We start from the raw sequence: 56,570 nt of genomic DNA, 5'->3' as shown, positions 1-56,570 counted from the left end.
TGCGGGTTGCCTCGGTGTCGGTCGGCCCCGGGGCGATCGCGTTGACCCGGATGTTCATCCCGCCGAGCTCGTGGGCGAGCTGCTGGGTCAGGCCGTTGATGCCGACCTTGGCCAGGCCGTAGAAGCCGGAGTAGAGGTAGGCAGCTGTCGAGGACTGGTTGACGATCGCCCCACCGCCCCGCTTCTGCATCACCGGGTAGACCGCACGGGTCATCACCAGGGCACCGTTGAGGTTCACGCTCATGAACTTCTCGTAGTAGTCCCAGTCGACGGTGATCAGCAGGTCGAAGGCCATGTCTCCGTAGATCGCGGCGTTGTTGATAAGCCCGTCGATCCCGCCGTACGCCTCGGTCGTCTCGGCCACCAGCGCGGCCGCCGACGCGTGGTCGGCGACGTCGCAGCGTACGAACCTGGCGACTCCGCCGGCCGCCTCGATCTCCTTGGCGACCTGCTGCCCCTTCTCCTCGTTCAGGTCGGCAACGACGACCGCGGCCCCGTCGGCAGCCAGCCCCTTGGCGTACGCCTCACCGATCCCCTGCGCCGCCCCGGTCACGACGATGACCTTGTCCTCAAACCTCATCCGTAACTCCTTCTCCCACGCCGAGTCGGCGCGTCTGTCCCAGCCTCCAGCGCCCACTCGGCGCCACTGCCCCGGATTCCCGCGCCCACTCGGCGCGTCTGTCCCAGAAACCGACGCCCACTCGGCGCGAATGTCTCAACCCCGGTCGGCGTGCCTGGCCCCATGAGACAGACGCGCCGACTCGACGCGCCTGGGCGGGGCAGACGCGCCGACTGGGCGGCTGTTGACGGGACAGATGCGCCGAGTGGGCTGGGGTTCATGGGACAGTTGCGCCGGGTCGGCATCATGCGGGCTCCGCGATCAGCTTGGTCTCGAGGTACTCCTCGAAGCCGGCCACGCCCATCTCCCGGCCGAGGCCGGACTGTTTGTAGCCGCCGAAGGGTGCGTCGGCGTTGAACCACTGGCCTCCGTTGACGCCGATCGTGCCGGTGCGGATCCGGGCCGCCACCGACTTCGCGCGCTCCAGCGAGCCGGACTCGACCGAGCCGGAGAGACCGTAGGGCGAGTCGTTGGCGATGCGTACGGCATCGTCGTCGCCGTCGTGCGGGATCACCGTCAGCACCGGTCCGAAGATCTCCTCGCGGGCGACGCGGGCGGTGTTGTCGAGGCCGGCGATCACGGTGGGCTGGACCCAGAAGCCGCCGGCGAGGTCGCCGTCCTGGACCGCCACATCTCCGCCGGTCGCGAAGGTGCCGCCTTCCTCCTCCGCGAGCGCCAGGTAGCCGAGGATTCGGGTGCGCTGGACCGCCGAGATGACCGGGCCGCAGATCGTGCCGGGGTCAGCGGGGTCGCCGGCACCGAGCGAGGACATCGTCGCGGCCGCGGACTCGACAGCTGCGTCGTAGGACGCGCGCGGCACGAGCAGGCGGGTGGTCAGGGCGCAACCCTGACCCGCGTGGACGGCCACCGAGAAGGCAGCCATCGAGGCGGCCGAGGCGACATCGGCGTCGTCGAGGACGATCGCTGCCGACTTGCCGCCGAGCTCGAGGAAGACCTTCTTCAAGGTGGGCGCAGCGGCGGCCATGATCCGCCGGCCGGTGTCGGTCGAGCCGGTGAAGGAGACCAGGTCGACGCGGGGGTCCTCGGCGAGAAGCGCGGCGACCTCGTTGTCGCGCGGCGTCACCACGTTGAAGACGCCTGCCGGGATGTCGGTGTGCTCGGCGACCAGGCGCCCGAGCTCGGCCGCCACCCATGGCGTGTCCGGCGCGGGCTTGAGCACCACGGTGTTGCCGGCGGCCAGCGCCGGACCGATCTTGGCCAGGTTGATCTGGTTCGGGAAGTTCCACGGCGTGATCGCCGCGACGACCCCGACCGCCTCCTTCCGCACCGTGCGCCTCGAGGAGATCCCCATGGTGACCCCGACACCGAGGTCCTGCTCCCACTCGTAGCGCTCGGCCAGGTCGATCGACCACTTCAGAGTGTCGATGGGAGCGTCGAGCTGGGGCCCGGCGACGAGGAAGGCGGGCGCGCCGACCTCGGCGGTGGTCAGCTCACGCAGGGCATCGACGTTGTCCAGCAGCGCCTGATGCAGCTGTCGAAGGCAACGGATGCGGAAGGCCACGTCGACCGACCAGTCGGTCTCGTCGAAGGCTCGGCGGGCAGCGGCGATCGCAGCGTCCATGTCCGCTGCCGTCGAGTCCGGCGCCCGACCGATCTCCGCTCCGGTGGCAGGGTTGAGGATGGCGTACGTCTCGCCGCTGCTCGCAGCACCGAGCTTGCCGTCGACGTACTGCTGAGCGGGTGGGTTGGTCGGCGTCCGGGTCATCGAGGGGCCTCCTGGGTGGTGTGGTCGCCGCGTTCGACCGGAGGCGGCCACACGGTCGAGGGAAGGTCTTTCAGGTGGTAGTGGCCGGGCACGCCGTGCCCGGTGACCGACATCCGCTCGAGCAGCTTCTCGGAGGCCTTGCCGTCCTTCAGGATCTTCATGAACGTCGCGGCGGTCGACGGCATGTCGAACCAGTCGCGCTGCCAGTCGATCTTGATCTGGCCCGCGTCGGCGCCCTCAGCGACCCGCTTGAGCCCGAACCACGACCCGCCGAGCCCGAGGATCTCGTACTCCTTGCCGGTCTCGTCGTCGGTGATCCCCGAACGCTGCTTCCAGAAGCCGATCACCATCGCCTTGGTCTCGTCGATGACGGTGCACACGTAGTCGTAGTGCCAGCCGTCGAAGCCGTCCATCTCGATCCCGATCGCCCAGTCGCGGATCTGGTCGCGGCCCACGGCCATGAAGTGCTCGTCGGGCGAGTACATCCAGCCGTACGTCGCGTCCTCGGCGTACCACTCGGCCATCGGCCGCCAGTCGCCGGTCTTCTCGACGTCCCGGTTGATCTGGAGCCAGGTCTCCCAGAACTCCTCGATCTCGGGGCGGGCGATGCCGGTGGTCGGGCTTGTCGAACCCATTCAGTCCTCCAGGGAGAGTGCGAAAGCAGGGCAGTACTTCACGGCCGCGCGAGCCGACGGCAGCTGCTCCTGCGACGGTTCGGGGACGCGTACGACGACGTGGTCACCGTCGGCGTCGAAGTCGAAGAGGTCCGGGGCCTCGGCGAGGCACTCCTGGTGCCCCTGGCACAGCCCGGGGTCGGCGGTCAACCTCATCGCGACCGCCGCCGGTAGCGGACCTTGCACGGCTGCTCGAGCTGGATCACCATCTTGGTGAAGTCGTCGGCGTACGACTCCAACGGCTGGGCTGCCTCGAAGGTGTAGTCGCGCAGGATCACCGAGAAGATCGCCTTCATCTGCATCATCGCGAACGCATTGCCGACGCAGCGGTGCTTGCCGGCGCCGAACGGGATCCAGGTCCAGCGGTTCTGCATGTCCTCCTGGCGTGGGTCGATGTAGCGGCTCGGGTCGAAGGACTCCGCCTTCGGGAAGTCGGCCTCGATCCGGTTGGAGACGCGCGGCGAGGCGGCGAGCAGGGTGCCGGCCGGGATGGTCTCGCCGAGCAGCTCGAAGTCCTCGCGCACCAGCCGCATCAGGATGATCAGCGGCGGGTGCAGCCGCAGCGTCTCCTTGAGCGTCGCCTCCAGCACCGGGATTGAGCGCAGCGCCTGGAAGCTCACCTCGCTGCCGTCGGCGTAGAGCTCGTCGAGCTCGGTGACGACATCGTCCATGACCTCCGGGTGCCGCAGCAGCTCGATCATCGCCCACGACGCGGTGCCCGAGGAGGTGTGGTGGCCGGCGAACATCATCGAGATGAAGACCCCGGTGATGGTGTCGGTGTCCATGTCGATCGAGATGAGTACGTCGAGGAGATCCCGTTCCTCGCGGGGAACGCTCCCCCCGTTCGCCTTGGCTCGCGCGACCCGCTTGTCGACGATCGCCTGGACCAGCGCGACGAGCCGCTCCCGGGCGGCGTCGCGCATCCGGAAGCTCTCGATGTCGGCGTACGGGTCGACGTACGCGATGGCGTCCGTGCCGTGCTCGAGCTCGTGGTAGTACTGGGCGAAGGACGAGTCGAGCTCCTCGCGGAACGGCTTGCCGACCAGGCAGGCCGAGGTGGTGTAGATGGTCAGCTCGGCGAAGAAGTCGAGCAGGTCGATCTCCCCCTCCTCGCCCCAGCCCGCGATCATCCGGCGGATCTCGGCCTCGATCGTCTGCGCGTGCCCGCGCATCATGTCGCCGCGCAGCGCCTGGTTCTTCAACATCTGCTGGCGCTCCTCCGGAGAGGCGTCGAAGACGACGCCCTTGCCGAAGATCGGCGTCATGAACGGGTACGCAGCGGCCTGGTCGAGCACGTCGTCGGGCGCCCGGAAGAACGCCTCGTTGGCTTCGGCCCCGGTGACCATCACGACGTCCTTGTCGGCGAGCCGGAACCGCCCGAGGTCGCCGCACTCCTCGCGGACGCGGGTGAACAGCGAGATCGGGTCGACCCGCATCTCCGGCAGATGTCCGGTGCCGCGGATGATCTCGGGAACGTTCGGGTCCTGGTCGTCCAGGACGGTGGAGACGGTGGGGATCGTCATCGTGGCTCCTGCACGGGGGCTTCGGGGTTGACGTCGATGGTGCTGATGTGGACTCCGCGCTTCGCGGTGACGACGGTCGTGATCGCGTCGGCCAGCGCCTGGGCCTTGAGGAAGTGCGGGTGGCGCGCGAGGCCCCACCTGACCCACTGCTCCAGCACGAACCCGCCGAGCTCGGCGGGCCACTCGTTGCCGATGTCGGAGTGGGTGGGGCCGGGTCGCACGATGGAGGCCCTGACGCCCGTGCCCTCGAGCTCCATCTGGAGCGCGTTGACCATGCCTTCGAGGCCCCACTTGGAGGCTGCGTACGCTCCCATGAACGGTCGCGGCTTGAGCGCCACGTCGGAGGAGAGGAAGACCAGGTCGCCGCGCTGCCGCTCGATCATCCCGGGCCCGAAGGCGCGCAGGATGCGGTGGGCACCGAGCAGGTTGATGTCGACCTGGCCGGCGAAGGTCTCGGTGGCGACGTCGACGGTGGCGCCGGGGTGGGTGACCCCGGCATTGCTGACGACGACCTCGATGTCCCCGAGATCGGCGACCGCCTTCGCAGCGAACTCGGCGACCGAGTCGTCGGAGGTCACGTCGAGCGGGTGCGCGACCGCCTCTCCGCCGTCGGCGCGGATCGCCGCGGCGACCTCCTCGATCCGATCGAGTCTCCTGGCGCCGAGCGCGACCGGGAGACCGGCCGCGGCCAGCGCCTTCGCGGTCTCGGCGCCGATCCCGGAGGAGGCGCCGGTGATCACCGCCGGGCGGCGGTCGGGCTGCGCGTACTTGCTCATGCGACCTCCTGGGATGTTGACCGAGGTAACTCGGCGAATGCGCACTGACCTCGCGGAGTTCCACAAAGGAGGCGACTACCGACCGAGTTACCTCGGTGGACATCCCGTGCGCTGACCGAGGTAACTCGGTCAGCATCCACCCCGCTCACCGCGCCCTCCGGGTGAACGTGACGGGCAGCTCGGCGAAGCCGCGCACGTTCGTCGAGTGGACGCGGACCGCGCGTTCGCTGTGGACCTCGAGCCCGGACGTACGCCGCACCAGCTCCTCCAGCACCACGCGGGCCTCGAGCCGGGCGAGGTTGGCGCCGAGGCAGAAGTGGCGGCCGACGCCGAAGCTCATGCTCTTCGCGAGCTCGTCCGGCGAGCGGTGGATGTCGAAGACGGTGGGGGCTGTGAACACTCGCTCGTCTCGGTTGGCCGAGCCGATCAGAACGAGCAGCTTCGACCCGGCGGGAACGACCTGGCCGTGCAGCTCGACGTCCTCGGCGACGTACCGGGCGAGCATCTGGGTCGAGGTGTCGTGGCGCAGCGTCTCCTCGACCCAGGCGCCGACGAGGTCGGGCCCGGTGAACACGTCCTCGGCCTGGGCGGGGTTCGCACCGAGGTGGAGGAGCGCGTTGCCGAGCAGCTTGGTGGTGGTCTCGTTGCCGGCCACGACCAACAGGATCAGGAACGCGATGATCTCGCCGTCATGGAGCCGGTCGCCGTCGATCTCGGCCCGCACGAGGGCCGAGGTGAGGTCGTCGCCCGGTCGCTTGCGGCGCTCGGCCACCATCGTCACGTAGTAGCTGATCAGCTCCAGGGCCGCGGCCATCCCGGCCTCGGGAACGTCACGGACGCCGTCCTCCCGGTGGACCATCAGGTCGGCCAGCCTCCGCACCTCGTCGCGGTCGGCCTCGGCCACCCCGATCATCTGTGAGATGACGTCCATCGGGAGCTTGCCCGCGAGCTCGGCGATCCAGTCGACCTCGCCGTGGTCCTCGTTGGCGACGAGCAGCCGGTCGAGATAGTGATCGGCCAGCGCCTGCACGCCGGGTACGAGGTCACGCACCCGACGCGGGGTGAAACCCGCCGAGACGAGCTTGCGCAGCCGGGTCTGCTCCTTGCCGTCGAGCGCCAGGAACGACATCACCCGATGGGCGTCCTGGTTCCAGGCGCTCGCGTCGAGCGAGACGCCCATCCGGTTCGAGAACACGGTGTCGTTCTTCAGGGCAGCGTGCACGTCGGCGTGGCGCGAGAGCGCCCAGAAGTCGTCGGAGACGTTGTGGTAGAGCGGTGCCTCGTCCCGCAGCCGGGCGTAGACGGGGTATGGGTCCTCGTGGAAGTCGTAGTCATAAGGGTCGAAGATCTCGGTGGTGGTGCTCGTCATCTCACTCATCTCGACAGGCTCGATACATCACTCAGGCGACGATCACGGCGACGACCGGGGCCAGCCGGTCGACCATCTCGTCGAAGGTCATCAGTCTCATTCCCGCCTGCAGCAGCGCCCCGAAGAACGCGAGCAGCAGGGCTTCGTGGACGGCGTCCTCGCAGCCCTCCCCGAGCGCCGCGTCGAACCGCGCGGCGAACTCCGCACCGATCCGCAGCCGCAGCCTGGCCACGTCGTCGTCGCTACCCAGCAGCGCTGGGCTCATCGCGGCCGCGAGCTCGGGCTCCTCGGCGATCCGGGTGGTCAGGCTGCGTACGGCCGCCTGCACCCGCTCGACCCGCGACCCCATCGCCGCGACCGCCGGCGCCTCGGCGAGGTGGCGCCAGAAGAGCTCGGCGAAGAGGTGGTTCTTGGAGGCGAGGTAGGTGTAGGCGGTCGCCGAGGAGACCCCGGCCCGCACGGCGACCGAGCGGATCGTCAATGCCTCGTGGCCGACCTCGCGCAGCTCCGCCAGACCCGCAGCGAAGAGTCGCTCGACCGTCTCGGTCTGGCGGATGGTGGTTGAACTGGACACGTGTCCAGATTAGAACACGTTCTCGTTTTGGGCAAGGGTTGGCCCGGATGGATTCTGGGTACCGCACCGCCATGCCGAGAACAGATGTGCTGGGCGAGGAGTTCCAGCGACAACGCGAGGTACTCAAGCGGGTCGGCGCGACACTGAAGGCCGCCGAGATCCCGTTCGCACTGGCCGGTGGGTACGCGGTGTGGACCCGAGGCGGCCCCGAGAGCACCCACGACGTGGACTTCGTCCTGCCTCAGGACTGTGCCGAGAAAGCCGTCCAGGTGCTGCTCGCGAACGGGCTGGACGCGGTCGCCGCTCCTGAGGACTGGCTGGTCAAGGTCGGGCGCGACACCGTGGTCGTCGACCTGATCCACCGGCTTCCGACCGGGCCGGTCGACGAAGACCTGCTCTCGCGATGCGACGACCTGCCGGTCGACTCGGTGACCATGCCCGTCATGTCCGCGACGGACCTGATCATCTCGCGCATGCTCGCTCTCAGCGAGCATGCCTGCGACCTGTCGCCGATCCTCGGCTGTGCCCGCGCCCTGCGCGAGCAGATCGACTGGAGGCTGGTGCGACAGGAGGCGAAGCGGAGTCCCTTCGCGCAGACCGCGCTCTGTCTCCTGGACGCGCTCGCCATCATGGAAGGAAGCAGCAAGGGAGGCGATGATGCCTGACCCGATTCGGGTGGCAGCAGTGGGTGACGTACACCTGGCCGACGATCTGCGTGGCCGCTACGCGCCGCTGATCACCAACATCTCGGAGGAGGCCGACGCGCTGCTGGTCGCCGGCGACCTCACCCAGCACGGGACGGTCGAGGAGGCCGAGGTGTTCGCCGACGAGTTCGGTGCAGCCGACGTACCGGTCCTTGCCGTGCTCGGCAACCACGACTACCACTCCGGGGCTGAACGCGACATCGTCCGGCTGCTCGAGGACCGCGGAGTGGCTGTCCTCGAGGGCACCTCGACCACCATCGACACGGACGCCGGCCGTCTCGGCGTCGCCGGCATCAAGGGCTTCTGCCTCGGCTTCTCCGGCCGCTGCGCTGCCGACTTCGGCGAACCCGAGATGAAGGCCTTCACCGGGCACGGCATCGAGACTGCCGCCCGGCTGCGTCAGGCCCTCGATGCCCTCGAAGCCGAGGAGCCGGACGTCACCGTCGCGCTGTCGCACTTCTCTCCCGTCGACGACACCTTGGTCGGCGAGCCGAAGGAGATCTGGCCTTTCCTCGGCAACTACCGGCTCGGCGAGGCGATCGACGAGACGGGGGTGGATCTGGCGGTCCACGGCCACGCCCATGCCGGCCGCGAGAAGGGTCTCACGCCGGCCGGCGTCCCCGTACGAAACGTCGCCCAGCCCGTGATCCAGGCAGCGTTCCGGGTCTACGACGTCGTCCCCAGGAGGTCGGCATGAACGAGCAGCAGACGCGAGATCTCGAGCGCGCGATCGCGACCGATCCGCGCACCCACGAGCTGGGCATCCGGCTCCAGGTGCGCGGCGACCACCTCGTCGTCTCCGGCGAGGTGGCCTCGGAGGCGCGTCGCGCCATGGTGCTCGAGGTCATCAGGGACCACGACCCCGGGCTCGACATCGTCGACTACATCGTGCTCAGTGCCGAGCCCGGACCGGGTGAACCACAGCACGAGCAGATAGACCCACCACGGAGGTGAGCCCGTTCAGGCTCCCGGCGGAAGACTGGTGAAGTCGGGTTCCCGTCCCTCGGCGAAGGCGACGAGCGCCTCGATGTTGGCCGGCCCGCCGAGCAGCTCGGCGAACTTCGCGTTCTCGAGCGCCCGGGCGGCCTCGATGCCGGGGCGCAGCGACGCGGTCATCGTCTCCTTGACCGCGACGAGGCTGCTGATGGGGCGCGCGGCGAGCGTCGCGGCATGGGCCCGCGCGACAGGGAGCAGCTCCTCCGGCGAGGTGACGCGCCAGACGAGCCCCATCCCGTGGGCCTCCTCGGCGCTGAACCACTCCCCCGACATCAGCATCCAGGCAGCGTTCTGACGTCCGATCAGCCGCGGGAACAGGAAGCTGGACGCCGCCTCCGGCGCCACCCCGAGCGTCGTGAACGGCGTCTTGAATCTCGCGTCCGTCGAGGCGAGGACGAGGTCAGCGAAACCGAGGAGCGTCACCCCGATACCGAGGCCCAGGCCGTTGACGGCGACCACCAGCGGCTTGGAGAACTCCGCCAGGGAGTCGACCAGCCCGATGAACCCGTGCGCGGCACTCTCGTCACCGCCCGAGGCCGTCTGCTTCATCTCGAGGAGATCGGTGCCCGCAGAGAACGCACGCCCGGTCCCGGTCAGCAGCACGACGGCCACCTCCGGGTCCGCGTCCGCCTCACGCAACGCTTCGGCGAGGGCGACGTAGAGCGCCTGGCTGAAGGCGTTGAGCTGGTCGGGACGGTTGAGGGTCAGCGTACGGACGCCGTCGCGGTCCTCGCTCAGGAGCAGGTCTGACATGTGGGTGTCTCCTATCGGCCCAGGATCAGGTCGGCAGCGCGCTCGCCGATCATGATCGAGGGGGCGTTGGTGTTGCCTCCGGTGATCGAGGGCATGACGCTCGCGTCGGCGACCCGCAGACCGTCGATGCCCTTGACCCGCAACGACGGATCGACCACCGCACGCTCGTCCGACCCCATCCGGCAGGTGCCGACGCCGTGGTAGACGCTGTGCACGATGTTGGGCAGCAGCTCGCGGGTCGCCTCATCGGTGGCGTACGACGGTCCGGGCGAGATCTCGCCCTGGTTGTCGCCGAGGCCCACCATCATCTCGCGCACCTTCGCGATCCCGTCCAAGAGCACCTCGGTGTCCTTGCCTGAGGTGAGATAGCCGGGGTCGAGCAACGGGTGCGCGAGCGGGTCGGCGCTGGCCAGACGTACGGTGCCGCGACTCTCGGGGTAGATCAGGGTCGGCAGGATGCACAGGCCCGGCTTGCTCGTGGGCGGCCGGATCGCCTTGTCGCCGTCCTGGTTCGGGAACGGGTAGACCCAGTAGAGGACGTGCAGCTGCAGGTCGGGGACCTGACCGGCCAGGGCGCTGCGTACGAAGCCGAAGGCCTCGAACTGCGACCCTGCCGCCCAGCCCTTGCGGGTGAGTCGCGACTTGGCGAAGCCGGCGGCGAAGTAGGCGGGAGTGGGCCGCCGCAGCGCCGAGTCCATCCGGAAGGAGACCGGCACGAAGAGGTGGTCGTGGAAGTTGTCACCGACCGGAAGGTCGGCGTGGACGTGGATTCCGTGGTCGCGGAGATGATCGGAATGACCTATTCCGGAGAGCATCAGCAGGTGCGGGGAACCGTAGACGCCTGCCGAGACGATGACCTCGCGGGTCGCCCGGATGGTCTGCTTGTCGCCGTCGGCGCCGACGACCTCGACGCCGGTGGCGCGCGAGCCCTCGATCCGTACGCGGGTGACCTGGGCCTTGGTCAGGATCAGCAGGTTGTCCAGCGGCTGCTCGCGCAGGTAGGCCTTCGAGGCCGAGTAGCGACGCCCCTCGGAGGCGCTGAGCTGGACGACGCCGACGCCCTCCTGCTCCTTGCCGTTGTAGTCGTCGAGGGCGCCGACACCGAGCCGCTTGGGCGCCTCGTCGAGCCAGGACTGCGTCGCCGGGGTGAGGTCCTTCTGGTAACGCACCTTGACCGGTCCGCCCTCGCCGCGGAACTCGTCGCCGCCGCCCTCGAAGTCCTCCATCCGCTTGAACGCAGGCAGCACGTCGTCGTAGGACCATCCGGTCGCGCCGTCGGCCGCCCAGTCGTCGAAGTTCTGGCGGTTGCCGCGCACCCAGAGCATCCCGTTGATCGAGGACGAGCCGCCCAGCACCTTGCCGCGGGTCATCGGGATCACCCGGTCGAGGGCGGCGCTCTGCGGGACCGACTTGTAGCCCCAGTCCACCAGCTTCTTCAGCTGTGGCGTGGAGAGCATCGCGGCGACCGCGCCGGGGAGCTCGAGCAGGTTCTTGATCCCGAAGGCGGTGTCCTTGCCGCCGGCCTCGATCACGATGACGCTGGCACCGCTCTCGGCCAGCCTGCGGGCGGTGGCGCAGCCCGCGCTCCCGGCTCCCACGACGATGTAGTCGGCTTCCATGTTCACTTCTCTCTCCCGGTGATCCCTTCCGCAAAGACTAGAACACGTTCTACTGTTGTGTCATGCGCCACGGCATCGTCCTGTTCACCTCGGACCGCGGCATCGCGCCCGCCGAGCTCGCCTCCGCCGCCGAGGAGCGCGGTTTCGACACGTTCTACGTGCCCGAGCACACCCACATCCCGGTACGCCGCGACGCCCTGCACCCCACCGGCGGCACCGAGCTCCCCGACGACCGCTACCTGCGTACGCTCGACCCCTGGGTCACGCTCGGGACCTGCGCCGCGGTGACCTCGCGGATCGGGTTGTCGACCGCGGTCGCGCTTCCGGTCGAGTCCGACCCGATCACGCTCGCCAAGACGATCGCGACCCTCGACCATCTCTCCGGCGGCCGGGTCTCGCTGGGAGTCGGGTTCGGCTGGAACACCGACGAGCTCGCCGACCACGGCATCCCGGGAGACCGCAAGCGCACCGCACTCAAGGAGTATCTCGAGGCGATGCGGGCGCTGTGGACCCAGGAGGAAGCGGCCTACGACGGCGAGTTCGTCTCCTTCGGCCCCTCCTGGGCATACCCGAAGCCCCCACAGGGCCGGATCCCGACGATCGTCGGCGCCGGCGGCGGCCCCAAGACCCTGCGCTGGATCGCCCGCAACGCCGAGGGCTGGATGACGACCCCGACCGAGGCCGGGATCGGGGACAAGATGAAGACGCTCCAGGACGAGTGGGAGTCGGCCGGGCGCGAGGGCAAGCCCGAGGTCCGCGTGCTCGTCGCGAAGCGGCCCACACCCGAGGACCTCGCCGAGTGGTCCGTCGCCGACGAGCTGATCTGGGGCGTACCCGACACCGAGCCCGCCGGCGTGCTCACCCATCTCGACAAGCTCGCCACCCGCCTCAGCCTGACCTGACCCGCCGAGACGTCACCCCGGTCGCCCGAGACGTCACTTGCGTCGGCCGAAGCGTCACGCGCGTCGGCCGAGACGTCACCCCGTGCCAACTCGGCCGACGTAAGTGACGCCTCGGCCTTGCCTCGGCCCTGTCGTCGCGCGCCTCGTGCAGAACACCACGCGAAATAGAACACGTTCTACTATGATCGGTCCATGAGTGACACCAGCGAGATCGAGCAGCTCAAGTACCGCTACGTACGCCTCCTCGACACCAAGCAGTGGAACGAGTTCGCCACCTGCTTCAGCGACGACGCCACAGCCGACTACGCCGGGCTCTCCTTCGGCTCACCCGGCGAGCTGGTCGACTACATGCGCACCAACCTGCCCGCCGAGATCATCACGATGCACCATCTCCACCATCCCGAGATCACGATCGACGGCGAGGCGGCCACCGGCCGCTGGTACCTCCACGACAAGGTCTTCGCACCCGCCTTCGAGTTCGCCCTCGAAGGCGCCGCCTTCTACGAGGACCGCTACGTCCGTACGCCCCAGGGCTGGCGCATCGCCCACACCGGATATCAGCGCACCTGGGAGCTCACCACCAGCCTGAAGGACCAGCCCCACGCCAGGTTCAGCGGACCCGGCGAACCTTCCACGCACGCCTGACCCGGCCGGTAGGTTCGGACACATGCGGATCGTGTTCGGAGCCGACGACGAGAACGAGACCACCCGAGCCGTGCTCGCCGAACTGCACGGGCGCGGGGACGTCGAGATCCTGACCGACGACTCCTGGCCCGACCTCGGCGCCGGCATCGGCCGAGCGGTCGTCGAGGGCCGGGCCGACGTCGGCGTGGTGATGTGCTGGACCGGCACCGGCACGGCGATCGCCGCCAACAAGATCCCCGGCGTACGCGCCGCCCTCGCCTGGGACCCTTGGATCGCCCGCGGTGCCCGGCTCTGGAACGACGCGAACGTGCTCGCGATGAGCCTCAAGCGCCTCGCGCCCGACGTCGCCGTCGAGGTGACCCGTGCATTCCTCGACGAGCCGACCCCCGACCCCGACGAGGCCGACGCCATCCGCCGCCTCACCGAGCTCCCTGACCAAAACTAGCGTCGCCGAGTCGGCCCGTCCTGACCGATTGCGACGCCGAGTCGGCCCGTTATGACGAGCCGACCCGACACGGAGTCTGGTCAGGATGAGCCGACTCGACACGGATCCTCGTCAGAATGAGCCGACTCGACACGGATCCTCGTCAGAATGAGCCGACTCGACACGGACCCTCGTCAGGATGAGCCGACTCGACGCGGACTCTCGCCAGGATGAGCCGACTCGGCGGGAGTCAGCCCAGCTCGCGGTAGTTGCTGCGGAAGAAGAGCAGCGGCTCGGTGGCGGCGCCTTCTTCGAGGTCCAGGACGCGGCCGACGACGAGGTAGTGGTCGCCCTCCTCGTGGACCGAGTGGACGGCGCAGTCGAGGTAGCCGACCGCACCGGACAGGTGCGGGTCGCCATGATGGGCCGAGGGTGTCCAGGAGATGTCGGCGTACTTGTCGACGGCGCGCGAGGCGAACTGGTTCGACACCGTCTCCTGTCCGGCGGCGAGGATGTTGACCGAGAAGTGTCCCGCGCGGCGGATCCGCGCCCAGGCGCGCGAGGACTTGGTCGGCGCGAACAGGATCAGCGGCGGCCGCAAGGACACCGACGAGAACGACTGACAGGTCATCCCGACCGGGCCTTCCGCGGTCTGCGCCGTGATCACGGTGACCCCGGAGGCGAACCGGCCCAGCACCGTACGGAACCGGGCGTCCGCCTCGGCGTCGGCAGGGGTCTCCGGCGGAGACGGTGGCGCCTCGAAGTCGAAGCGACCGTGAAAGGACTCGATCAGCTCCGGGTGCGGCCAGCTCTCAGCGGCATCGGGAGACATTCCATCCGGCACCTCTATACGCATACCCGATCACTGGCCTACGCCGAAGTCGTGACCCCAGTACGAGACGGCGGTGGACTCCCGAGCGACCCACTTCTGGTCGTCGACCTGGAGCCCCTCGGTGCCGAACTCGATGTCGAAACCACCCGGCGACTTCACGTAGAAGGAGACCATCTCGTCGTTCATGTGGCGTCCGAGCGTCGCCGACAGCTTCGCGCCATGCTTCTTCACCCGCTCCAGCGCCCGGCCGACGTCGTCGAGCTTGTCGACCTCGAGCATGATGTGGACGCACTTGGAGTCGTTGGGGAACGGCAGGAACGCCAGCGAGTGGTGGCGCGGGTTGATCCCGAGGAAGCGCAGCCAGATCTTCGTGCCGGGCTCCCTGCCGGCGAACTCGCCCGGCATGCTCATCGAGTCGCGCAGCCGGAACCCGAGCGTGTCGCGGTAGAACTCCAGCGCCTCGACGTCGTCGGTGACCGGGATCACCACGTGACCCATCCCCTGCTCGCCGGTCACGAAGGTGTGGCCGTAGGGCGAGACGGCGGGGCGGCGCTCGTAGGTGATGCCGTGGAAGAGCTCGAAGACGTTGTCGAAGGGGTCGCGGAAGCGCAGCATCTCCTGCACCCGGCGCTCGGCGAGCTCCTCGTGGGTGCCCTCCTCGACCTCGACGCCGGACTTCTCCAGGTGCTCGCGAGCCTGAGCCAGCGCGGTGTGGTCGGCGACCTCCCAGCCGACGCAGCTGAGCTGGTCCTTCTCACCGGGCTCGATCACGAGCCGGGCGGAGACCTCGTCGATGCGGTAGTAGAGATTTTCGGGGTTCGGGCCCTTGGCCTCGATCAGCCCGAGGACCTTGCCGGCGAACGTACGCCACGCCTCCAGGTCGGTGCTGGTGACGCGTACGTAGCCCATCGACTTCAGGTCGATCGTCATGACTTCTCCTCAGGAGTACGTTCGCGGTGCCGCCTCAAGAAGGCGACCGCGAGCTCGCGGAACTCGTCGGCGGCCTCGATCTGTGCCCAGTGCCCACAGCGCGGAAAGACATGCAGCTGCGCCTTCGGGATCAGCTTCAGCGCGGGGAACGCACCGTCGAGCGGGTTGACCCGGTCCTCGCGTCCCCAGGTGAGCAGGGTGTGGTGCTTGAGCTGGTGTGCCTCGCGCCAGAGCATGCCGTCCTCGGCGGTCTCGGGGTTGTAGAACGACCACCCCATCGACGCCATCGCCTCGCGCGCGCCGGGCGCCGTCGCGTCGGCGAACCGCTCCTCGACCAGCTCGTCGGTGACCAGCTTCTGGTTGACGACCATGGTCGAGATGAACGCCCTGAGCGACTCACGGGTGGGATCGCCGGAAAAGTCCATCAGACGCTGTACGCCCTCGGTCGGGTCCGCATGGAAGAGGTTGAGCGAGAGCCCTCCCGGCCCCATCAGCACCAGCCGACCGACCCGGTCCGGGTGAGTCAGCGCGATCCGCATCGCGGTCCCGCCGCCGAGCGAGTTGCCGAGCAGGTGCACCTTCTCCAGGCCGAGCTCGTCGAGGAGCGCGATCACCGCGTCGCCGGCGAAGCGGTAGTAGTTGCCCACCACCGGCGGCTTGTCGGACGCACCGAACCCCGGCTGGTCGACCAGGATCGTGCGGAAGTCGGCCGCGAAGCCCTCCAGCGCGGAGCCGAAGTTGGACCACGACGAGGCCCCGGGGCCGCCGCCGTGCAGCATGACGAGGGGCAGCCGGTCATCGACAGGTGAACCGAGATCGTAGTAGCGCAGCGAGATCTCCCCTGCCGCCTCGGTCTTGATGCGTACGTCGTGCGCGACGTCATCCTTGGACACCGTCATCAGTACATCCCCGGGTCGACCTTGTGACCGAACTCGGAGGCGCCGTACATCTGCAGCGCCCGCTCCGGGTCGTTGGCGGCGTGGACACGACCGGCGTGGGCGTCGCGCCAGGCACGCTGGAGCGGAGTGCCGTTGGCCAGCGCCCGGCCACCAGAGGCCTCGAAGAGCAGGTCGATCGCGTCGATCGCGCGCTGGGTGCCGAGGACCTGGTCCCGGCGGATCCGCAGCCGCTGGGTGATCGGGATCTTCTCCCCGCGGGCGACGTGGGCCTGCTGCTCACGGATGTTGCCCATCAGCAGCGCCCAGGCGGCGTCGATGTCCGAGGAGGCGGTAGCGACCCGAACCGCAGCGAAGGGGTCCAAGGACGCCTTCTCACCGAAGGAGGCTCGAACCCGGTTCTGCTGCATGGTGACGTGCTCGTCGTAGGCGCCGCGGGCCATGCCGATGATCGGCGTGGTGATCGTGGTCGTGAACAGCGAGTGGAACTGCAGCTTGTAGAGGTCGCCGGTGTTCACCGCCTGGCCCGGACCCTTGCACCGCCCGGTCTCGGCCATCGAGAGGGTGAAGGTCTCCGGGATGAAGACGTCCTCGACCACGATGTCGTTCGAACCGGTCCCGGCCAGACCGACGACGTTCCAGACGTCGACGATCTCGTAGCGATCACGCGGCACCAGGAACGTACGGAAGTCGACGACCTGGCCCTCGTCGTTGAAGACCAGTCCACCCAGGAGGACCCAGGTGGCGTGCGCGCAGCCGGAGGAGAACGACCAGCGTCCGGAGAGGTTGAAGCCGCCCTCGGTGAGCGAGGCCTTGCCCATCGGCGCATAGGAGGAGGAGACCCGGGTGTCGGGGTCCTCGCCCCACACGGCCTGCTGGGCCTCGTCGTCGAAGAGCGCGATCTGCCAGGGGTGCACGCCCAGGACGCTGGAGACCCAGCCGGTCGAGCCGCACGCCGAGGCGATGTCGCGCACACAGGTGTAGAAGTCGACCGGGTCCGCCTCGAGACCGCCGAACCGGACGGGCTGGAGCAGCTTGAAGAAGCCGACCTCCTCCAGCTCCTTCACGCTCGACTCGGGCACCACCCGGAGACGCTCGGTCTCCTCGGCTCGCTCCCTGATCGTGGGCAGCAGGTCCTGCACCCCGTCCCTGACGGTCTGTGCGTCCTTGTGGGGGCGCTGTGTCGGTTCGCTCACCGCTCTGCCTTCCTGCATGGTGTCCCAGATGTCGTCGGGCGGCGCGGTTCGTGCGCTGCCGATGGATCAATACTAGAACACGTTTCAGTTTTGTCGAGTCCTTGGGCGTGTTTCACTCGCTGTCATCTATGGTAGAACGTGTTTCAGTTCTGGGACAGGCGACGTTGAGGGAGCACCATGGAACAGTTGACCGAGGCAGCCGACGGGGAGGAGACCTACGACGTCGTCGTCGTGGGCGCCGGGGGCGCCGGGATGACCGCAGCACTGGCGGCCGCCCGTCGTCACGGGCTCGAGACCGTCGTCATCGAGAAGAGCGCGTATTTCGGCGGATCCACCTCTCGCTCCGGCGGCGGGGTCTGGATCCCGCGCAACCACGCCCTCGAGGCGGCCCACCAGAAGGACTCCCCCGAAGCCGCCAGTCTCTACCTCGAGTCGATCGTCGGAGACGTGGTCCCGGCCGAGCGCCGCGAGACGTTCCTCGGCCGAGGACCTGAAGTGCTCTCGTTCGTGTGCGAGAAGACGCCGGTGCGGTTCAGCTGGGTCCCCGACTACGCCGACTATCACCCCGAGGCCCCCGGCGGCCGCGGCGCCGGCCGATCCGTCGAGCCGGTCCCTCTGGACGCTCGGGTGATCGGCGACGAGCTCGAGCGACTGCATCCGCCCTACACGAAGTCACCGGCCAACATGGTCGTCACCCAGGCCGACTTCCGGAAGATCAGCCTCGGGATGCGTACGATCCGAGGCCCGATCACGATGGTCAAGATCGCGGTCGCGCGGATCCTCGCCGGCCTGCGCGGCAAGAAGATGTACGCCATGGGTGCGGCGCTCGCGATCGGCCTTCGCAAGGGGCTCATGGACGCCGGCGTCCCGATCCGGTACGAGACGGAGCTGGTCGGTCTGGTCACCGAGGACGGCCGGGTCGTCGGCGTCGAGGTGCGCCGCGGCGACTCCGGTCCGACCACGGTGATCCGGGCACGGCGCGGCGTGATCCTCGGCTCTGGCGGGTTCGAGCGCAACCTGGAGATGCGGGAGAAGTATCTGCCCGCGCCGACCTCGGTCGAATGGACCACCGGCGCCTTCTCCAACACCGGCGGCGGCATCCTGGCCGGGATCGCGGCCGGCGCGGACACCGACCTCATGGACGAGTCCTGGTGGGGGCCGACGATCCCGTTCCCGGGACGGCCGTGGTTCGCGCTCGCCGAGCGCAACCTGCCCGGCTCGATCATCGTCAACGGCGCCGGCAAGCGGTTCATGAACGAGGCGCTCCCCTACGTCGAGGCCGTCCACGAGATCTACAAGGGCCAAGAGACCGGCGTCTCGCACGTCCCCGCGTGGCTGGTCTTCGACCAGCGCTACCGCAGCCGCTACATCTTCGCCGGCCTCGGGCCGGGCCAGCCGTTCCCGGGCCGCTGGCTCAAGAGCGGAGTCGTCGTGAAGGCCGCCACGGTCGAGGCGCTGGCCGAGAAGATCGATGTGCCCGTCGACGGCCTGCGCGAGACCCTGGCCCGCTTCAACGGCTTCGCGGAGTCCGGCGTCGACGAGGACTTCCACCGCGGCGAGTCGACCTACGACAAGTACTACTCCGACCCCACGATCAAGCCGAACTGCTCGCTCAACGCCATCGACCAGGCGCCGTTCTACGCGGTCAAGATGGCCCCCGGCGACCTCGGCACCAAGGGCGGGCTGGTCACCGACAAGCGTGCCCGCGTCCTGCGGCCCGACGGCTCCGCGATCGAAGGCCTCTACGCCGCCGGCAACGTCTCCTCCGCCGTCATGGGCCGCACCTACGCCGGTCCGGGCGCCACCATCGGACCCGCCCTGGTCTTCGGCTATCTGGCCGCCGAGGACTGCGCCGTCTCGCTCACCAACACCTCGACCCCAGAGGAGCGCAACTGATGCCCATCGACCCCACCAAGGCCATCGGCGCCTCCCTGCCGTCCCGCACGTTCTCCTGGACCTCCTCCGACGTGCTGCTCTACCACCTCGGCATCGGCGCCGGCTCGCGTCCCGGTGACGCGACAGACCCGGCCGCGCTGCGCTACACGCTGGACTCCGAGGCGCTGACCGTGCTGCCGTCCTTCGGCGTGGTGGCCCCGACCTTCCACGTCACCGAACCGCCCGCGCTCGACCTGCCCGGCTGCGACATCGACCTGGCCTCGGTGCTCCACGGCTCCCAGGAGATCCGCGTCGACGGGCCGATCCCCACCTCAGGCGAAGCCGTCGTCTCGACCCGGATCGCCGAGGTCTGGGACAAGGGCAAGGCCGCGGTCATCGTCCAGGAGGGCGTTGCCACCACCGCGGCGGGCGATCCGCTGTGGACCGTACGCTCCTCGATCTTCGTACGCGGCGAGGGCGGCTTCGGGGGTGAGCGCGGCCCGTCCACCTCGCTGCCGGTTCCCGACCGTGCGCCGGATGCTGTCGCTGCGTATGACGTCACCGAGCAGCAGGCGTTGCTCTACCGGTTGTGCGGCGACCGCAACCCGTTGCACGCCGACCCTGCTTTCGCCGCGAAGGCGGGCTTCCCGAAGCCGATCCTGCACGGGCTGTGCTCCTACGGGATCGTGCTCCGCGAGGCGACCGCGCTGCTCCTGGACGGGGACGCGACCCGGGTCGCCGGGTTCGGTGCCCGGTTCGCCGGGATCGTCTTCCCCGGCGAGACGATCTCGATCGAGGCCTGGGACGAGGAGCCGAAGATCCTGGTCCGGGCGGCGATCTCGTCACCGGATCCGGCCCGCCACGGCGCGCCCGTGCTCGCCGACTGCTACCTGGAGACGACCGAACGAAGCGGGGAGGCGAGATGAGCCGCGCGGGGTGTAACTCGATGTGTAACACGCTGTTCGTCGAACTAATCGCCCTATTAGAACGACCGGATAGTGCTACGAACGACGTGTTACACGCGCGGCGCGGGCCACACGGGAGGACGGCATGAGCGGAACAACACTTCCCGACGTACTCTCCCCTGCCGACGTCAAGGAGCGCTTCGGCGGCTGGTCGGAAGAGACCGACGTGATCGTGGTCGGCTTCGGCGTGGCGGGCGGGGCCGCGGCGCTGGAGGCGGCCCGGTCCGGAGCCCGCACGATCCTCCTGGAGCGGGCCGCGGAGCCCGGTGGCACCTCGGCGATGGCCGGCGGCCACTTCTATCTCGGCGGCGGCACCGCGGTGCAGAAGGCGACCGGGATCGAGGACTCGGCCGAGGAGATGTTCAACTACATCCGCGCGGTCTCCAAGGAGCCGGAGGACGACAAGATCCGGGCCTACTGCGACGACTCGGTCGAGCACTTCGACTGGCTCGAGGCACTCGGGTTCGAGTTCGAGCGCACCTTCTGGCCCGGCAAGGCCGTCATCCAGCCCGGCACCGAGGGCCTGATGTACACCGGCAACGAGAAGGTCCATCCCTTCCGCGACCTCGCCGTCCCGGCGCCGCGCGGCCACAAGGTGCCGGTCCCGGGTGACACCGGTGGCGCCAAGCTGGTCGTCGACCGGATGGCCGACCGGCTGGCCGAGACGTCAGCAGAGATCCGCTACGAGACCGGTGCCACCAACCTGGTGATCGAGGACGGCCGGGTCGTCGGCCTGGCCTGGCGCCGGTTCGAGGAGCGTGGCGCGATCCGGGCCAAGGCGGTGATCCTGGCCGCCGGCGGCTTCGTCGGCAACGCCGACATGGTCGCCGAGCACACGCCTCGGCTAGGCGAGAAGCTCTTCCCGCTGGCCTCCACCTACGACGACGGCCTCGGGCTGCGCTTGGGCGCCTCAGCAGGCGGCCGCTGGCGGTTCATGGACGAGCCGTTCCAGACCGCGCCGTTCTATCCGCCCTCGATCCTGCTGACCGGGATCATCGTCAACAAGCACGGCAAGCGGTTCGTGGCCGAGGACTCCTACCACGCGCGTACGGCCGCCTTTGTCATGGAGCAGCCGGAATCGGCCGCGTTCCTGATCGTCGACTCGGCGCACATCGAGCACCCGAAGATGCCGCTGTGCCCGTTCATCGACGGCTGGGAGACGGTCGAGGAGATGGCGGCCGGCCTGGGCGTACCCTTCGAGGCCCTGAACGCCACCCTGACCTCCTACAACACCCACGCCGCCGACGGCGAGGACCCGGAGCTCCACAAGGCGGCGGAGTGGACCGAGCCGCAGGACACCGGCCCGTGGGGCGCCTACGACCTATCGCTGGGCAAGGCGATGTACGCCGGGTTCACGATGGGCGGGCTGGCCACCACCGTCGAAGGCGAGGTACGCCGCGATGACGGCTCCGCGATCGCGGGCCTCTACGCCGCCGGCGCCTGCGCGGCCAACCTCGCCCAGGACGCCAAGGGCTACGCCTCCGGTCTGCAGCTCGGCGACGGATCGTACTTCGGACGACGGGCCGGTCGGCATGCCGCCGGGATCCGGTGACGGGGCTCACAGCCACGGCCGTCTCGTCGATCCCTGGTCGACCGGGCCGCTGGCGGCCCGCTAGGGTTTGCCACGTTCACCGAAGAAGCAGTTGCCATATCACATATCCCTTCAGACGTGAATGGCTTCGGCAAAATTTGGGACCTTGGACCCTACGCGCGTCATGACCCTGACTGGTTGTGTATACGCGACGCCACGGGCAATCGCCGCCGTCCGAATCGGCTCTCCCGATGCGTCCGCAGGACACGATCCCCACCGTCGCCTGTCGCCGAACTAGCCGAAAGGAATCCCCATGTTCGACTTCCGGAGCCCGGCCGGCCTCATGGTCATCGCCGCCCTGGTCGTCATCGCGCTCGTGGTGATCGGTGCCGTCGCCGGCAACAGCCCTTCCTGAGGCACGCCGAGCTTCCTGACACACGAAACCGCAGGCCTCGGCTCGATGAGCCGGGGCCGCGTCCGTTTTCCCACCCGTCACCGGGTGTAGACGGCCACCGTCCGGGCAGGGACCGTGAAGGTGCCCGACGCCGGGTCGAACGAGGACGACTTCACGACCTCGTCGGAGCCGGCGGCCTGCAGCGGGTGCAGGCGATAACCGGCACCCTCGACGTCCTTCACCCTCTGCCGCTGCTCCGTCGTGGTCGCATTGAAGACGACCACCAGGTCACCGAGGCGCATGGTGATGACACCCGGCGTCTCCTCCTTCCCCGAGAGCGGGAACGAGAGCTCCTCCTGGACCTGTCCGGTGCTGTCCAGGTGGAAGGCCGACTCGTCCGTACGGATCCTCAGCAAGTCCTGATAGGCGGCCGAGGCTCCCCCGATGTCCGCGCAGCCCGGGACGGGGGACGAGGCGAGGAGCGGCTTGGCGTAGGGCCACTTGTCCTTGTTGTCCGTGGCCGGCGGCAGCCCGCGCCCGAAGCCGTTGCCCGCGTCGCAGTCCCAGACGATGGCGTTGAACCAGTCCCCGGAGTCGTAGGAGTTGCGGTCCAGCGACTTCGAGCGGAGCAGGTCGGTGCCGGCCTGGGAGAGCGCCGGGCCCTGTGAGAGCGCGGCTGTGGCCATGGCGAGCACCTGCATCCGGGAGCGGTCCGCGGTGCTGGTCGAGGCAGGCAGCTTGAAGGTGAGCGCGTCGTAGAGGGACTCGTTGTCATGGGCGTCGGCGTAGGCGAGCGCGTCGCCCGGGGCGGCTGCGTAGCCTGCCGGCGCGCCGTTGTAGTCGACCTCGGAGCCCTTCACCCGGTTGCCCGAGGTGTCGGTGAACGAGTAGCCCGCGAGGTTGCCGGACAACCCGACCTTGATCAGATCCTGGTAGTGCAGCAGCCGCGCCCTCTGCTCCGCCTCGGTGCCGTTGGCGGCCGAGGTGTTGGGGTCGGTGTAGAGACCGCTCGCGAAGCCCTGGACGCCCGGGTCGGCGTCGAACGGGCCGCCGCCGCGTACGGCATCTCTGGCGCGGTCGCTGAACGTGGCGATGCCGGTGCCCGCCATGTTCTTCTGGGTGGCCTGGAGGAAGCGGGCGTCGTCGGCGATCTCACCGAAGTTCCAGCCTTCGCCGTAGAGGATGATCTTCTTCCCGTCGACGCCGTCCTTCTCGAGCGTGAGGGCGTCGAGCGCCTTGCGGACGGCCAGGATGTTGGCCTTGGGATGGTGCCCCATCAGGTCGAACCGGAAGCCGTCGATCTTGTAGTCCCTGGCCCAGGTCACGATCGAGTCGACGACGAGCTTGCCCATCATCGCGTTCTCGGGCGCGGTGTTGGCGCAGCAGGTGGAGTTGGCGACCGACCCGTCGGCGAGGAGCCGCTGGTAGTAGCCGGGCACGATCTTGTCGAGCACGGACGTCTTCGCCTGCCCGCTGCTGGTGGTGTGGTTGTAGACCACGTCCATCACGACCCGTAGTCCGTCCTCGTTGAGCGACTTCACCATCTGCCGGAACTCGACGGTCCGCTCGGTTCCGTCCGGGTCGGTCGCGTAGGAGCCCTCCGGGACCGTGTAGTGGTAGGGGTCGTAGCCCCAGTTGTACGCATCTCCGGCGGCCGCCGCGGCGACGCACTCCTGCTGCTTCTCGCTGTCCGGCGCATAGGACGCGAGATCGCAATCAGGCGTGGTCTGGTCGCGCTTCCTCTCCGGGATCGTGGCGATGTCGAAGGCCGGCAGCAGGTGGACGTACGACGTGCCGGCCCCGGTCAGCTTGCGCAGGTGCCTCACCCCGTCGCTGTCCTCGTCGGCGAAGGCGAGGTAGCTGCCCGGGTTGGAGCTGGTCTCGTCCTCGACGGAGAAGTCGCGGATGTGGAGCTCCTGGATCTGGGCGTCCTTCATCGCCACGGCCTTCGGCTTCTTCAGGCTCGACCAGCCCTTGGGGGCGAGCGCCTTGTCGTTGAGATCGACGACGAGGCTGCGCTCGGAGTCGGCGGTGAGCGCGACCGAGTAGGGGTCGGTGACCTTGTTGGTGACGAGCTTCTGCACGCTCGGCGCCCACACGGTCACGGCGTAGCGGTACTCCTTGCCGCGCCAGGCCGTGGCTGAACCGGTCACCGACCAGACGCCGCTGGCGTGGTCACGGCGCATCGGAACCCTCTTGGCGCCGAGCTCGAGCGAGACCTCGTGGGCGGTGGGCGCCCAGACGGACAGGGCGACCCTGCCGCCCTTGAACACCGGCCCGAGGGACGCCTTCTCCGCCTTCGCGGCATAGAGGTCGTTGAGGATGCCCTGCGTCTGGACACCGGTGCCCGTGACCAGGGCACCGTTGCCGATGCGCTGGGTGAGCACGACCTGGCCGGCGAGCGCCTCCCGGATCCGGTCGCGGTCGCGGGTGTCGACGGTGAACGCGGCGCACTCCTTCAGGTGCGGGAACCGCGCCTTCTGCTCCTCGCTCAGCGTCGAGGCCTGGAGCCGCAGCCAGCGGCCCTCGCTGCTGAGCGCGCCGTCCTCGACGGTGATGCCGCCGTCGCGGCCATAGACCAGCTGCGTGGACAGCGCCGAGCCGCTCGCCATCTCCTTCGGGAGCACGACCGTCTCCCGGTCGATCCACTGTGCCTGCGCCTTGGTCAGGTCGAGCTCGGGTGCCGAGCCGACCGACGGCAGCAGATAGCCGGTGTCGCCGGAACTGAGCCACACCTCGTGGCCGCACGTCGCCAGGTCGAGCGAGCGATCGTTCGGGATGTCCTTCTCGTCGCCCCTGTGGACGATGTAGTTGAGCGCGGTGGCGCCCTCGGCCAGCGGCACCTCGAAGGTGACGCCGTAGGCATCCTCGCCGGTGGGCTGGAGCGGCTTGGACCACTCGGTGGGGCTGGCGGCGCCGGTCCAGGTGTGCAGGCCCCAGCCGTCGTAGTCGCCGTCGGGGCGGTGGAAATGGATGACGGCCTTGGACGTGTCGGGCGCCGGGTAGACGCCGTCGGGCCGGGTGGCCTGCTGGCCGTCCCTGCCGGCCTCGACCCAGACCTCGCCGGTCTCGCCGAGGTCGATCCTCCGCTCACCGCCGTCGGCGGTGCCGTCCTTCTCGACCGTGTACGTCACCGAGGACGCGCCCTCGGGAAGCTTCACCCAGGCGAAGGCGCCGTAGGCGTCGCGGCCGCTGAACCCACTGCTCTGGTCGCCGACCCGGAGGGTCCAGCCGGTGTAGTCGCCGTCGGCCCGCCGGTAGTGCACGACCGCGTAGTCGCGGTCGACGGCGCTCGGGTTCTCGGCCTCGGGTGCCTGTCCGGCCGTGGTCTCGGCCAGGTCGCTCGCGGTGCGTCCGTCGCGGTCGACGACCACCGCCTTGTATCGCAGCGCGGTGCCGGCAGCGACGGTCTCGGGGACATACTGGGTGATCTTGTAGGGAGCGTGGTCGACCGAGCCGAGGGTGCGCCACTTTCCGTTGCCGACCTGGGCGGCGAAGACGACGCGGGCACCGGCGCTCTCCCCCGGGTCGGCGGAGAGGGTGGCCGTGCCGGTGGCGCCGGAGTCCGGGGCGGTCAGCGACAGGGTGGGCTTCGCGGTGGCCTTCGGGCGGTCGGCCTCGGCGCGCAGGACGACCGAGGAGAGCGCCGGGACGGTCACCTCGATCGTGGAGTCGGCCGCGGTCTCGGCCCCGTCGCCGCCGTAGATCGTCTCGAAGGCGACCGACTCCACGGGCAGGGTGACGGTCTTCGCCTCGGTGGCGTTGTTGACCGCGGCCACGTACTCGCGGTGCTCTCCGGTGCGTGAGAACGCGTAGACGGAGTCCTTGGCATAGAGCTCCTTCTGGGTGCCGTCGGTCAGCACCGGGTGGTCCTTGCGGAGCTTCGCCAGCGCGGCGATCGCGGTGTAGACCGGGTGGGTGGTGTCGTACGCGTCGTCGGCATGCGTGCGGTCGGTGCCGATCTGGTCGTCGTCGAGGTAGTCGGCGACCTTCGATGCGAACAGCGGCTGGCGGGCGTCCTTGTCGCCGCCGGCGCCGGTGAAGCCCTGCTCGTCGCCGTAGTAGACGACAGGGTTTCCGCGGGAGAGGAACATCAGTTCGTTGGCGAGCCGGGCGCGCTGGACGAGCTCGGCGTCGGTCGCGTCGGGGTGGTCGGCCGCGAGGAAGGTGCCGATCCGGCCCATGTCGTGGTTGCCGAGGAAGGTGACCTGCTCGTAGGCGTTGGCCTTGTCGGTGGCGTACTTGTAGTCGTCGGCGAAGACTCCTGCGAGCCGCTCGGCCGGAGCGCCCAACGAGGCGTAGGCGCGGGCCGCGTCCTGGAACGGGAAGTCGAGCGTCGAGTCGAGGCGGCCGCGGGTGACGTACGGCGCGTTGACGTCGGTGTCGGCGGAGTAGACCTCGCCGAACATGAAGAAGTCCTCACGGCCCTGCTTGGCGGCGTAGGCGTCGAGGGCGGTCGCCCACTCGGTCCAGAAGTCCAGGTCGACGTGCTTGACGGTGTCGATGCGGAAGCCGTCGATGTCGAAGTCGCGGACCCACTTCTGGTAGATCTTCGTCATCCCCTCGACGACCTCGGGGCGCTCGGTCCACAGGTCGTCGAGGCCGCTGAAGTCGCCGTACGTGGTCGACTCGCCCTCCCAGGTGGAGTCGCCGCGGTTGTGGTAGAGCGTCGGGTCGTTGAGCCAGGACGGAACCATCTCGCCGGTGTTGGCCGGGGTGTAGGGGAACGAGTCCTCGTCGACCTTCGCGTCGTCCGAGCTGGGCTCGGCGTCGTCGAAGGGACGGCCCTCGGTGTCGAGGTACGGGAAGGCGCCCTTGGGGCGGTAGCCGTACTTCTTCTCCGCGTAGTCGACGGTGTCGGCAGTGTGGTTGGTGATGACGTCGAAGAAGACCTTCATGTCCTTGGCATGGGCTGCATCGATGAGCGTCTCGAGGTCCTCGTTGGTGCCGAAGTGCGGGTCGACCTGGGTGAAGTCGGTGATCCAGTAGCCGTGGTAGCCGGCCGAGGCGTTCGCGCCCTCACCCTGGACGGGCTTGTTCTTGAAGATCGGCGCCATCCAGATCGCGGTGGTGCCGAGGCCTTTGATGTAGTCGAGCCGCTCGGTGAGGCCGGCGAGGTCGCCGCCCTGGTAGAAGCCCTTGTCGGTGGGGTCGAAGCCGGTCGAGGTACGGCTGCCGGTCAGGCCACCCCTGTCGTTGCCGGTGTCACCGTTGGCGAAACGGTCGGGCAGCACGAAGTAGAACTGCTCCTGCGTCGCGCCGTGGCGAGCCGGCTCAGCGGCCAGCTTCGCGTCCGCGGGCGGCTTCGGGGCCCGCACCGCCGATGCCGATGTGGCCGTCGTGGCCGTGTGCAGCATGGTGGCGAGCAGTGCGGTCGCGAGCACGGTCGCTGCCGTCCGGGACGCGCCGTGGGCGCCACTTCGTCGATTCACCTCGAGGGCCTCTCTGGTTGTGTGGATCAGCTGCAGGTCGACGCGTCGACGTGCAGGGCAAGCGCGGTGTTTGAGCCGAGGGTGGCTGTGAACTGTCCGGAGTCGTTGACGGTGACGCTCCTGCCGCTCTGCACGTCGCAGTACGTGCCCGACGCCAGCGACGTCTGGAAGGTGCGGGTCAGCGTGGAGGGCTCGTGGTTGATCGCGACGTACGCCTTGCTGCCCCGTCCGAAGGCGATGGCGTCGGCGCCGTTGTCCCACCAGTTGGTGACCGCCTGGCCGCGGGCCGTGTTGCGGAAGGCGACCATCTTCTTGATCTCGGGCCAGGCGTGCTGGCACTTCCAGCCGTCCTGCCAGCAGGCGTTGACCGTGCCGACGTTGGGCGGGCCGGCGTCCTTGTCGCTCCACTCGTAGCCGGAGTGGATGTCGGGCGAGCCGTAGGGCCAGGCCAGCATGAAGACGTTGGCCAGGGTGTAGTCAGCGCCGTCCTTGTAGCTGAGCGTGTCGCCGCCACGCTCGGTGTCGTGGTTGTCGACGAAGACAGCCGAGCTGCCCGAGGACATGTAGCCCCAGCCCTCGCCGTAGTTCTTCAGGTAGGCGAGGTTCTCGTTGTCGAAGACGCGCTTCAGGTCACGGGCATAGCGGAACTCCTGGACGTCGCCGTTGCCGAGGTACTCGCTGGGCGAGACCGCCTCCCCCGCGCCGAAGATGGCCTCCTGCTTCCAGTAGACGTTCGAGTTGCTGAGGCGGGACTTGATGTTGGCCAGGTCGGAGGCGGCCATGTGCTTGGCGGCGTCGATCCGGAACCCGTCGACGCCGAGCGAGAGCAGGTCGTTCAGGTAGCCGGCGATCTTGCCACGTACGTAGTCCTCGCCGGTGTCGAGATCGGCGAGACCGACCAGCTCGCACTCCTGGACATTGAAGCGGTCCTGGTAGTTGCTGATCGTGGCGGTGCAGTTGTTCAGGTCGTGGATCGAGTAGAGGCCGGGGTAGTCGTACTTGCTGTAGGACGAGCCGCCGGTTCCGGTGCCGGAGCCCGCGGACATGTGGTTGATGACGGCGTCGGCGACGACCTTGACGCCGGCGGCGTGGCAGGTGTCGATCATGTTCTTGAAGGCGGCGCGGTCGCCCAGCCGGCCCGCGATCTTGTAGCTGACGGGCTGGTAGGAGGTCCACCACTGCGACCCCTGGATGTGCTCCTGCGGCGGGGACACCTGGACGTAGCCGTAGCCCGCCGGGCCCAGGGTGGTGGTGCATTCCCTGGCCACCGAGGCGAAGCTCCACTCGAACATCACCGCGGTGACGTCCTTGTCTCCCGGCGGCGCCGCCTGTGCCGGGGCCGTGAGCGTGAGAGCTGCTCCCGCCGCCAGGGCGAGCACGACAGCCATGGACCTGATCATGGATCCTCCTACGCCAAGGGTGAATCTTGCTGCAAGATCTTGCAGACAGACCGTAGAGTGATCCCAATCACACGTCAAGGCTTAGGCGTGAGGACGACAAAGAGGCGGCACAGTCGGCCAGACTGTCCGCAAACGCTTGCGCAAACTTTCAGCGCTGTTCAGACGGAGGTGAGCACCAATCCGCTGGTCGGCACCCCGGTGCCGGCGGTGACGAGGACGTTCGCGGCGCCGGGGACCTGGTTCACCGAGGTGCCGCGCACCTGGCGTACGCCCTCGGCGATGCCGTTCATACCGTGCAGGTAGGCCTCGCCCAGCTGACCGCCATGGGTGTTGATCGGCAGCCGTCCGCCGATCTCGATGGCTCCACCGCGTACGAAGTCCTTCGCCTCTCCCCTGCCGCAGAAGCCGAGCTCCTCGAGCTGCATGAGTACGTAGGGGGTGAAGTGGTCGTAGAGCACTGCGGTGTCGATGTCGGCCGGGCCGAGGCCGGACTGGCGCCAGAGATCCTTGGCGACCACACCCATCTCCGGGATGCCGATCTCGTCGCGGTAGTAGGAGGTCATCACGTACTGGTCGGCGGCGCTGCCCTGGGCGGCCGCGGCGATGGTGACCGGCGGGTTGGGCAGGTCGCGGGCCCTCTCCGGACTGGTGACGACGATCGCGACCGCGCCGTCGGACTCTTGGCAGCAGTCGAGCAGATGGAGCGGGTCGGCGATCATTCGGGATGCCTGGTGGTCCTCGAGCGTGATCGGCTTCTCGTAGAAGAACGCGGCAGGGTTGGTCGCGGCGTGGCGACGGTCGGCGACCGCCACGGCACCGAAGTCCGCGCTGGTCACGCCGTAGTCGTGCATGTAGCGGCGCGCCTGCATGGCGACCGTCGCCGCAGGCGTCGAGAGGCCGAGCGGGTAGGTCCAGGCGTTGTCGATGCCGTTGGTGTTGACCTGCTGGGCGGCCCAGGGCTGCACCTGGCCGAAGCGCTGACCGGAGCGCTCGTTGAAGCCGCGATAGGCGACCACGACGTCGGCGACGCCGGTCGCGACCGCCATCGCGGCCTGCTGGATCGTCGCGCAGGCCGCGCCGCCGCCGTAGTTGATCCGGGAGAAGAACCTCAGGTCGCCGAGCCCGAGCTCGCGGGCCAGCGCGATCTCGGAGCTGGTGTCCATGGTGAACGTGGTCAGCCCATCGACGTCTGCCGGGGCGAGCCCGGCGTCGTTCAGGGCGGCTCTGGTCGCCTCGACGGAGAGCTGGAGCTCGGAGCGTCCGGAGTCCTTGGAGAACTCGGTCGCGCCGATGCCGACGATCGCCGCCTTCCCGCTCAGGCTCATGCGGCGACCCTGACCGTTCCGGTCACATGCGCACCGAGCGAGACCGCGCCGGTGACGGTGATCGTGGCGATCCCGTCGGCCACCTCGGTGACCTCGCCTGAGAACGACAGCGTGTCGTAGGGGTAGGCCGGGGCGCCCAGCCGGATCGAGATGCCTTTGATCTGCACGCCGGGGCCGGCCCAGTCAGTGACGTACCGCTCGCAGAGCGCCGTCGAGGTCAATATGTTCATGAAGATGTCCTTCGAGCCGGCCGCCTGGGCACGGTCGCGGTCGTGGTGCACGTCTTGGAAGTCCCGCGTCGCGATCGCGGTCGAGACGACCAGCGTCGGGGTGATCGGGAGCTCCCAGACCGGGATCTCATCGCCAGCCTTCATCAGGGCCTCCTCCAGATCGGGAGCGTCAGCTCCTCATCGATGACGTTCCAATCGACGACCAGGCGCTCGCCGATCTTCAGGCCGTCCCCGCCCTCAGGTGGCACGCCGGCCACCTCAGCCACCATGCGTACGCCCTCGGGCAGATCCAGCAGGGCCACCACCAGCGGGAGCTCCTTGCCGGGCAGCTTCGGCGCATGGACGACGGTGAAGGAGTAGACGGTGCCTTCGCCGCTCGCGACGACATGACCGCGGTCGTACGCGTCGCAGCTCAGGCACGCCGGGCCCGGCGGGTGCCTCAGGGTGCCGCAGGCATTGCAGCTCTGGATGCGGAGCTCCTGCTTGGCGGTGCCTTCGAAGAAGTACGCGTTGTCCCGGCCGATCACCGGTCGCACCGGGCCGCTCATGCCGTCACCTTGGGGATGAACTTGAGGACGCGGAACAGCATCGTCGCGACCCGCTCGTCTCCTACATACCAGGTGCTTCTGGAGGTCACGAAGTAGCCGACACCCATCCCGGTGCTCTTGGGGCCGACGACGGAGTCGAGGGCCGTGGTGACCCGGACCTGCTCGCCGACGCGGAGGTAGCGGTCGTAGCTCTGCTCGGAGTTGGTACCGAGGACGCCGTTGAAGCCGGCGTCGGTGAGCACGTTCATCATCGCGTGGAGCGGATCACGGTCGGGGTGACGCCCGCCCTGTCCGTACATCGTCCAGACCTGTGCCATCGACGGTGGCGCCTCGCCCTGGTGGAACCGATCGGACTCCAGGCCCATCGCCTCGAGCCAGTTGTTGATCGTGGGCTGGTTGACGAGGTCACGCGCTTCGCGCTCGGCGGCCTCACCCCACGCCTTGATCTCCTCGGCGGCAGCCATGATCTTCTCGTGGACGGCCTCGTCCACCAGCGTCTGTGCCGTGCTCATCGCGGCACCCTCGGCATCCCGAGACCGAACATCGCGATCAGCTCGCGCTGCACCTCCTGGACACCGCCACCGAAGGTGAGCACGAGGTTCCGCTTCGCCTGCGCGTCGAGATAGTCGAGCAGGCTCTTCGTCGCCGGGTCTCCGGGATCGCCGTGGCGGTGGACCAGCGTGATCAGGTCGGCGAGCAGGTGCTGGACCTGGTCGGCGGCGAAGACCTTGGACGAAGACGCGTCGGCGACCTCGATCTCACCGGCTTCAGCAGCCTTGGCGACTGCCCAGTTGAGCAGCTCGTTGACCCGGAAGACCGCCGTGGTCTCACCCATCAGCGCGCGTACGTCGGGGCTCTCGGCAACGCCCTGGGCCGTGGCCCAGCGCAGGACCCGGTCGCGCAGACCCTCGATCCGCCCGGCGGGCCCGAGCATGACGCGCTCGTGGTTGAGCTGGGTGGTGATCAGCTTCCAACCCTTGTTCTCCTCCCCCACCAGCATGTCGGCGGGGACGCGTACGTCGTTGAAGTAGGTCGCGTTGACGTGGTGGGAGCCGTCGGCGGTGATGATCGGGGTCCAGGAGAAGCCCGGATCGGTGGTGTCGACGATGAGGATCGAGATGCCCTTGTGCTTGGCGGCGTCGGGGTCGGTGCGGACGGCCAGCCAGATGTAGTCGGCGGCGTGGCCGCCGGTGGTCCACAGCTTCTGGCCGTTGACGACGTAGTGGTCGCCGTCCCGCTTGGCCGTCGTGCGGAGCGAGGCCAGGTCGGTGCCGGCCTCGGGCTCGGAGTAGCCGATCGCGAAGTGCACCTCACCGGCGAGGATCCGGTTGAGGAACATCGCCTTCTGCTTCTCGGTGCCGTAGCGGATCAGCGTCGGGCCGACCGTCTGCAGGGTCACCGCCGGCAGGTGCACGTCGGCGTACTGCGCCTCGTTGGCGAAGATCGTCTGCTCGACCTCGCCGAGGCCGTGACCGCCGAACTCCTTCGGCCAGCCGACGCCCATCCAGCCGTCGTCGCCGAGCTGCTTGATGAGTTTCTGGTAGGTGGGGCCGTGCCGGTCCCAGGAGCCCTCGGGACCGGGATCGCCGGGCTCGCCGTCATGCGAGAGACCTGCGAAATACCTTCTCACCTCCGCCTTCAACGAACGCTGAGCCTCGGTGAGCTCGTGGTTCTTGGCCTCCTCGGCCTCGACCGGGACGGCGGTGGCCGGTGTGTCCAGCCGATGCGCGATGTCGGTGCCCCAGGTGGTGAATGCGAGCAGCGGGTAGGTCACGTCGACACCCATGCCGCCGTGGAGGTGGTGGCAGGTGCGGAAGGCGGACGGCGCGACCTGGCTCGCCCAGTAGGCAGCCACCGCCAGATCGTCGGCGGCCGGTCGCCGGTGCGCGATCGCATCCACGACGTTGTCGGCGGCGAGGTCGAGCGTGCGGGAGGCGACGTAGACGTCTGCCATCTGCAGCGCGACCGCCTGGAACTCGGCCAGCGCGCGACCGAACTGCCGCCGCCCGGAGACGTACGCCGCGGTCAGGTCGCGTGCTCCGGCCAGCACCCCGGCACAGGTCACCGCCAGTCCGGCGGTCGCCAGCCCGGTCAGAGCCTCGTAGGCGCCCTCGTCGAGCATCTCGGCCGGGGCGTTCTCGAGCACGAGAGTGTGCTGCGGGACGGCGCTGGACGTGCTCGCCGGGAGCAGCGTCACCCCGTCGGCGGACGGGTCGACGAGCACCACGACCGGCCGCTCCCCCGCCGTCGCGGTGACCAGGAGGAGCGAGGCGTCCGCGGCGTAGGTCACGGCGGTCTTGCGTCCCGAGACCGTGCCGTCTCGGAAGGTGGTGGTCGGCACTTCGGGCCGCCCACGCTCGAGCCAGGCCGGGGTGAGCACCGTCTGGCCGGAGGCGACGCCGGGCAGGACCGTGCGCTGCTGCTCGGAGGTGCCGTGACCGGCCAGGGTCAGCGCGCCGACCGCCAGGGTCTCCCAGACCGGCACGCGCACCGCCTGGCGTCCGGCCTCGCGCAGCAGCACCGCGATTTCACCGAGCCCGAAGCCCTCGCCGCCGTACGCCTCCGGCACCGGCAGCGCGGTCAGCCCGGCACTCGCCCAGGCCGACCAGTCGCCCCGGTCGGAGTCGCGGGCGAGCACCTCGGCCACCACACTGCGTACCGCATCGAGTGTCTCGTCTCCCATGGTTGGAACTGTAACGTGTTCTAGTTTGTATGTCAGCAGTGTGCGCCGCGGTGGCCCGCTAACCTCACATCATGGCCCGACTTCCCCGTGCTCACACCGTCCGCCAGGCCGCCCTCGCCGCCCTCGCCGCCAACGCCCTGTGGCCGCCCGTCGACCGGACCGGGCCGCGCGGCGCCATCGGATCCTTCGCCGCCGGCTGGCTCGCCGGCGACCTGGCTCCGCAGCTGCTGGCGCTCGGCGTCGCTGACACCGCCGCCTCGGCCATTCGGCGCAAGGTCTCGCCGCTCGGGCTCGCACTCGCGGGCACTGCCGCCGCCGGCTTCGCGCTCAACGCCTACCGCGCAGGCTCGGCACGCGACCTGCTCGAGGAGGCGCTCACCGAGACCCTCGGGACGCCCCCGGGCGAGCGGACGCCGCTCGACCTCGCCCAGCTCGCCCGGCCGTTCCGGATGAAGAACCCGGCGGTCGAGGTGATCCGTGACATCGCGTACGCCGACAGCGACAGCAGCCGCGCCAGGCTCGACATCTACCGCCCGGCCGGGGTCGAGGTCGTCACGGCACCCGTGCTCTTCCACGTGCACGGCGGCGCCTGGACCCTGGGCTCCAAGGAGCAGCAAGGACAGCTGCTGATGAACCGGATGGCCGCTGCCAACGGGTGGGTCTGCGTGACGATCAACTACCGGCTCGCGCCCAAGCACCGCTGGCCGGCGCAGATCGTCGACGTGAAACGCGCCCTGGCGTGGGTGCACGAGCACATCGCCGACTACGGCGGCGACCCCGACTACGTCGTCGCCACGGGCGGTTCGGCGGGCGGTCACCTGGCCGCGCTCGCAGCGCTCACGCCTGGTTTCGCGCCGTTCCAGCCCGGGTTCGAGGACGCGGACACACGGGTCGCCGCCTGCGTACCGTTCTATGGGGTCTACGACGTGGCCGGCGACGACGGGGACCGCTACACCACCCGCGTGCGCGATGGACTGTGGACCCAGAAGATCATGCCCGAGGGCGCCACCATCGAGGACTTCCGCCAGGCCTCACCGATCCACCACATCACCGAGGAAGCCCCCGACTTCTTCGTGCTCCACGGAGCGCTCGACACGCTGGTCTCCAAGCGCCAGGCCCACTCCTTCGTCGCTCGGCTGCGCGAGGTGTCCAAGGCGACGGTGACGTACGTCGAGATGCCGGGCGCCCAGCACGCCTTCGACGTCTTCGGTGGCATCCGGGCCCACCACGCCGTGGCGGCGGTCGAGCGCTGGCTGCTGTGGCATCGCGAACGCGCCGGCGCCCGACTCGGCTGACGGCGGTTCAGCGGTTCAGCGCGGGAGGCCGAGGATCTGCTCGGCGGCCACGTTGCGGAGCACCTGGGTGGTGCCACCGGCGATCGAGAGACAGCGGGTGAGCTGGGACTGATGCAGGTCCTCACGGACCTGCGGGTCGTCGGTGAGCGCCAGCGGGCCGAGGAGGTCGACGACGAGCTCGGAGGCGTCCTGGCGGTTGCGCACCGTCAGCAGCTTGGCCACCGATGACTCCGCACCCGGCCCCCGACCGGCGAGCGCCTTGAGCGTGGAGCGGACACCGAGCAGTGCACAGACCGTGGAGAGCGCGACGGCGTGCCCGACCCGGGCCAGATCGGCTTCGCCCCGGCCCTCCGCCAGTGCCACCGCCCGCTCGACGCTGCCGCCGAGGTTCGTCGAGGCCATCGCGACCCGCTCGTTCGCCAGCGTCGTACGAGCCAGGCGCCAGCCGCCGTCGACATCGCCGACGACGAGCTCGTCGGGCACGTAGACACCGTCGAGGAAGACCTCGTTGAAGAGGGCGTCGCCGGTCAGCTCGCGCAGCGGCCGGACGTCGATCCCCTCGCTGCGCATGTCCACGAGGAAGTAGGTGATGCCCTTGTGCTTGGGGGCGTCGGGATTCGTACGCGCCAGGCAGATCGCCCAGTCGGCGTCGGCCGCCAGCGAGGTCCACACCTTCTGGCCGGTCAGCCGCCAGCCGCCATCGACCCGTTCAGCACGGGTCGCCAGCGAGGCCAGGTCGGAGCCGGCGCCGGGCTCGCTGAAGAGCTGGCACCAGACGATCTCACCGCGCAGAGACGCGTCGACGAACCGCTCGCGCTGGGCGTCGGTGCCGTGCTTCAGGATGGTCGGCACCGCCCACCCGGCGATCTTGATGTCGGGACGGGAGACCCCAGCGGTGGCGAGCTCCTCGTCGATGACGAGCTGCTCCACCGGACCGGCACCGAGGCCGTACGGAGCGGGCCAGTGCGGCGCGAGAAGGGCCGCATCGACGAGCGCGTCCCGGAGCTCCGCCTCGGGAAGCGCGGCGATCGAGGCGACGACCCCTTGCACTCGGGGGCGGATCGCCTCGTCCTTGCCGTCGAGGTCGACGCGGACCGAGCGCCGTGTCCCGGCCACGGCGTGCCCCGCCAGCGCGACCGCGTGGGCGTCGCCGCTACCGAGGAGGCTGCGAAGTGCGACGGCACGGCGCAGGTAGAGGTGAGCATCGTGCTCGAAGGTGAAGCCGATGCCGCCGAGGACCTGGATGCAGTCCTGGGCCGCCCGCACCGCTCCGTCGAGCGCGATCACCCCGGCGACCTCGGCCGCGAACGCCCACTGGTCGACGTCGCCACCCTCGGCCGACGCCCCCGCGTCCCAAGCGGCAGCGGCCACCGCCTCGGCGGTCTCCAGCATCTGGGCGCACAGGTGCTTGATCGCCTGGAACGACCCGATCGGCGCACCGAACTGCTCGCGCACCTTCGCGTACTCCACCGCCGTGGTCAGGCACCACTGCGCGATGCCGGATGCCTCTGCGGCGGCCAGCGTGAGCGCCGTACGCCGCACGGCCCCGCCTCGCAGACCAGGGACCTCGACCGCCTCGCCGGCGTCGAGGTCGACCCGCACCTCGGCGACCCGCCTGGTCAGGTCAGAGCCGACCTGGGGACGTACGTCCAGCTGCTCCGCGGCGAGGACGAACCAGCGCTCCTCGCCGTCGGCATCATGGGCGCCGAGCAGCAGATGCGCCGCTCCCCCGCCGTCATAGACGACCGGAGCGGTGCCGACCAGACGGTCCCCGAGCTCGAGGACCGGGTCGAGCGCGATCCCGCAGCCGCCGATGAGGACGGCCTCGACCACCTCGTCGAGCCCGGCCGTGCCCGCGTGATGAGCAGCGACCGTGCTGCCCAGCAGCGGGCCCGGAAGCAGCTCATGGGCGCAGGCCTCCAGCGCGACGGCCGCGTCCAGCAGGGTGCCACCGCCGCCGCTCGGCTCAGGCGCCGCGATCCCTGCGACACCGTACTCGTGCACGCTTCGCCATACGTCGTCGAACCCCGCCGAAGCGACGCCCTCGGCGGCCCGAGCGAGCGCGATGCCGCCCACACCCTTCGCCCAGTCGCGCAGGCTCTCGCTGAGGGCTTGGTGTTCGTCGGTGATGCCGATCGGCACGGGGACCTCCTACTATTTTCCAGGGCCTTGTCTGGAATAGAGCCTGATGTAGAACGTGTTACAAGTCTAGACTCACGGAAGAACGTGTTTCACTCTCAGGTGCCGATGCGGTTAGCCTGAGAGCCACCGACCGAGATCCGGTCATAGTCCTAGGGGGGACACCAGTGACGTCCGTCAGCACGGAGCCACGCAACACCGACGACGCCGCACCGACCGGCGCACAGACCAGTGCACCCACCGGCGGTTCGGCAGCCCAGCGAGAGCGCCGCCGGCGCATCCTCGACGCCACCATCTCGCTCGCGGCCGAGGGTGGATTCGACGCCGTGCAGATGCGCGCCGTCGCCGAGCAGGCCGAAGTCGCCCTCGGGACCCTCTACCGCTACTTCCCCTCGAAGATCCACCTGTTGGTCTCCGCGCTGGCGCGCGAGTTCACCAAGGACGTCGACCGCTCCGCCATCCGCGCGACGCCGGGCGAGACCGCCCACGAGCGGATCATGTACGTCCTCAACCGCCGCACCCGCGCCCTGCAGAAGCAGCCCAAGCTCACCGAGGCCCTGGTCCGCGCCTTCATGTTCGCCGACCAGTCGGTGACCGGCGAGATCCACGAGGTCGGCACCAGCCTGACCACCGTCATCGCCCGCGCCATGCACGGCACCCCCACCCTCGGCGAGGTCACGGAGGAGGAGGCCGCCATCATCCGGATCATCTCCGACGTCTGGCTCTCCGCCCTCATCTCCTGGGTCACCGGCCGGATGGACGAGAAGGACGTCGAGAAGTCGATCGACGTCGCCGTACGCCTCCTGCTGCGCTGACACGCCGAGACGTCACCCCCGCAGGCCGAGACGTCACCGCATTGCCGTCTCGAACGACGTACGTGACGTCTCGGACGACTGCAGTGACGTCTCGGCCTACCTACAGTCAGCCGGTAGCGTTCTCGCGGCCACTTCCTCGGGCGTCATCGCGCGTTTGCAGCCAATATCCCAGGTGGTTTCGTAAGCCCGGTCGTGGGCGAATCCGGTGATCGCGAACGGGCGATCGCCCGGCGCCTTGATCGTCATCGTCTCGCGCTTGCCGTGATCGACGTAGTCGGCTTCGAACACCCACTCGCAGGTCGGCCCACCACTGGTCGCCTCGATCGATATGACCACTGTCTCGCCCTTGGCGAGCGTGACCGTTCCGTCGTCGAAGTAGGCCGAACCATCATCGACCGAGGTGAGCCTCGGCACGTTCGCGTCGATGGCGGTCTCCATCTCGATCTTCTCGCCCTCACCCTGGGGGACGTCCTTCACGAGGATCCCCTGCGGGAGCTTCTTCGTGCATGGACCGGTCCGCTCTGGACGTAGGTCGGTGATCACTACCGGGTCGCCGTGACGGCCGACGAGCGTGACCTCCCAGACGACATGGTCCACGGCATACCACTCGTGGTTCGCCTCCCATGCTGGGTCGTTCACGGAGGACACCGCGTCAGCGAAGTCCTCGAACCCGGGCGCCGGCAGGTCCGGGATCAGCACGTATCCGCTCATCGGCTTCCGACGTACATCGACGATCTCGATGCCGCTGCCCGGTTCGCTCCAGCCATCGGGCAGGAGACCGCTGAACAGGCTCTGCAACCCGGAACTGAAGGTCGCCCCCAGCGCGACCAGGATCACGCCGACGACCCAGGCGGCCGGCTTCGTCACGAGCGACATCAGCCAGCCCCTTCCGGCATGCTCCGAGGCGCTGTCCTCACTCGCCCTCTGCTTCGGCATCGGCCCTAGCTCCTCTCGAGAATCGGTGGGCGAGAATCACGGCTACGCCGGTCGCCCAGCCGAAGACGGCACCGAACCGGACCCCTTGGCCGGCGACCTCGAGCGCCCAGAGCGGAGCGGTGGTCGCGAACGCCTCCTGGCGCACGAGTGCGCCTTCGACCATCCCGACGAGCGCGGCCAGCACCGCGACCACACCCCAGCACTGCACAACGACGCAAAGCACACCTGGCCTGCGCTCACCCTGCCAACGGGAGACCATCAGCAGCATCACAAGCCACACGAGCGCCACCAGAACAGCCGAGCTCAGCGTACGAGTCAGCCAGACCGAGGTGTCGAACTCACCGCTGAGCGAGTGTGGGTTGTGCGGTCCCGACAGGCTGGCGTGACCGAACCAGACCAGGCGTATCCATGCTTGCACCGAGTCGAGGCGGGCGCCGTACGGATCCGCATCCGGCCCGTAGTCCCAGACGAACCCGCCCACGAGAGCCACCACCAGCAGCGGCAGCGTCCCCCAGGTCGCGATCCGCATCGCTCGTCCCCGCCCGACGTGTTCGAGAGGTTCTTTCGGCGACATGTCGGAATCGTCCGTTGCGTCGGCGCGGAGGGCGATGGAGGCGACCTGTCCGAACGCGGCCGCCACCAACGCGGCGTACCCGCCCAGCACACCCATAACCGCACCGATCCAGATGCCGTCGTCGGGCAGCGCCCAGATGAGCGACGGCAGGGCGTCGAGACCTCCTCTACCACCTGCGGTGGCCTGCAGGACCACGAAGAGATTCGTCAGGCCACCGGTGAGAACACTTGCGCACAGCACCCGGCCGGCCACTGAATACGCGTTCTCGGAGGCAGTGCGCAGGCTCAGATAGACCAGCGACGCGAGGAGCACGACGAACACGACCGTCGGCCATATGGAGACCGGCGTGACGACGTAGCCCCCGTGGGTGACCGCCGACCCCCACAAGAACGTGAAGCCGTCCACCATCCGGCCCACCAGCACGCCCATCCAGTTCAGGCCCCGGGTCTCCCAGAGCTGCCAGACGGCCTCCACGGAGACCGGAATCGCCAAGGCCAGGCTGTAGAAGAACGCGAGGACACCCAGGACCACCACGGTGGCGTACGCGCTGCGCCGTCGAGACACGTTTCAGTTGACCTTCGGTTCGTCCCTGCTGACTGAGACCCTCTCGCGCAGTATGCCGCAGACCGGTCCCTCTACACGGCCAATTCCCATGCCGAGACGTCGCTTGCGTCGACCGAGGCGTCACCAGTGTGACGCCTCGGCCAACCTACGTGACGCCTCGGCCGACGGGGGTGACGCTTCGGCCGGGGCGGGTCAGCCGCCGTAGGCGTGGGTGGCGGTGGCGCCGCCGTCGATGGCGATCTCGGCGCCAGTCACGAAGCCGGACTCGTCGGAGGCGAGGTAGACGTACAACGGCGCGATGTCCTCGGGGTGGCCGACGCGCTTGAGGGCGACCTTGGAGGCGCCGAACTCCATGGCGGCGTCGTCGGCGCCGACACCACGGGTCATCGGGGTGTCGATCATGCCGGGGTGGACGGAGTTGACCCGGATGCCGTTGGGGCCGAGCTCGAGGGCCGCGGCCTTGGTCATGCCGCGGATGGCGAACTTGGTCGAGGTGTAGCCCGCCACGAACGCCATCCCGGCCAGGCCCTCGATCGAGGACGCGTTGATGATCGAGCCGCCGCCGTTCTCCTTCATCGTCGAGATGACCGAGCGCATCCCGAGGAAGCAGCCGAGGGTGTTGACCCGCCACAGCAGCTCGAACTCCTCGACCGGCTGGGTCAGGATCTCACCGAAGCGCAGGATCCCGGCGTTGTTGGCGAGGACGTTTACAGGCCCGTACGTCTCCGCGGTCTGTGCTACCAGCGCGGTCCAGGACTCCTCCGAGCTCACGTCGTGGTGCACGAACAGCGCCGATTCGCCCAGCGAGTCGGCGAGCAGCTTGCCCGGCTCGTCGGCCACGTCGGCGATCACCACCTTCGCGCCCTCGGAGACGAAGGCGCGCGCGATCGCAGCCCCTTGCCCCTGCGCGCCACCGGTGACGATCGCGATCTTGCCCTCGAGACGTGCCATCTCTGCTCCTTTTAGTCCTTCAGCTTGAGCTGCATGATCGAGTCGGCTGAGAAGCCGACCTCGGGGTCCCTGTCGGCGAACCAGCCACCGACCTGCTTGTCGAGCGATTCCAGGTCCCAGGCGGCGTTGTCGAAGCGCTCGGCCACGGTGGGCGGCGCCAGGACGGCGATCATCCCGCCGTAGACGACGAAGACCTGCCCGGTGATCGCGGCGGCGGCCGGGGAGGCGAGGTAGGTGACCAGCGGCGCCACGTGCTCGGCACCGTAGGAGTCACCCGTGAGCACGCCTTCGGTCATCGCGGTCGCGGCCCGCGGGCAGATGGCGTTGGCGCGTACGCCGGAACGACCCATCGACCGGGCCGTCGACATCGTCAGCGCGGTGATCCCCGCCTTCGCGGCACCGTAGTTGGCCTGTCCCGGCGGACCGGACAGGAATGCCTCCGAGGAGGTGTTCACGATCGCCGCATCCACCGGCGCGCCGGTCGACTTGGCCACCGACCGCCAATGGGTCGAGGCGTTGCGGGTCAGCAGGAAGTGACCGCGCAGGTGCACGCGTACGACCAGGTCGAACTCCTCGTCGGACATGTTGAAGAGCATCTTGTCGCGGGTGATGCCCGCGTTGTTGACCACGATGTCGAGGCCACCGAACCCGTCGACCGCCGCGGCCATCATCGCGTCCGCCGTCGCGCGCTCGCTCACATCACCGGCCGCGATCACCGCCTCGCCGCCGAAGCCGCGGATCTCCTCGGCTGCCTCCTCGGCGGCACCCGGTAGGTCGTTGAGCACGATCCGGGCACCCGACCGGGCCAGCGCCACGGCCTCTGCCCGTCCCAGACCCGCTCCGGATCCGGTGACGATCGCGACTTTGCCATTCAGGTCGACGCTCACGTGCTGTTACTCCTCGATCCTCAGGGCCGCCTTGGGACAGCCGGCCACGGCCTGTTCGACGCGGTCGCGGTTCTCGTCGGTCACGGTCGGGTCCGCGATCTGCAGGTAGTCGTCGTCATCGATCTCGAACACGTCGGGTGCGAACGCCTCGCACATCCCGTTGGACTCGCACAGGTCGAAGTCCGCAATCACCTTTGCCATGTCCGTCTCCTTTGTCCTTCGCTGTCCTTGAGTCAGCCCTGGCCGGGCAGCGCGCCCAGCTTGCGGTGGTCCCAGCTTGCGATCTTGTCGGGCTCGATGACGATGCCGACTCGCTTGTAGGCCTGCTTCGAGACCAGGTCCTCGCCGAGCTCACCCAGGTCGGCACCGCCGGCCATCCGGGCCATCACCTGCGACCCGAGCGCCTTGATCTCCTCGTAGTCCTCGACCAGGCGCGCCCGGCCGGTGATGCTCACCCCGCGCAGCTCGAAGTAGTCCTCGCCGTCCTCGACCAGGCAGGTGACGCGTGGGTCGCGTCGCAGGTTGCGGACCTTCTGCGAGGAGCCGTAGGTCCAGAACGCGATCCTGCCCTCGTCGAGCACGTAGAACAGCGTGGTCAGGTGCGGCGCCCCGTCGGCACCGACGGTCGCGACCTGCACCTTCATCTGCGAGCCGAGGAAGTCCTCGATCTCGGCGTCGGTCAGCTGTACGGACTGGCGGGAGCCGGCCATGTGCCCTCCTCGAGCAAACAAAACTAGAACACGTTCTACAATAGCAGGGATGGAGAGGTCCCCCGACGGGACCGCCTGCCGAGATCTAGGAAGCAGCCTTCATCTCGGAGATCAGCCAGCCGCCGTCGTCCTTGACCAGCGTCAGCACCTCCCAGGTCGGGCTGACCACGGTGTTCTTCGTCTTCGGCGCGGTCGCGCTCTGGTTGACGAAGAGCAGCACCGACGCAGTGTCCTCGGTGGCCGAGATGATGGAGGCGGCACAGTCCTCGTCGATGCAGGCCTTGCCCTCCTCGGCCGCCTTGGCGCCCTCCTCGGAGAGCGGCGCCACCTCGGCGTCGACCTTGATGCCGAGGTCGGCCTGCTCCTTGCGCTTGTCCTCCCCGGGAAGCGTCTTCTCGTAGTCCTTCTGCATCTGCGGCGTCATCAGCTTCTTCGCCGCCGCGATGTCCTTCTCCGCGCTCGCGGCCTGGTAGGACATCACCGTCTGCGTCAGTCCGACAGAGTGCTCCATGATCGCCGCCCGGGAACCGGCCGCGGTCAGCTCACCGTTCGGCGCCACATCGTCCTTCGACGCCCGGTCGACGGCCAGCCAGAGCACGCCGCCGGCCACCAGGACGAGTACGCCGAGCACCGCCGTCAGCGTCCGGCTACCGTCGCCCAGCCACCGTTCGACGAATCCGGCACGCTCCGCGGTCGCGCTCTCACCCTCAACCTCAGCTGGAGGCTCAGCGTCCGCCTGCGCCTCGGTCTCCTGCGGAGCATCGCCCTCGCCACGTACGTCCGGGGCATCGTGCTCGTCGGTGGGCGGCAGCAGGTCGGACCCGCAGTAGCGGCACTTGATCGCTGCCGCCTTGATCGTCTCCGCGCAGAAGGGGCACTCCTTCTGGCCCGCCGAGACCGATCCGTTCGCTCGTACGCCTGTCATCAGTTGACTCCTGCCAGGTCGGACATGCGCCATCCGTCCTTCGTCTTGTCCAGCGACACCTTGAACCGGTACTTCGAGCACCGCGCCCCCTCGTAGGGGCAGGCGTCGCTCTTCTTCAGCTCAGCGGTCTGGCTGCTGGTCACGACGGAGTCCACGGCGACGAGCACGACGGCCTTCTTCGAGCCGATCGCGCGGATGCCGACCTGCTTGACCTTGCCCTTGGAGACGGTCTGCGCGGGGATCGCGGCCTGGCGGATCTGCTCGGCGATGGCCGTGTACTCCTTGCCGAAGGTGCCGGTCGAGATCTCCTTGACCGCCTGGATCCGCGGATCCATGTCGCGGTAGTCGACATCGAGAAAGGCGATCACGCCCTCCTCGGCGACGGACTTCACCTCGTCGTAGTCGGCGGCCGCCGCCTCGGCCGGTGTCGTCCACGGCAGCACCCGGGCGCCACCGATGAAGACTGCCGCCGCGAGCACGACCAGGATCACCACCACCGCCGCGAGCACGGTGTTGACCCGCCCGAGTCTGGCGACGGACATCTTGACGTCGAGGCGGTTTTGGGCCACTTCAGCAGGTTCTGGCACCGGACTCACTCCTCTCCCAGGATCATCGATCGCCAGGAGTCGTCGGACAGGGCGGAGACCAGGCCTCCGTCATCGGTCGGGGTGGACATCGTGACCGTCTTTCCGTTGGGGAGCTTCGTGCGCCCGGTCTTCGGGTCGTAGGACGTCACGTACTTCTCGACGCCCTCGGGCTTCGGCACCATGTTGACACCCCGCTGCATGATCGGGTTGTCGCCCTCGTAGCCGGGCTGGGCGCGCTTGTCGGTGCACTTGGCCGGATAGAGCGGCTGGTCCTCCATCACGGTGCCGGGGATCCACTGGTCGGGAGGCTTGTAGCCCTCCTGGCACGGCGGTGTGGTGTAGACGAAGCCCATCGAGAGGTGACCGTAGCCGTCGCCGGGCGAGCCGGTCCACCCGGTTGCGACGACCTGCGGGAAGGTCACCAAGGTCTGCTCGATCGCGGGCAGCCGGGCGGTGAGCACCTCGTTGACGGTGCTGAGGTTGGCCAGGAAGACCGGCAGCAGCGGCTGCAGCCCGTCGACCAGCGACTGGACCTGGACCGCGGTCGCCTCGCCGCCCTGCAGGATCTCGCGCAGCTCGGGGTCGCGCTTGTCCAGGGTCGCGGTGACCTCCTCGAGACCGTCGGCGAACTCACGGATGTCGCCGCTGTGCTCCTTCTGCGTCTGGAGCACGGTCTGGCTGGTGTCGAGGAGACGAATGGTCTCCTCCTGGTGCGCTGAGGCCTCGTCGACGAGGGTGGAACCCGAGTCGAGCAGCGTACGCAGGTTCTCGGCATTGCCGCGGAACAGCGTGCCGAGCTCGGCCACGACGGTGCTCAGGTCTTCGCCGTTGATCGAGGTGGTGAAGCTGTTCAGCTCGGTGAGCAGCTGGTCGGTGGTGCCCGGCATCGACTCAGGTCCCGCGGACACCACATCGCCCTCGGCGAGGTAGGGGCCGGCCGCAGAGTCGGGGATGAAGTTGATGTACTGCTCCCCCACCGCCGAGAGGTTGTGGACCTCGATCTTGGCGTCCTTCGGCACCTCGGTGCCGGGGTCGAGCTCCAGATCGGCACGGACGCCCTCATCGGTGACTGTCATGGCGGCCACCCGGCCGACGCCGATGCCGCGGTAGTTGACCTCGCTGCCCTCGTAGAGACCACCAGAGGCCGGGAGGTCGATCGATACGTTCACGTGTCGACCCAGGACCCGGTCGACGATTCCGAGGTAGGCGGCCGAGACGTAGAAGATCCCGACCGCGGCGAGGACCAGGAAGATGACCAGCTTGTTGCGTACGCTGCGTGTCATTTGGTGCCCCCTCCCAGGAGTCCCTCGAGGAGGCCGGCCAGGCCCCCGGTCGTCGGCTCGGCCGTGGGTGTCTCGGTCGCCGAGGGCGCCGACAGCCCGTCGGTGATCTCCGGGATCAGGCCGTTGAGTCCCGGCGTCTTGGTCGAGGTCGAGCTCTTCGGCAGCAGGTCGGAGATGTCGGGCAGCTTGGGCGTCTTCTCCCCCGGCTTCGCCTTGGTGTCTTCCTTGCCGACCACGGAGCAGACCAGCTGCAGGTTGGTCAGGTCACACAGCGACTTGGCCAGCGGCTGGATCGCCTTGCAACCCTTCGAGTAGGACAGGCAGATCTGGAAGACCTGCGGCAAGATGCCGCTGGACTCGCCGTTGGTGAGGCTGCCGACCAGCTTGCCGAGGTCGAGATCCATGTGGAACAGCGCGTTGGAGTAGTCCCCCATCGCCAGTCCGGCGGCGTTCTCCGGGAACGGGAAGCTGGCCGCCATCATCAGCCCGCGCGGGAGCGAGTCGCCGGCGTCGGCGAGCTCGCGCAGCGTCGGCGCCAGCTCGTCCAGCGCCGTGGTCAGGTTGGCCCCGCTCTGGTTGATCACCCGGGTCGCGACCACACCCAGCCGGTCGAGCGCCTTCATCATCTTCAACAGGTCGGCGTGCTGCTGGCGGAGCACCTCGAGCGCCGGACCGAAGGAGTCGATCGCCGCCTCGATCGACTCGGACTCCTTGTTGAGGGTGCGGGTCAGCCGGTCGACCTGCTCCATCGCCTTGATGATCGAGCCCTTCTGCTGGTTGAGCGAGGCGACCGTGGTCTCCAGATTGCCCAGCAGCGAGCGCATGTCGTCGGTGCGCCCGTCCATCATGGTGTTGAGCTCGTCGCTGATCGTCTTCAGCTGGCCGACACCACCGCCGGCCAGCAGGAAGGAGAGCGCGCCGAGCACCTCCTCGACCTCGGGGTTGCGGTTGGTGCGGTCGAGCCCGATGGTGGCGCCGTCGCCCAGCTTGCCGGCGCTGGCGACGGTGGACCCTTCGGGCGCCACCAGGGCGATGTACTTCTCCCCGAGCAGGCTGGTCTGGCGTACGTTGGCCAGCGCGTCGGCGGGAAGGTCGATGTTCTTGCGGACGGTCATGGTGACCTTCGCGTGCCAGCCATCCCGCTCCACCTTGTCGACCTGGCCGACCGGGACGTCGTTGGCCATCACCTTGGTGCGCGGCACGATGTCGACCACGTCGTTGAACTCGGCGGTGACGACGTAGCCCTCGCCTTCGCCGACCTCGTTGCCGGGAAGCGGCAGGTCATAGGCCTGTACGCCACATCCGCTCGCCACGGCGAGGATGCCGACCATGGCGACGAGCGACCGGATCCGAGATCTCATCCCTTGCCTCCAGACATCAGGTCCTGCAAGGACCCGCTGAGCTCACTGATGCCGCCCTCGGTGACCACCTCGGGCTTCACCTCCGGCTGCTTGGCCTTGGTCCCGTTCGACGCTCCGAGCGGAAGTCCGGTGGCGGTGTCACGGTCGGTGGGCGCGGCAGCGTCCGTCAACGCCTTGCCCAGCGGAGCGGTCGACCCGGTGGGCAGCAGCGCCTTGAACAGCGCGCAGATCTCCTTGGCCCCCGGGATCTTGTCGTTCTCGACCACCATGCACAAGATGTTGGACAGATCCGACCCGATCGGCCCGACCTGGAGCCGGAAGCCGACCGATCCCGAGGCGGGGTCGAAGGACTCGGCCAGGTTGCCGATCCCGAGTGGCGCCAGGTCGATGACGGTGCCGAGGGTCTCCTTCTCCTTGGCCAGGATGTTGAGCGTCTTGTTGAGCTCTTTGACATCGCCGACCAGAGCGTCGGAGTTGTTCTCCACGAACGACTTCGTCACCTTCACCGCCTGCGCGATCGCCGCGAGCGCCTGGTCGAGCTCGTCGCTCTCACCGGCCAGCTGGGTGGAGACCGTCGAGAGGTCGGTCAGGAATCTCTCGGTCGTCTCGTCGTTGCGCGCCAGCGTCGTGGTGACCTCGGAGAGCTGGGCGAGGGTGCTGAAGAGCTGCTCCGAGTTGCCCCCGAGCACCTGGGCCGCCTCGGACATGTCGGCGATCGCCTGGTTGCCGATCTTGCCGTTGCCCTCGAGCGCGTCGGCGCCTTCGCGCAGGACGTCGCTCAGCGCGCCGTTCTTGTTGGCCCCGTTGGGTCCCAGCGAGGTGGTCAGCTCGGAGAGGCTGGCGTAGATCCGGTCGAGCTCGACCGGGACGGCGGTGCGCTCGATCGGGATCTCGCCGCCGTCTGCCATCGCAGGCCCGCCGGTGTAGGCGGGCGTCAGCTGGATGAACCGGTCGGCGACGAGCGTCGGGGTCACGATCGCGGCCTTCACGTCTTCGGGCAGCTTGTAGTCGCTCTGATACTCGATCACCGCGTCCACGTGGTCGCCCTTCGTCTCCAGCGAGGCGACCTTGCCGACCTTGACGCCCATGATGACCACGTCGGAGCCCTCGTAGACGCTCACCGCCTGCGGGAAGCTCGCGGTCAGCGTCTTGGTGTCAGGCGCCGCCACCTCGGAGATCAGCAGCAGCCCGCACATCAGCACCAGCGCGATCGGCAGCGCGGCCCACTTTCGGCCCCAGAAGTTCTTTGTCATTCCACGATCCCTGGTCGTCGTCCGGGCACGAACTCCCCGCTCACGATCCCGGTGAGGTTGGCGAGGTAGGCGTCGAACCAGGGCCCGGTGCCGATGATGTTGATCAGGATCGACGCGTACGGGCCGTAGTTCTGGATGGTCTTGGTCAGGTCCTTCTCGCGGGCGTTGAGGAACTTCAGCGCCTGGTCGAGCGCGTCCAGAGCGGGACCGATCTGTTTCTGGTTCTCCTTGACCAGGCCCTGCAGCTGCTCGGCCAGGGCGGTGGCGTTGACCAGCAGCTGGTGGATGGCCTGGCGACGGGAGATGAGCTCGGCGAAGACCTGATCGCCGTTCTCCATCACGCTGATGATGTCCTGCTTGCGCTGGTTGACGAGCTGGACCACCTTCTCGGCATCCTGCAGCAGCGACTCCAGCTCGTCGCCGCGGGCGGCGATGGTCTGGGAGAGCGCGGCGATGCCCTGGAAGGCGCCCTGCACCTCGGGGCCGGCCTTGTCGAGGGTGCCCGACATCGTCGTCAGCGCCTTGGCCAGCTGCTGGGTGTCGATCGCCTCGGTGGTCTCGGTGAGGTCACCGAAGGTGCCGACGATGTCGCTGCCCGCGCTGGTGCGGGCCAGCGGGATCGTCGAGCCGGCGTCGAGGCTCTGTCCGCCCTGCGGGGTGATGTCGAGGTATTTCTCCCCCAGCAGGTTGAGCACACCGATCGACGCCTCGCTGCGGTGGCCGATCTCGGCATCCTCGACCGAGAAGGAGACGAGCACCTTGGCTCCCTCGATCTCGATGTCGCTGACCCGGCCGACCCGGATGCCGGCGATCTCCACCCGGCTGCCCACGTGCAGGCCGCTGGCATCGGAGAACTCGGCCTGGTAGGTGGTGCCGGCGAACCAGGGCAGCTTGCGCAGGTTGAACGCCGCGGTGAGGGCCAGCGCGAGCGCGACGATCGTGATCACGCCGGTGCGCTTGAGCTGGGTGTCTGAGTGATGCGCCATCAGACCGGCACCTCCGTCGAGGAGGAGCAAGGATACGGACGCGCCGGTCTGAGACTGATGGTCGTTCGCTGGCGCTCACTCATAGCTTGCACCTCTCTGCCCGGCTGTAGAAGGCCACGTTGTCGAGCTGCTTCTGGATCGCCTTGACGGCGGGAGAGTTGTCGAGCAGCTCACCGAGAGAGGGCAGCTTGATCGAGAAGTCGAGGTCGCAGAGGTAGTAGTTGTACCAGGAGCCGTAGCTGCCGATCCGCGCCTGCGACTCCAACGTCTCGGGCAGCCGCTCGAGCGTCTTGTCGAGGAGCGTCTGGTTTCCCGGCTTGTTCAGGATGTCCACCACGCGCTTGAGCTGCTTGATGTCCTCCTTGAGGAACGGCCGTACGTCGGTGAGCAACCCGGCCAGCTCGTCGGTCAGGTCGCCGATCGAGGAGATCGAGTCACCGATCGCCTCCTTGTCCCGCGCCAGGTCCTTCATCCAGCCGCTGAGCTGCTGGATCAGCTCGGCGAGCTCGGTGTGGTGCTCGTTGACGGTGCTGAGCGTCTTGGACAGGTTGGTGATCACGTCCCCGATGAGCTGGTCGCGCTCGGCCAGGGCGCTGGTCAGCTCCGCGGTCTCGGAGAGGAGGCTCGCGACGGTGCCGCCCTCTCCCTGCAGCACCCGGATCAGGTTGAGCGAGAGCTTGTTGACGTCCTTGGGCTGCAGCGCCTCGAAGAGCGGCTGGAAGCCGTTGAAGAGCTCGGTCAGGTCGAGCGCCGGGGTGGTGTTGGCCATCGCGATCGCCTGGCCCTGCCGCAACGGCGCCGCGTCTTCGCCTGCCTCCTGCGTACCGGCATCCTGGGTCAGCGCCAGATAGCGGTCGCCAACGAGGTTCAGGTAGCGGACCTGGGCACCGCTGGCGGTGGTCAGCGGCACCGTCTCGTCGACCCGGAAGGTGATCATGGCGTGGTCACCGTCCTCGATCTCGACGGCGAGCACCTCGCCCACGGTGATCCCGGCGACGCGTACGTCGTCTCCCTCGCTGAGGCCGGAGGCGGTGGTGAACTCGGCGCGATAGGGCACCCGGTCGCCGAAGCCGACGTTCCCCATGATCGAGGCCAGGGTGCCGGTGACGATGATCGACATGACGGTGAAGATGACCAGCTTGGTCCCGGCCACCGTGGTCTTGAGATCGCGCTTGTTCACTGCAGACCTCCGTTCCCGGGGGCCCACGGCACGTCCTCGGTGCCGTTCTCGAGCTCGTTCGGCTCGGCGGGCACCGTCGGGTTCGGCAGTCCGGCGCACCACGGGCCATGGCCGATCTCGCCCCACTCGGGACGGTCGTCACGGCCGTACGAGGGTTTCTGGGTGCCGTCGAGGACCATCGTCTGACGCACCCGGTTCTGCTGGAAGACGGTCGCCAGCAGCTCGGTGTACTCGTCGAGGCCGCGCAGCAGGCAGGTGTACTCCGGGGAGTAGTCGGAGAGCAGCTTCAGCAGCGGGACCGCCAGCTCGGTCTCGTACCGGATCGCCTTCTCGTTCTCGGCGAGCAGGTTCTTCGAGGTGTCGGCGACCCCGGTCACGGACGTGAGCAGGCCGCCGAGGCGGGCTCGCTGCTCGGTGACGGTGTTGGCGGTGGTCGTGGTGTTCTCGAGGACCTTGACCAGGTCGGGGGCTGCCATGGAGTAGGTCTCCGCGACGTCGGCCATGTCCTCGAGATCGCGTTCGAGTGTGGGGAGGTGGACGTTCATCTTCTCGAGGTAGTCGTTGAGCTGGACCATCGTCTCGCCGAGCTTCTCCCCGTTGCCGGAGAGCGCCGTGGCGAGGGCGTGCAGGGTGCTGTTGAGGTCTTGGGGCCGGATCGACTTCAGCAGCGGGAAGAGCCGGGCCAGGATCACGTCGAGCTCGACGCTGGTGCGGACCCGGTCGGCGGGGATCACGGTGCCGTCGCTCAGCGCGCCGGTCCGCTCTCCCACGGGGTCGATGAACTCGACGTACTTCTGCCCGAACAGCGTCGTCGGCTTGATCGCGACGCTGACGTTGGCGGGGATCTGCTCGGCCTGCTCCGGCTCCAGACCGAGCTCGATGACGGCCTTCTTGCCGTCCTGGTTGATCTCGCGGATCTGGCCGACGATGACGCCGTGCATGCGTACGTCGCCGTAGCGCGGCAGCTGCAGGCCGGCCCGGTCGGCCTCGACGCTCACGGTGGTGAACTGCACGAACGCCTTCTGGTAGATCGCGATGCAGAGCGTGATCAGCAGGGCGAGGGTCACCGTGAAGGCGATCCCGGAGACGAAGAGCTTGGAGTGCTCGGCGCGGGTGTCGCGCTGGATTCCCATCAACATGTGGATCGCGCCGCCCTCATCCCGTGATCCGGACGGTGGTCGTGGACCCCCAGATCGCGAAGCTCAGGAAGAAGTCCGCGACGACGACGGTGACGATGGAGGTACGGATCGCCTTGCCGACCGCGATGCCGACCCCTGCCGGGCCGCCGGAGGCGGTGTAGCCGTAGTAGCAGTGGATCAGGATGATCGCGACCGCGAGGATGATCAGCTTCAGGAAGCTGTAGAGGATGTCGATCGGCGGCAGGAAGGCCAGGAAGTAGTGGTCGTACGTCCCGCCGGACTGCCCGTACATCAGCGTCGTGATCAGCCGGGGGCTGAGGTAGGAGGCGCACAGGGCGACGATGTAGAGCGGGATGACGGCCAGGAACCCGGCGATCATCCGGGTGGTGACCAGGTAGGGAAGGCTCGGCACGCCCATCGCCTCGAGCGCGTCGATCTCCTCCGAGATCCGCATCGCGCCGAGCCTGGCGGTGTAGCCACAGCCGACGGTCGCGGCCAGCGCGATCGCGGAGATCAGCGGCGCCACCTCGCGGGTGTTGAAGAACGCCGAGATGAACGCGGAGAACTTCGCGACACCGATCTGGCTCAGGCTCGCGTAGCCCTGGATGCCGACCTCGGAGCCGGCGAAGAAGGCCATGAACGCGATCACGCCGACGGTGCCGGCGATCATCGTCAGGCCGCCGGCGCCGAAGGCGACCTCGGCCAGGATGTTGAGGACCTCCCGCTTGTAGCGGCGCACGGTGCGCGGCGCCCAGGCGAGGGCCTTGACGTAGAAGATCAGCTGGTCGCCATAGCCCTCGACAGCCTGGCGCTGGTCTTTGACGATCTGGTTGCCCACCTGGGCGAGCGTGTTGGACACCGGGGGATCACAACCCGTCCTGAGGAACGATCTGGAAGTAGATGGCGGTCATGATGGAGTTCAGGACGAACAGCATCATGAACGCGATGATCACGGCCTCGTTGACCGCTCGGCCGACGCCGCTGGGACCGCCCTGGGCGTTGAGGCCGTTGTAGGCGCCGATGATCGCGGCCAGGAAGCCGAAAAGCGCTGCCTTGACCATCGAGATGTAGAGGTCCGGGAGGCTCGCCAGCGCGGTGAAGCTCGACAGGAACGCGCCTGCGGACCCGCCCTGGATGATCACGGTGAAGAAGTAGCCGCCACCGATCCCGGTGGCGATGACGATCCCGTTGATCATCACCGAGACGAACAGGCACGCGAGCACACGCGGGATCACCAGCCGGACCACCGGGTCGATGCCCAGCACCTCCATGGCGTCGATCTCCTCACGGATCTTGCGCGATCCCATGTCGGAGCAGATCGCCGACCCGGCGGCACCGGCGATGATCAGCGCAGCCGCCATCGGCGCCGCCTCTCTGACCACTGCGAGCACCGCTGTCGCGCCGGCGAACGACTGCGCCCCGAGCTGACCGGCGAGATTGCCGACCTGGAGCGAGATGACCGCACCGAACGGGATCGAGACCAGGACCGCGGGCAACATCGTCACGCTGGTGATGAACCAGGCCTGCTCGAGGAACTCGCGCAGCTGGAACTTGGTCGTGAAGGTGCCCTTGACGACCTCACCGGTCATCAGACCCATCCCGCCGACGCCTCGGACCAGCGAGGCGAACTGCACTGCCATCCTGCACCTTCCGCGAGGTCTTGTGACTCGGCTCACGTTTCGAGTCTGTAGTAGAACACGTTTCAGTTCTGAGGGCAACGACCCGTCGTCCGATATGCCTCCGGACAGGGTGGGAGGTATCTGGTCTCAACGACTTACCCGCCAGTAGGTGACGGGAGTCACAGGATCCTCCACCCTCGAACCGGCATCCGTGAAGGCCGTTCTCGCATCCTGATCCTCAGATCGCCGGGCAAGCCGGGACCGTCGGCGCGGGCACCGGCATCGAGCCGCGGACCGTACCGGTGTGTCTCCACGCGGTGAGCCAGTTAGATTGGGGACTGTGATGAGACTGTCGCCGGGGGGCGTCGTGAGGTTCCTACGCCGCCTGCTCCTCGTCGTCTTCGGCGTGCCGGTGGCGCTCGCCGTCGTGATGAGCCTCGTCGACGCCTACCGCAGCCGCGGGAAGCACGGCAGGCGGGCCAAGCCGTTCCCGGTGACACCGCCGCTGACCAACAGCGTCGGCGACGGCACCGTGACGACCTACACGTTCGGCAACGACCTCTATGAGGACATGATCGCCGCGATCGACGGCGCCAAGAAGCAGGTCCTCCTCGAGACGTACATCTGGAAGGGTGACGAGGTCGGCCAGCGGTTCAAGCAGGCGCTGGCCGCGGCAACAGAACGCGGGGTCGAGGTCTACTGCATCTACGACGAGCTCGCCAACCTCGTGGTGCCGGCCCGCTTCAAGCGCTTCCCACCCGGGATGCACGTCCTGCGCTACCCCACCTACGCAGCAGGCTGGCGCTTCTTCGACCTCTCCCGCTACGGCCGGGACCACCGCAAGATCCTGGTCGTCGACGACACCGTCGGGTTCGTCGGCGGCTACAACATCGGGGATGCGTACGCCACCGAGTGGCGCGACACGCACGTGCGCATCACCGGCCCCGGGGTGTGGGACCTACGCCGTGCGTTCGCAGACTTCTGGAACCTCAACCGGCGCCGGCCGCACCCGCTGTCGCGCCGGACCGCAGAGGAAGGCCCGCTGCTCATCGAGACGGCCCCCTCCTGGGACCCCGATCTCCGGTTCCACCGCAACGTGCCTCGACTCTGGATGTTCCCGATCCGGTCGATGTATCTGGAAGCGATCAACCGGGCCTCGCGCAACATCTATCTGACCACCGCCTACTTCGTCCCCGACGAGGACTTCGTGGACGCGCTCAAGGCCGCGGCACGGCGCGGTGTCGACGTACGCATCCTGCTGCCGCTCAAGTCGAACCACATCGTCGTCGACTGGATCTCCCGAGGCTACTTCTCCCAGCTCCTCGACTCAGGCGTGCGGATCCTGCGGTTCAAGGACGCGATGATCCACGCCAAGACCGCCACCGTCGACGGCTTCTGGTCGACCGTCGGCACCGCCAACATCGACCGGCTCTCCCTGACCGGAAACTACGAGATCAACCTGGAGATCTTCGACCGCGACGTCGCCAAGCAGATGGAGGAGATCTTCTCCCGCGACGAGTCCAACGCGCTCGAGCTGACCTCCGACGAGTGGGCCGCGCGCGACATCCACCGCAAGTTCACCGAGCTCGTCCTCACTCCGCTGCGCCCCCTCCTGTGAAACCCTGACCCCGAGGCCCGCCGACTCGGCAGTCAGATCGGCAACTCAGCGAGGCAGATGCGTCCGCGGCGACATCCGCGGCCCCCGCCGAGGCCGTGTCCCAGCACCCCGGTAGATGAGCGCGACGACACGAGCACGATGCGGCCGAAACCGCTCCAGATAGTCGCGAAGCTGTTCGTCGTCCCACGCCTTGTTGGTCAGCGCCCAGCCGACGTCCTTGGCGACGTGGTAGTCGCCGAAGCTGACCGCGTCGGGATCGCCGAGCGCCCGCTGGCGCACCTCGGCGACGGTCCACTCCCCTATCCCCGGGATGGTGGTGAGCCGCCGCTCGACCTCCTCGCCAGGCAGGCCGGCAGTCCGCTCGATGGCCGGCGCGACGCGCGCCGCCTGGAGAACGGTCTTGGATCGGGCGTGGTCCACCGGCAGACGCAGCCACTCCCAGCTCGGGACCGTCCGGAGCCGCTCCGGTGACGGCTGCAGGCGCAGCCCGTGGTCGGCCCCCGGCCCAGGAGCGAGCTCGCCGAATCGCCTGACCAGGTTGCCGAAGCCACGGAACGCCTCCGTGCTGGTCACCTTCTGCTCGATGATCGCGGGCACCAGCGCCTCCATCACCAGCCCGGTCCGCCCGAGGCGAGGCACCTCGAAGCGCTCCATCAGCGTCATCAGCACCGGGTCGTCGGTGTGGAACTCCTCCGGGCGGTCGTCCGCGCCGAGAAGGGCCGGTACATGGGTCAGTGCCCACTCCGCGCCCTCTCCCCACGCCTCAGCCTCGACCTCGGTGGCACGCTGGTGCAGCCTGAGCGTGGCAGGACCCTGCGGCGTACGCACGGCTCGCCAGTGGTCCTCGCCAATGATCTTGTACGTCGGGTCGCCAGGCCCGCGGCGAAGCGGGCGCAGCATCGAGGCGAGGCCGACGGCGTAGCCGGGGCGAACCGTCCGCTGCGCGCTCATGCGGCGGCGGCCGCCGACCGAGGTAGCTTGGTGAACCGTCGCTTCCTTCGCGGAACTCCCCGCAGTAGGCGGGGCGCCACCGAGTTACCTCGGTGAGCATTCATGGTGCTCATGCCTCGAGGCTAGCCCGCGGGATGACCCGGCTGGTCGTCAGATGGGTCGCCCGACCGGTCTCGTCGCGGCCGGCGAACCCGAAGACATGGTGCGCTCCGTGCAGGGCGTCTGCGGTGACGACCTGGTCGGCGGCGTACGGGAGCACCTCGTAGCGCACCGGCTCGTCGCCGGCCGCGGCGGCCTCGGGGCCCGGGACCTCCTCGACCCACAGCCGGCCGTCGGGGTGTCGGCGCAGCGTCCAGTCGACGATCCGGGCACGGTAGGTGCCGAGCAGCCGGTCGGCGTCGAAGCCGGACGGGTGCTGTCGCGGGGGCACCGGATCGGCTGCGACCCGGACGCCGGCGAGATCGTCGAGCAGATGACCGAGGATGTCGTGGTAGAGCCCGTAGGTGTCGCCTCCGTTGGTGAGCAGCGCGACCGCCAGGTCATGCTCAGGCACCATCCGGAAGAAGGCCGACTGCCCGATCGTCTGGCCGTCGTGGCCGACGATCCCCTGGCTGGTGTCGTCCAGGGACCAGCCCAGGCCGCGCGCCTCGGAGCGCATCGATGCCGGGTGGTCGACCTGTCGCGTGAGCACCTCCGCGCAGGAGGTCGAGGAGACCACCCGAGTGCCGTCGGCGGCGGTCCCGCCGTCCAGGTGCATCGCGGCGAAGCCGAGCAGATCGCGTACGCGCATGGAGAGCATCGCGCCGACCGGACCGCTGGCACGGGCCATCCCCCACGCCGGCCCCGGGCGGAGGACATGGTCGGGGCCGGGGTCGATGTGGCCCATCGCGGTGCGGAACCTGATTGCGTCGTAGGCGGTGGTGGCGACATGGGTGAGCCCCATCGGCGCGGCGAGCCGGTCCTGCAGCGCCCGGTCCCAGGTGGTGCCACGCAGCACCTCGACCAGACGCCCGAGCACCGCGAAGCCGGTGTTGGAGTAGGAGAATCGCTCCCCCGGCGCGAAGGTCTGCGGGAGGTCGCCCATCGCGGCCACGAACCGCTCGACCGCGTCATCGCCGGGCCCGTGGTCGGTGAAGACGTCGCCCTCGAAGCCGGCCGTGTGGGAGAGCAGGTGACGGACGGTGATCGTCCGGGTCGCCTCCTCGTCGGCGATCCGGAAGGTCGGCAGGTGGCGGCTGATCTCGTCGTCGAGGCTG

The 56,570-nt window shown here is 68.7% G+C and carries 52 protein-coding genes (2 of these 52 only partly in view); 12 read left to right on the top strand and 40 right to left on the bottom strand.

Translation table 11 applies throughout. The features are described from left to right. The 8 genes from IEY84_RS22225 to IEY84_RS22190 all read right to left on the bottom strand — a co-directional run. Positions 1-580: the 5' portion of an SDR family oxidoreductase gene (locus IEY84_RS22225; protein WP_183549133.1), read on the bottom strand. Its footprint begins 167 nt before the window's first position; the window shows 580 of its 747 coding nt (coding positions 1-580); its start codon is at positions 578-580; its stop codon lies off the left edge, out of view. 283 nt (positions 581-863) lie between these two features. Further along, complete coding sequence (locus IEY84_RS22220) at positions 864-2,345, bottom strand: aldehyde dehydrogenase (protein WP_183549134.1); 1,482 nt, start codon at positions 2,343-2,345, stop codon at positions 864-866. Next, positions 2,342-2,980: a nuclear transport factor 2-like protein gene (locus IEY84_RS22215; RefSeq protein ID WP_183549136.1), complete on the bottom strand. Its 639-nt coding sequence runs from the start codon at positions 2,978-2,980 to the stop codon at positions 2,342-2,344. The genes IEY84_RS22220 and IEY84_RS22215 overlap by 4 nt, the downstream gene beginning before the upstream one ends. Next, positions 2,981-3,175: a ferredoxin gene (locus IEY84_RS22210; RefSeq protein ID WP_183549137.1), complete on the bottom strand. Its 195-nt coding sequence runs from the start codon at positions 3,173-3,175 to the stop codon at positions 2,981-2,983. It abuts the gene before it with no gap. Next, positions 3,172-4,542: a cytochrome P450 gene (locus tag IEY84_RS22205; protein WP_229788923.1), complete on the bottom strand. Its 1,371-nt coding sequence runs from the start codon at positions 4,540-4,542 to the stop codon at positions 3,172-3,174. The genes IEY84_RS22210 and IEY84_RS22205 overlap by 4 nt, the downstream gene beginning before the upstream one ends. Beyond that, positions 4,539-5,318 carry an SDR family oxidoreductase gene (locus IEY84_RS22200; protein ID WP_183549138.1) on the bottom strand — a complete coding sequence of 260 codons (780 nt, stop codon included), beginning with the start codon at positions 5,316-5,318 and terminating at the stop codon, positions 4,539-4,541. Before IEY84_RS22200 ends, IEY84_RS22205 begins: the two co-directional genes overlap by 4 nt. A 145-nt stretch (positions 5,319-5,463) precedes the next feature. Continuing rightward, entirely contained in the window at positions 5,464-6,696 is a 1,233-nt protein-coding gene (locus IEY84_RS22195) for a cytochrome P450 (RefSeq protein ID WP_221209141.1), read from the bottom strand. Positions 6,697-6,718: 22 nt separating this feature from the next. Next, positions 6,719-7,261, bottom strand: a complete 543-nt coding sequence (locus tag IEY84_RS22190; RefSeq protein WP_183549139.1) for a TetR/AcrR family transcriptional regulator — start codon at positions 7,259-7,261, stop codon at positions 6,719-6,721. Between the two features lie 71 nt (positions 7,262-7,332). Between IEY84_RS22190 and IEY84_RS22185 the strand changes: the two genes are divergently transcribed. The 3 genes from IEY84_RS22185 to IEY84_RS22175 are packed head-to-tail and all read left to right on the top strand — an operon-like array spanning position 7,333 to position 8,919. Continuing rightward, a complete protein-coding gene (locus tag IEY84_RS22185; protein ID WP_183549140.1) occupies positions 7,333-7,926 on the top strand; it encodes a nucleotidyltransferase family protein in 594 nt (197 codons plus the stop codon). Continuing rightward, on the top strand, positions 7,919-8,662 hold the full coding sequence (locus tag IEY84_RS22180) for a metallophosphoesterase family protein (RefSeq protein WP_183549141.1): 744 nt from the start codon (positions 7,919-7,921) through the stop codon (positions 8,660-8,662). The genes IEY84_RS22185 and IEY84_RS22180 overlap by 8 nt, the downstream gene beginning before the upstream one ends. Further along, on the top strand, positions 8,659-8,919 hold the full coding sequence (locus tag IEY84_RS22175) for a BON domain-containing protein (protein WP_183549142.1): 261 nt from the start codon (positions 8,659-8,661) through the stop codon (positions 8,917-8,919). The genes IEY84_RS22180 and IEY84_RS22175 overlap by 4 nt, the downstream gene beginning before the upstream one ends. Before the next feature lie 6 nt (positions 8,920-8,925). Here the strand turns inward: IEY84_RS22175 and IEY84_RS22170 are convergent, their stop codons facing one another. Beyond that, positions 8,926-9,714: an enoyl-CoA hydratase-related protein gene (locus IEY84_RS22170; protein WP_183549144.1), complete on the bottom strand. Its 789-nt coding sequence runs from the start codon at positions 9,712-9,714 to the stop codon at positions 8,926-8,928. 11 nt (positions 9,715-9,725) lie between these two features. Then, the gene (locus IEY84_RS22165) at positions 9,726-11,333 is read right to left on the bottom strand and encodes a GMC family oxidoreductase (RefSeq protein WP_183549146.1); all 1,608 of its coding nucleotides are present in this window, start codon (positions 11,331-11,333) and stop codon (positions 9,726-9,728) included. A 62-nt stretch (positions 11,334-11,395) separates the two neighbouring features. On the opposite strand from IEY84_RS22165, the gene IEY84_RS22160 reads away from it, so the two are divergent. From IEY84_RS22160 to IEY84_RS22150, 3 genes are all read left to right on the top strand, one after another. Then, positions 11,396-12,235 carry an LLM class F420-dependent oxidoreductase gene (locus IEY84_RS22160; protein WP_183549148.1) on the top strand — a complete coding sequence of 280 codons (840 nt, stop codon included), beginning with the start codon at positions 11,396-11,398 and terminating at the stop codon, positions 12,233-12,235. Between the two features lie 192 nt (positions 12,236-12,427). After that, the gene (locus tag IEY84_RS22155) at positions 12,428-12,880 is read left to right on the top strand and encodes a nuclear transport factor 2 family protein (RefSeq protein ID WP_183549150.1); all 453 of its coding nucleotides are present in this window, start codon (positions 12,428-12,430) and stop codon (positions 12,878-12,880) included. A gap of 22 nt (positions 12,881-12,902) precedes the next feature. Then, a complete protein-coding gene (locus IEY84_RS22150; RefSeq protein WP_183549152.1) occupies positions 12,903-13,325 on the top strand; it encodes an RpiB/LacA/LacB family sugar-phosphate isomerase in 423 nt (140 codons plus the stop codon). A 229-nt stretch (positions 13,326-13,554) separates the two neighbouring features. Here the strand turns inward: IEY84_RS22150 and IEY84_RS22145 are convergent, their stop codons facing one another. Genes IEY84_RS22145 through hsaA form a run of 4 tightly spaced genes read right to left on the bottom strand, consistent with a single transcriptional unit; the run spans position 13,555 to position 17,158 of the window. Further along, the gene (locus IEY84_RS22145) at positions 13,555-14,136 is read right to left on the bottom strand and encodes a flavin reductase family protein (RefSeq protein WP_183549154.1); all 582 of its coding nucleotides are present in this window, start codon (positions 14,134-14,136) and stop codon (positions 13,555-13,557) included. A gap of 30 nt (positions 14,137-14,166) precedes the next feature. Continuing rightward, the gene (gene hsaC, locus IEY84_RS22140) at positions 14,167-15,066 is read right to left on the bottom strand and encodes an iron-dependent extradiol dioxygenase HsaC (RefSeq protein ID WP_221209142.1); all 900 of its coding nucleotides are present in this window, start codon (positions 15,064-15,066) and stop codon (positions 14,167-14,169) included. Further along, complete coding sequence (hsaD, locus tag IEY84_RS22135) at positions 15,063-15,965, bottom strand: 4,5:9,10-diseco-3-hydroxy-5,9,17-trioxoandrosta-1(10),2-diene-4-oate hydrolase (RefSeq protein ID WP_183549156.1); 903 nt, start codon at positions 15,963-15,965, stop codon at positions 15,063-15,065. The genes hsaC and hsaD overlap by 4 nt, the downstream gene beginning before the upstream one ends. Further along, positions 15,965-17,158, bottom strand: coding sequence for a 3-hydroxy-9,10-secoandrosta-1,3,5(10)-triene-9,17-dione monooxygenase oxygenase subunit (gene hsaA / locus IEY84_RS22130; protein ID WP_308424461.1), 1,194 nt, complete (start codon positions 17,156-17,158; stop codon positions 15,965-15,967). Before hsaA ends, hsaD begins: the two co-directional genes overlap by 1 nt. A gap of 177 nt (positions 17,159-17,335) precedes the next feature. Between hsaA and kstD the strand changes: the two genes are divergently transcribed. The 3 genes from kstD (at position 17,336) to IEY84_RS22115 (ending at position 21,550) form a co-directional block, all read left to right on the top strand. Next, positions 17,336-19,054: a 3-oxosteroid 1-dehydrogenase gene (gene kstD, locus IEY84_RS22125; RefSeq protein ID WP_183549160.1), complete on the top strand. Its 1,719-nt coding sequence runs from the start codon at positions 17,336-17,338 to the stop codon at positions 19,052-19,054. Then, complete coding sequence (chsH3, locus tag IEY84_RS22120; RefSeq protein ID WP_183549162.1) at positions 19,054-19,959, top strand: enoyl-CoA hydratase ChsH3; 906 nt, start codon at positions 19,054-19,056, stop codon at positions 19,957-19,959. The genes kstD and chsH3 overlap by 1 nt, the downstream gene beginning before the upstream one ends. A 124-nt stretch (positions 19,960-20,083) precedes the next feature. Further along, entirely contained in the window at positions 20,084-21,550 is a 1,467-nt protein-coding gene (locus tag IEY84_RS22115) for an FAD-binding protein (RefSeq protein ID WP_183549164.1), read from the top strand. 471 nt (positions 21,551-22,021) lie between these two features. Here the strand turns inward: IEY84_RS22115 and pulA are convergent, their stop codons facing one another. The 7 genes from pulA to IEY84_RS22080 form a co-directional block, all read right to left on the bottom strand. Then, entirely contained in the window at positions 22,022-27,355 is a 5,334-nt protein-coding gene (gene pulA, locus IEY84_RS22110) for a pullulanase-type alpha-1,6-glucosidase (RefSeq protein WP_229788922.1), read from the bottom strand. A gap of 26 nt (positions 27,356-27,381) precedes the next feature. Then, positions 27,382-28,755 carry an alpha-amylase gene (locus IEY84_RS22105; RefSeq protein ID WP_221209143.1) on the bottom strand — a complete coding sequence of 458 codons (1,374 nt, stop codon included), beginning with the start codon at positions 28,753-28,755 and terminating at the stop codon, positions 27,382-27,384. Positions 28,756-28,913: 158 nt separating this feature from the next. Continuing rightward, on the bottom strand, positions 28,914-30,080 hold the full coding sequence (locus tag IEY84_RS22100) for a lipid-transfer protein (RefSeq protein WP_183549166.1): 1,167 nt from the start codon (positions 30,078-30,080) through the stop codon (positions 28,914-28,916). Continuing rightward, on the bottom strand, positions 30,077-30,454 hold the full coding sequence (locus IEY84_RS22095; RefSeq protein ID WP_183549168.1) for a MaoC family dehydratase: 378 nt from the start codon (positions 30,452-30,454) through the stop codon (positions 30,077-30,079). Before IEY84_RS22095 ends, IEY84_RS22100 begins: the two co-directional genes overlap by 4 nt. Then, positions 30,454-30,858 (bottom strand): Zn-ribbon domain-containing OB-fold protein, encoded by a 405-nt coding sequence (locus IEY84_RS22090; RefSeq protein WP_221209144.1) that lies wholly within the window; start codon positions 30,856-30,858, stop codon positions 30,454-30,456. The genes IEY84_RS22095 and IEY84_RS22090 overlap by 1 nt, the downstream gene beginning before the upstream one ends. Continuing rightward, a complete protein-coding gene (locus IEY84_RS22085) occupies positions 30,855-31,370 on the bottom strand; it encodes an FAS1-like dehydratase domain-containing protein (RefSeq protein WP_183549170.1) in 516 nt (171 codons plus the stop codon). Before IEY84_RS22085 ends, IEY84_RS22090 begins: the two co-directional genes overlap by 4 nt. After that, positions 31,367-33,541 carry an acyl-CoA dehydrogenase family protein gene (locus tag IEY84_RS22080; protein ID WP_183549172.1) on the bottom strand — a complete coding sequence of 725 codons (2,175 nt, stop codon included), beginning with the start codon at positions 33,539-33,541 and terminating at the stop codon, positions 31,367-31,369. The genes IEY84_RS22085 and IEY84_RS22080 overlap by 4 nt, the downstream gene beginning before the upstream one ends. Before the next feature lie 71 nt (positions 33,542-33,612). Between IEY84_RS22080 and IEY84_RS22075 the strand changes: the two genes are divergently transcribed. Further along, positions 33,613-34,836, top strand: a complete 1,224-nt coding sequence (locus IEY84_RS22075) for an alpha/beta hydrolase (protein WP_183549174.1) — start codon at positions 33,613-33,615, stop codon at positions 34,834-34,836. Between the two features lie 15 nt (positions 34,837-34,851). Here the strand turns inward: IEY84_RS22075 and IEY84_RS22070 are convergent, their stop codons facing one another. Beyond that, positions 34,852-36,978 carry an acyl-CoA dehydrogenase family protein gene (locus IEY84_RS22070; RefSeq protein WP_183549176.1) on the bottom strand — a complete coding sequence of 709 codons (2,127 nt, stop codon included), beginning with the start codon at positions 36,976-36,978 and terminating at the stop codon, positions 34,852-34,854. 164 nt (positions 36,979-37,142) lie between these two features. Here IEY84_RS22070 and IEY84_RS22065 point away from each other — a divergent pair, with 164 nt between their 5' ends. Then, entirely contained in the window at positions 37,143-37,790 is a 648-nt protein-coding gene (locus IEY84_RS22065; protein WP_183549178.1) for a TetR family transcriptional regulator, read from the top strand. Positions 37,791-37,886: 96 nt separating this feature from the next. Here the strand turns inward: IEY84_RS22065 and IEY84_RS22060 are convergent, their stop codons facing one another. From IEY84_RS22060 to IEY84_RS21985, 16 genes are all read right to left on the bottom strand, one after another. Next, entirely contained in the window at positions 37,887-38,666 is a 780-nt protein-coding gene (locus IEY84_RS22060; protein ID WP_183549180.1) for a hypothetical protein, read from the bottom strand. A gap of 37 nt (positions 38,667-38,703) precedes the next feature. Further along, positions 38,704-39,864: a hypothetical protein gene (locus tag IEY84_RS22055; RefSeq protein WP_183549182.1), complete on the bottom strand. Its 1,161-nt coding sequence runs from the start codon at positions 39,862-39,864 to the stop codon at positions 38,704-38,706. Positions 39,865-40,056: 192 nt separating this feature from the next. Next, complete coding sequence (locus tag IEY84_RS22050; RefSeq protein WP_183549184.1) at positions 40,057-40,815, bottom strand: glucose 1-dehydrogenase; 759 nt, start codon at positions 40,813-40,815, stop codon at positions 40,057-40,059. Positions 40,816-40,826: 11 nt separating this feature from the next. Beyond that, positions 40,827-41,702, bottom strand: coding sequence for an SDR family NAD(P)-dependent oxidoreductase (locus tag IEY84_RS22045; protein WP_183549186.1), 876 nt, complete (start codon positions 41,700-41,702; stop codon positions 40,827-40,829). 6 nt (positions 41,703-41,708) lie between these two features. Next, entirely contained in the window at positions 41,709-41,903 is a 195-nt protein-coding gene (locus tag IEY84_RS22040) for a ferredoxin (RefSeq protein WP_179657980.1), read from the bottom strand. A gap of 32 nt (positions 41,904-41,935) precedes the next feature. Beyond that, positions 41,936-42,412, bottom strand: a complete 477-nt coding sequence (locus IEY84_RS22035; RefSeq protein ID WP_183549189.1) for a pyridoxamine 5'-phosphate oxidase family protein — start codon at positions 42,410-42,412, stop codon at positions 41,936-41,938. An 85-nt stretch (positions 42,413-42,497) separates the two neighbouring features. Beyond that, positions 42,498-43,337: a hypothetical protein gene (locus IEY84_RS22030; RefSeq protein WP_183549191.1), complete on the bottom strand. Its 840-nt coding sequence runs from the start codon at positions 43,335-43,337 to the stop codon at positions 42,498-42,500. Continuing rightward, positions 43,337-43,924, bottom strand: coding sequence for an Rv1363c family protein (locus IEY84_RS22025; RefSeq protein WP_183549193.1), 588 nt, complete (start codon positions 43,922-43,924; stop codon positions 43,337-43,339). The genes IEY84_RS22030 and IEY84_RS22025 overlap by 1 nt, the downstream gene beginning before the upstream one ends. A gap of 5 nt (positions 43,925-43,929) precedes the next feature. After that, positions 43,930-45,207: an MCE family protein gene (locus IEY84_RS22020; RefSeq protein WP_183549195.1), complete on the bottom strand. Its 1,278-nt coding sequence runs from the start codon at positions 45,205-45,207 to the stop codon at positions 43,930-43,932. Further along, positions 45,204-46,568 (bottom strand): MCE family protein, encoded by a 1,365-nt coding sequence (locus IEY84_RS22015; RefSeq protein ID WP_183549197.1) that lies wholly within the window; start codon positions 46,566-46,568, stop codon positions 45,204-45,206. Before IEY84_RS22015 ends, IEY84_RS22020 begins: the two co-directional genes overlap by 4 nt. Further along, on the bottom strand, positions 46,565-47,821 hold the full coding sequence (locus IEY84_RS22010; protein ID WP_183549199.1) for an MCE family protein: 1,257 nt from the start codon (positions 47,819-47,821) through the stop codon (positions 46,565-46,567). Before IEY84_RS22010 ends, IEY84_RS22015 begins: the two co-directional genes overlap by 4 nt. Further along, entirely contained in the window at positions 47,818-48,807 is a 990-nt protein-coding gene (locus tag IEY84_RS22005; protein WP_183549201.1) for an MCE family protein, read from the bottom strand. The genes IEY84_RS22010 and IEY84_RS22005 overlap by 4 nt, the downstream gene beginning before the upstream one ends. Positions 48,808-48,886: 79 nt before the next feature. After that, positions 48,887-49,987 (bottom strand): MCE family protein, encoded by a 1,101-nt coding sequence (locus IEY84_RS22000; protein ID WP_183549203.1) that lies wholly within the window; start codon positions 49,985-49,987, stop codon positions 48,887-48,889. Further along, positions 49,984-51,126, bottom strand: a complete 1,143-nt coding sequence (locus IEY84_RS21995) for an MCE family protein (RefSeq protein ID WP_183549205.1) — start codon at positions 51,124-51,126, stop codon at positions 49,984-49,986. The genes IEY84_RS22000 and IEY84_RS21995 overlap by 4 nt, the downstream gene beginning before the upstream one ends. A gap of 16 nt (positions 51,127-51,142) precedes the next feature. Then, entirely contained in the window at positions 51,143-51,985 is an 843-nt protein-coding gene (locus IEY84_RS21990; protein WP_183549207.1) for an MlaE family ABC transporter permease, read from the bottom strand. Positions 51,986-51,992: 7 nt separating this feature from the next. Next, positions 51,993-52,766, bottom strand: coding sequence for an MlaE family ABC transporter permease (locus tag IEY84_RS21985; RefSeq protein WP_183549209.1), 774 nt, complete (start codon positions 52,764-52,766; stop codon positions 51,993-51,995). Between the two features lie 322 nt (positions 52,767-53,088). Between IEY84_RS21985 and IEY84_RS21980 the strand changes: the two genes are divergently transcribed. After that, positions 53,089-54,363, top strand: a complete 1,275-nt coding sequence (locus IEY84_RS21980) for a phospholipase D-like domain-containing protein (RefSeq protein ID WP_183549211.1) — start codon at positions 53,089-53,091, stop codon at positions 54,361-54,363. A 45-nt stretch (positions 54,364-54,408) separates the two neighbouring features. Here the strand turns inward: IEY84_RS21980 and IEY84_RS21975 are convergent, their stop codons facing one another. Beyond that, positions 54,409-55,314: a DNA-3-methyladenine glycosylase family protein gene (locus IEY84_RS21975; RefSeq protein ID WP_183549213.1), complete on the bottom strand. Its 906-nt coding sequence runs from the start codon at positions 55,312-55,314 to the stop codon at positions 54,409-54,411. Positions 55,315-55,423: 109 nt separating this feature from the next. Further along, positions 55,424-56,570: the 3' portion of a serine hydrolase domain-containing protein gene (locus tag IEY84_RS21970; protein ID WP_183549215.1), read on the bottom strand. Its footprint extends 257 nt past the window's final position; 1,147 of the gene's 1,404 nt are visible here — the last part of the coding sequence; the start codon falls outside the window, past its right edge; the stop codon is at positions 55,424-55,426.

It is taken from the genome of Nocardioides albus, from assembly GCF_014648255.1.
GTDB lineage: Bacteria > Actinomycetota > Actinomycetes > Propionibacteriales > Nocardioidaceae > Nocardioides > Nocardioides albus.
Note: the sequence above shows the minus strand (reverse complement) of the source record. Positions and strands in the feature narration are given on the sequence as shown.

Coding starts and splice junctions, on each gene's coding strand:
- IEY84_RS22220 (WP_183549134.1), bottom strand. CDS start 2,345: ATGACCCGGACGCCGACCAACCCACCCGCTCAGCAGTACGTCGACGGC.
- IEY84_RS22215 (WP_183549136.1), bottom strand. CDS start 2,980: ATGGGTTCGACAAGCCCGACCACCGGCATCGCCCGCCCCGAGATCGAG.
- IEY84_RS22210 (WP_183549137.1), bottom strand. CDS start 3,175: ATGAGGTTGACCGCCGACCCCGGGCTGTGCCAGGGGCACCAGGAGTGC.
- IEY84_RS22205 (WP_229788923.1), bottom strand. CDS start 4,542: ATGACGATCCCCACCGTCTCCACCGTCCTGGACGACCAGGACCCGAAC.
- IEY84_RS22200 (WP_183549138.1), bottom strand. CDS start 5,318: ATGAGCAAGTACGCGCAGCCCGACCGCCGCCCGGCGGTGATCACCGGC.
- IEY84_RS22195 (WP_221209141.1), bottom strand. CDS start 6,696: ATGAGTGAGATGACGAGCACCACCACCGAGATCTTCGACCCTTATGAC.
- IEY84_RS22185 (WP_183549140.1), top strand. CDS start 7,333: ATGCCGAGAACAGATGTGCTGGGCGAGGAGTTCCAGCGACAACGCGAG.
- IEY84_RS22180 (WP_183549141.1), top strand. CDS start 7,919: ATGCCTGACCCGATTCGGGTGGCAGCAGTGGGTGACGTACACCTGGCC.
- IEY84_RS22175 (WP_183549142.1), top strand. CDS start 8,659: ATGAACGAGCAGCAGACGCGAGATCTCGAGCGCGCGATCGCGACCGAT.
- IEY84_RS22170 (WP_183549144.1), bottom strand. CDS start 9,714: ATGTCAGACCTGCTCCTGAGCGAGGACCGCGACGGCGTCCGTACGCTG.
- IEY84_RS22165 (WP_183549146.1), bottom strand. CDS start 11,333: ATGGAAGCCGACTACATCGTCGTGGGAGCCGGGAGCGCGGGCTGCGCC.
- IEY84_RS22160 (WP_183549148.1), top strand. CDS start 11,396: ATGCGCCACGGCATCGTCCTGTTCACCTCGGACCGCGGCATCGCGCCC.
- IEY84_RS22155 (WP_183549150.1), top strand. CDS start 12,428: ATGAGTGACACCAGCGAGATCGAGCAGCTCAAGTACCGCTACGTACGC.
- IEY84_RS22150 (WP_183549152.1), top strand. CDS start 12,903: ATGCGGATCGTGTTCGGAGCCGACGACGAGAACGAGACCACCCGAGCC.
- IEY84_RS22145 (WP_183549154.1), bottom strand. CDS start 14,136: ATGTCTCCCGATGCCGCTGAGAGCTGGCCGCACCCGGAGCTGATCGAG.
- hsaC (WP_221209142.1), bottom strand. CDS start 15,066: ATGACGATCGACCTGAAGTCGATGGGCTACGTACGCGTCACCAGCACC.
- hsaD (WP_183549156.1), bottom strand. CDS start 15,965: ATGACGGTGTCCAAGGATGACGTCGCGCACGACGTACGCATCAAGACC.
- kstD (WP_183549160.1), top strand. CDS start 17,336: ATGGAACAGTTGACCGAGGCAGCCGACGGGGAGGAGACCTACGACGTC.
- chsH3 (WP_183549162.1), top strand. CDS start 19,054: ATGCCCATCGACCCCACCAAGGCCATCGGCGCCTCCCTGCCGTCCCGC.
- IEY84_RS22115 (WP_183549164.1), top strand. CDS start 20,084: ATGAGCGGAACAACACTTCCCGACGTACTCTCCCCTGCCGACGTCAAG.
- IEY84_RS22105 (WP_221209143.1), bottom strand. CDS start 28,755: ATGATCAGGTCCATGGCTGTCGTGCTCGCCCTGGCGGCGGGAGCAGCT.
- IEY84_RS22100 (WP_183549166.1), bottom strand. CDS start 30,080: ATGAGCCTGAGCGGGAAGGCGGCGATCGTCGGCATCGGCGCGACCGAG.
- IEY84_RS22095 (WP_183549168.1), bottom strand. CDS start 30,454: ATGAAGGCTGGCGATGAGATCCCGGTCTGGGAGCTCCCGATCACCCCG.
- IEY84_RS22090 (WP_221209144.1), bottom strand. CDS start 30,858: ATGAGCGGCCCGGTGCGACCGGTGATCGGCCGGGACAACGCGTACTTC.
- IEY84_RS22085 (WP_183549170.1), bottom strand. CDS start 31,370: ATGAGCACGGCACAGACGCTGGTGGACGAGGCCGTCCACGAGAAGATC.
- IEY84_RS22080 (WP_183549172.1), bottom strand. CDS start 33,541: ATGGGAGACGAGACACTCGATGCGGTACGCAGTGTGGTGGCCGAGGTG.
- IEY84_RS22075 (WP_183549174.1), top strand. CDS start 33,613: ATGGCCCGACTTCCCCGTGCTCACACCGTCCGCCAGGCCGCCCTCGCC.
- IEY84_RS22060 (WP_183549180.1), bottom strand. CDS start 38,666: ATGTCGCTCGTGACGAAGCCGGCCGCCTGGGTCGTCGGCGTGATCCTG.
- IEY84_RS22050 (WP_183549184.1), bottom strand. CDS start 40,815: ATGGCACGTCTCGAGGGCAAGATCGCGATCGTCACCGGTGGCGCGCAG.
- IEY84_RS22040 (WP_179657980.1), bottom strand. CDS start 41,903: ATGGCAAAGGTGATTGCGGACTTCGACCTGTGCGAGTCCAACGGGATG.
- IEY84_RS22035 (WP_183549189.1), bottom strand. CDS start 42,412: ATGGCCGGCTCCCGCCAGTCCGTACAGCTGACCGACGCCGAGATCGAG.
- IEY84_RS22030 (WP_183549191.1), bottom strand. CDS start 43,337: ATGACAGGCGTACGAGCGAACGGATCGGTCTCGGCGGGCCAGAAGGAG.
- IEY84_RS22020 (WP_183549195.1), bottom strand. CDS start 45,207: ATGACACGCAGCGTACGCAACAAGCTGGTCATCTTCCTGGTCCTCGCC.
- IEY84_RS22015 (WP_183549197.1), bottom strand. CDS start 46,568: ATGAGATCTCGGATCCGGTCGCTCGTCGCCATGGTCGGCATCCTCGCC.
- IEY84_RS22010 (WP_183549199.1), bottom strand. CDS start 47,821: ATGACAAAGAACTTCTGGGGCCGAAAGTGGGCCGCGCTGCCGATCGCG.
- IEY84_RS22005 (WP_183549201.1), bottom strand. CDS start 48,807: ATGGCGCATCACTCAGACACCCAGCTCAAGCGCACCGGCGTGATCACG.
- IEY84_RS21995 (WP_183549205.1), bottom strand. CDS start 51,126: ATGTTGATGGGAATCCAGCGCGACACCCGCGCCGAGCACTCCAAGCTC.
- IEY84_RS21985 (WP_183549209.1), bottom strand. CDS start 52,766: ATGGCAGTGCAGTTCGCCTCGCTGGTCCGAGGCGTCGGCGGGATGGGT.
- IEY84_RS21980 (WP_183549211.1), top strand. CDS start 53,089: ATGAGACTGTCGCCGGGGGGCGTCGTGAGGTTCCTACGCCGCCTGCTC.
- IEY84_RS21975 (WP_183549213.1), bottom strand. CDS start 55,314: ATGAGCGCGCAGCGGACGGTTCGCCCCGGCTACGCCGTCGGCCTCGCC.